Consider the following 56,878-nt stretch of genomic DNA (forward strand, 5'->3'; position numbering starts at 1 on the left):
CCGCTTTGAGAGATTTTGGCCGACCCAGAACAGGGTGGCGGGGATGACCAGGGCGCTAATCAAACTGGCCAGTGTTCGGATCGTATCGTTGCTCACCCCGATCATCCGAAGACCGACATAAAGAACGATAACGCCGAGGATGATCGCTACAATGGTGAAGAGGAAAGGAAGGCTACGGCTCGCCATGAACTGTCGGCTCCGTCATCGTATCAGCTCCCCGGTGAAAGGTTCTACCCACGAAAAAAGGCGCCAGAGGCGCCTTTCTTATCGTCTCAATCCGTTCAGGATTTTGTTTTGAGCACTTTGACCGATATTGTCGATCAGACTGCGCCCGTACCGCCTGGTTGTCTCATTCTGCACCTCACCAAGTAAAGATAGGAGCTTTGCAGGAAAAAGTCAATATACAGCAGTTTCAGTCCCTAAGACGGGCCACTGTCAGGCCCGCCGACGGATCATCCGGCCAATCCAGATGAGGAGACAGGCGCCGAGAAACGCGATCACCAATTGCCCCAAAACGCCCCCGAGGGTGCCAATGCCGACGGCCAGTAAGAGCCAGTTCAGCACCACCGCGCCGAGCATGCCGAGGGCGATATTCATCCAAATGCTATGCTCGCTCTTCATCGCCTTTTCGGCCAGCCAGCCAGCGATACCGCCGACGATAATCCACAAGATAATACCCATTCCAGACCTGCCTTTCTCGGGCTGTATTTCTTACGTGGCAGAATAGCGCAGCTCGGCCACAAATGTTCCCTAAGAGACGAATGCTTTCGGCAGAGGCTCTCAGCGGCTATACCGGGCTCACATTATTTGAGGTAGGGATAACATGGCCAAGCAGCCGATCGTGCTCATTCACGGAACCTGGGCCACGGGTAACTTATGGCGAGAGGTCCCCGAGACGCTGGAGGCGCTGGGGTTTGAGGTCCACACGCCCACCCTCCGGCATCACGACCATGATTTCGATACGGTGCGTCGGACGGTCAGTACCGCCTCACTGACGGATTATGTCGACGATCTGGTGGCCTATTGCCGGACCCTCCCGGTGCCGCCGCTCCTGCTCGGGCATTCTCTCGGCGGCCTCCTGGCACAGCTTGTCGCCAGTCGGCCGGAAACCGAGATCGCAGGCTTGATTTTGGCCTCCCCGGCGCCCTCTGCGGGCATGTTCAATATGTATCCCAGTATGACCCGGATGTTCTTCGTTCACCATCTGCACCCCTTGTTTTGGCGGCGTCCGGTGATGCCGGATCGGAAGATGTTCGGCTGGGGGGTCATGAACGAACAGGACCCGGGGGTGCGGGACGAGATCTTCGAGCAGTTGGTTCCAGAATCGGGCAGAGCCTATTTCCAATTGGTGTTCTGGTATCTCGATCCGAGCCAGGCCGCGCGGGTCGATGATCGTCAGATCACCATGCCGACCCTCGTCATCAACGGGACAAAGGACAGGATCGTCGTTCCGCGGGTCAGTCGCTTAACGGCGGCGCGGTTCGAAAGGGCCACGCATAGGGAAGTGGAGGGGGCCGACCATAGTCTCCTATGGGGGCGGTTTCACCGACCGACTTTTGGGGTCATCGAAGAATGGCTGGGCGAAAATAGCCTGTTACCAGTCGCCGCATAGTGGGCGCTCTATCGCCCGTCATAAACCTCGCCGCTGCGGGGATCGACATAATAACGATTACCCGCCCGCGCGGCGTCATCTTCGTCATCTGCGCCGAAATAGACGCCGTCGGGACAGTCGGCGACTTCATACAGTTCACATGGGATGAAAGCGCCGTCTCCATCGATATCGCGCGGACTGTATCCATCCGGTCGCCGCAGCGAGCTGCCCGCCGGGCGGCGGCGGGCGAGCTTGTACTTTTCAAATTCGACGGGACTGATGAGGCCGTCTTGATTTTGATCCGCCACGGAAAATGCGGTGATATCGGTGGAAAGCTCACGCACCAGGTCCCCTTCGGTGGGAACCGAATGGGCAATGAGCGCCATGGCAAGAAGATGCAGCCCCATACTCAACCCCCTCTTTTTGGATTATGTACCACAAGATGAATATATTCGCTATTCATGGCTAATTAAGACATCACCGTCAGAATTGTCATTAGCGGCTAAGCTGTGAATGCGAGTTCCTTCTTCGATCCCAATAATTTTAGAAGAATCCCTAGGCGATAATTAAGGCGCCTCGGGAATACTCGTCTCCGCAACAGATGCGTTGTGCATAAGGCCAGTACGATGTCCATTTCGACAGTGATGACAGTTCTCAGAACCGTGGGACGTCCTCTTCAGCGGCTGCGGGGCGACCAACGGGGCAGTATTGCGGTTTTGATGGCGGTAATGCTCGTGCCGAGCGTCGGGCTCGGCGCGCTTATCGTGGACGGGAGCCGCATGCGAACCGCCCATCTCGAAATCCAGATCGTCGCGGAGGCTGCCGCCCTGGCGGCCGCACAGAATTTGCCGAGCGTCGACGATGCGCGCGAAGCGGCCACGGATTACGCCGAGGCCAATCTCGATCCGACTAAATACGGGAATGTCGTGCGGAGCACCGATGTCGAATTTGGCACCTACGACGATTCCAACGGCACCTTTTCTGTGGGCGGAACAACGGCGGTGCGCGTCACGGCGGGGCGTACCGAAGACCGTAGCAATGCCTTCTCAACGCTCTTTGGTGGGGTGATCGGCCGTCCTTCTGTTGATTTGACGGCCAGTGCGATTGCGGTTGCCGAAACCTCTGGCGGCAATCCCATCTGCATTCTCGTCCTGGGCTTTGGCTATTACGGCCTCGATATGGACGGCGATATCAATGTCGATATTCCCGATTGCGGTATCCAGGTGAATTCCGATGACGACGATGCCATGAATTCCAAGGATGATTCCTACGTCAATGCCGCCTATATCCACGTTGTGGGAGAGGTCGATGGGGACACCGATATGCTGAACCCTCAACCGGTGGAGGGGGTGGATCCGGTTGCCGATCCCTATGCCAGCCTTGCGGCGCCGACGTTGAAGCCTTGCGGCGGGACCGATGAGATTGACGGGGGAACCCACACTTTGGTCGACACCTATCGGTTCTGCGATGGGCTCGAAATCGACGATGCGACCGTCACTTTTTCGCCGGGAGAATACCAGATTTCCGGGGATTTCGACCTAAAAGGGACAGCAAATATTTCCGGCACCGATGTGACGATTTATGTCGAAGGAGATCATAGTCGCATTTATTTCCGCCGTGATACGAGCTTTGCTCTCTCTGCGCCGACGACGGGCCCTTATGCCGGTATCGTTATGTGGAGTTCGCGGGATAATGACGAGAGCCACGAATTTTATAGCAACTTTGGCAGTTCGTCATCCGGATCGTTCTATTTTCCCGCGGCTAAGATGGACATCGAGGATGATGCCGTGTGGCACACGGACTGCCTCCGTATCGTCGCCTGGATTTTGGATTTCTCTCCTGATTCAACCTTCTCCGCTTCCTCTCCCGCCACGAATTGTGAAAACAATATCTACGCGAAACCAAGTGGCGTCCGGCTGGTGCGCTAGAGAACGGTTCAGTACCCATTAGGGTACTGAACGCCAAGAGTATTCGACAATCATTGCTAACGGCGCGATGCTCAAGGGGTATCGTGCTTTTTTTTGTCGATGGGACACGTCATATAGTCATCTATAATTAACCCCATGAATTGACCGCCATCACCAAAAAATTAGTCTCTATTTGTAATAAGTGACTAGCTGACATTATAGTTGTCAATGAGTCCGCTTATTTATGACCACCGCCCATCGATTTTGGACTGTTGCCCGCCAAACCCTTGCCCGTTTCTGTACTGAAGAACGGGGCAGTATCGCTGTCATGATGATGCTCATGCTCGTCCCGGCGTTAGGGATAGGGGGGCTCGTTTTCGACGGAAAGCGCATACACACGGCGCATTTAGAACTCGAAATCGTCGCGGAATCGGCCGCGATCGCGGCGGCCTTGCAATTACCGAGCGAGAGTAGCGCCAAAAGCGCCGCGGTTGACTATGCCGAGCAAAATCTCCCTCCGAGCAGCTATGGAGAGGTGGTGCGCGCATCCGATGTAGAAATCGGTTCCTACGATGAGGGGACTGGGACATTTACGGCAGGGGCGGGGACAAGCGCTGTACGGGTGACAGCCTGGCGGCACGAGGACAGAAGCAATAGTCTGCCGACGATCTTCGCTGGCGCGATCGGGCGGGACAGCGTCAATCTCTCCGCCAGTGCTATCGCTGTCAGCCAGAGCTCCAGTGAAGACCCGATTTGCATCCTCGTGCTTGGGAACAAGTTCTATGGCCTCGATCTCGACCTTCGCAGCGAGGTCGATATTCCTGACTGCGGGATCCAGGTAAACTCCGATGAGTATGATGCGGTGCAGGCGAGTTCTTTGGCGACGGTGAATGCCTCCTTCTTCAATGTGGTTGGGAGTGTTTTGGGGTCCACCAGTGGTCTCACCCCAACGCCGACGGAGGGGGCGGACGCAGTAGACGATCCTTATGCGTCTTTAGCTGAACCCACCGCGAAACCTTGCGGCGGTGTCGATGAAATCGATGGGGGAACGCATACCCTGGTTGACACTTATCGCTTTTGCGATGGTCTTGAGATAGACGATGCGACCGTCACCTTCTCTCCAGGAGAATATCAAATCGATGGAGATTTCGATCTCAAAGGGACGGCCAGCATTTCGGGGACGGATGTCACTATTTTTATCGATGGATCGAGAAGTGACATTAATTTTGGTCGGTATTCGTCCTTTCATCTTGAGGCACCGACAACGGGAACCTATGCCGGAGTCCTCCTGTGGACCGCTCGTGATAATGATGAGAGCTTCGAATTTAGGAGCCGCTTCGGTGCCTCGTCTTCGGGATCATTTTATTTCCCCGCCGCGAAGATGGATATCGAGGACAATGTGACGTGGGAGGCCGATTGTTTGCGGATCGTCGCCTGGGTCGTCGATTTTTCTCCGAGGTCGTCCTTTTCTTCAACATCCCCCGGAACGGCCTGCGAGAATAATATTGGGGTGTCCAGTGGCGGCGTGCGATTGGTTCGCTGATGTCTATCAGGGGACATGCGCGGCACTGATGATCAAGCGCCAGCTTGCCAGTGCGATCATTCTACCAATACTCCTCAAAGAGATATAACCTAAGGTTGCATTGTCGACTAATCAATAATTAGTCTCCTCCTGTTTAAAACATGACAAAAATGTCAATGAGGGCGGCATGGGTCATGATAAGAATAATCTCAAAAGCCTTGAATGCTGATCGTCACGCTCGTCGGCTGGCCCACCAGCGGGGAAGTATTGCGACGCTTCTGATGATACTTCTTGTGCCGAGCCTGGGGCTGTCGGCGTTGATCGTCGATGGCAGTCGGATGCGTAACGCTTACCTAGAACTGGAAATCGTCGCAGAGAGTGCTGCCTTGGCCGCAGCGCAACAATTGCCCGACACGGACGCGGCGACATCAGCGGCGGTTGATTATGCCGAAACGAATCTCGACCCGACTGTCTACGGTGAGGTGGTCAAGGCGTCGGACATCGAATTTGGCCAATATGATGAGGCGAGCTCCACCTTTACCAGTGGTGGGGACGCGACGGCTGTAAAGGTAACGGCTCGGCGAGAGGCAGAGCGAGGCAATTCACTGGTAACGCTTTTCGGGGCTGTGATTGGCCGTAAAGAAATCAATCTGTCTGCCACGGCGATCGCGCTGCTCGATTATACGGAGATGGACCCAGTGTGCATCCTGGCTCTTGGGCACCATCTCTATGGTGTGGATATGGACATTTTGATCGATGTCGATATTCCAGATTGCGGGATCCAAGTGAACTCTGATTCGCACACGGCACTGAAATCGCGTTATAATGCCGAAGTGAATGCCGCCTATATTCACGTCGTGGGGCAAGTCCATGGCAACACCAACCTGCTGAACCCCACGCCCGTAGAAGGCGTTGACCCGGTTGACGATCCCTATGCGGACCTTGCCGAGCCCGTGCTAAAGCCCTGCGGCGGTGTCAACTTCATCAATGGAGGGACGCACACGCTCACCGATACCTACAGATTTTGCAGTGGCCTCTACATACATGACGCCGACGTCACCTTATCCCCCGGCGAATACCAGATTTCAGGCCACTTCGATTTGCACGGAACGTCGAGTATTAGCGGCACTGACGTCACCCTATTCATTGAGGGGCACCATAGTCGAATTTACTTTCATCGCTTCTCGACGTTTGATCTGCAAGCCCCCACAACCGGGCCCTATGCCGGTATTGTGATGTGGAGTGCACGGGACAATACACAAAGTCACGAATTCTACAGCCGGTTCGATAGCTCTTCCTCCGGATCCTTCTACTTCCCAGCGGCGAAGATGGATATTGAGGACAAAGCCATATGGGCCTCGGACTGCCTCCGTATTGTTTCATGGACGCTGGACTTCTCTCCGCGCTCGACATTCTCGGCCACATCTCCTGGAAGCACGTGTAGCAATAATATCTACCCCGAGCCTGGTGAGGTGCGGCTGGTGCACTGACCTCTGCTCAGAAAAGGTTTACCCCGGTACGGTGGGAGAACCATTCAAGGGCAAGGGTGCCGGCGTAACTATTTCCGGCATCGTTGAGGGGCGGAGACCACACGGCAACACAGCCGACCCCGGGAATGATGGCGATAATGCCGCCGCCAACGCCTGATTTGCCGGCAAGACCGACGCGATAGGCGAAATCGCCGGAGCGATCATAATGCCCACAGAGCATCATGATCGCATTCACCCGGTTTGTGTGGGCGTCATTCGCAACGGCCCTGTTGGAAATCGGGCAAAGCCCCTCTGCGGCAAGATAGAGCCCCGCTTTGGAGAGATTGGCCACTGACATTTCGATGGCGCATTGTCGAAAATACGTCTCAAGGGTGATCGGAACGTCTTCGCGCAGAATGCCAAAGCTCTTCATAAAGTATGCAAGGGCGCGATTCCGGTCTCCATAGGCGGCTTCGGATCGGGCGATCTTCTCGTCCACCACGATGGCCTGGTCGCCGCTGCTTTCGCGCAGAAATGCCAACAGACGGTCGATGCCCGCTTCATCCCCACAATGACTGATGACGGTATCCGTGACCACCAAGGCCCCGGCGTTGATGAACGGGTTTCTTGGGCGTCCGTGCTCCCGCTCCAATTGGACGATGGAGTTGAACGATGACCCCGATGGCTCTCTGCCGACTCGGCGCCATAGTTTCTCACCTTCTTCAGCCAAGGCGACGCTCAGCATAAAAACTTTAGAGATGGATTGGATCGAAAAGGCGGTGTTCCAATCCCCTGCCGTATAGGTTGTGCCCTCGATCGTACTGAACGCAATGCCGAACGCCTTTGGGTTGGCCGAGGCGAGGGCGGGGATATAGTCTGCCACCTGCCCCTTGCCGAGATGCGGCAAAATATCCGTACAGATATCATCCAGGGTTTGCTGCCAGTCGATATGACCAAAACTGCTCAGACGGTTTGTCTGGGCTGCCGGGGTTGGGTGTCCGCGTGGTTCGGCGGGTCCAGTCATCGCCGGTCTCCTATTGGCCTGTTGCGTAGATGAGACATTCGGGCAACGCGACGATCATCATTGCCGCGAAAGCGGAAGAAGCGCCCCTTTGTGTCATACGCGTGTAATAATTGCGCGGCATGGCGCCCCAAACATTAACACTTGGCAGGGCAACCATGAAACATTCGATTTCTCTTCTCTGCGCGACCTCCGCGTTGTGCTGGACCGCCGCCGTCGCCGCCGAAATCGACGGTCGGGTCACGAATAGCGACGGTGATGTCGCGTTGCGCGGCGCGCAAGTGACGCTGGTCGATACCGGACGGACCGTGACCACTGATCGCGATGGCGGCTTCCGCTTCGCCGGGCTTGCTGCGGGCGAGTACACGCTGGAAATCAGCTATGTGGGGACACCGACCCAGACCGTGACCGTCACGCTGGACGATGCCGCCGATACCGCCATGCCGCGGATCGCGCTCGCCGATGGGGAGGATATCTTCATTGTCGAAGGGCAAATCGGTCAGTTGAACGCCGCCCTCAGCCAACAAAAGGCGGCGGACGGGATCAAAACCGTTCTGTCCGCGGACGCGATTGCCTCCTTGCCCGATGAGAATGTTGCCGAAGCGGCCCGCCGGGCCCTCGGCGTCTCGGTGGCGAACGACCAGGGCGAGGGACGCTTCATCACTGTGCGCGGCATCAGCTCGCAGCTCAATTCGACCAGCGTCAACGGTGTCCGCCTGACCTCACCTGAGGCAGGCGACCGTCGTATCGGCCTCGATGTCGTCGACGCGGATATCCTGAAGAATATCGTGATCAACAAATCGCTGCTGCCCGACATGGACGGCGATGCGATCGGGGGCTCGATCGAACTGGAAACGATTTCCGGCCTCGACCGGGACAGCCGCTTCACCAAACTGAAGCTCGGCTATATCTATTCTGAGTTTAGCGAAGAGTTCGGGCCGAAGGTCTCTGGGACCTATACGGATCGGTTTGCCGATGGACGGCTTGGCGTTGCCCTGTCCGGTTCGTTCCAAAATCGCGAATTCGCGACCGAGAACAAAGAGGTCGATGGCGAATGGGTTACCGACGAAGCGCTGCCCTATCCCGAAGAGCAGCTTGAGTTGCGGAATTACGATGTCGAGCGGGAGCGTCTGTCGCTCGCGGCGAACTTCGACTTCATGGCCACAGAGGACCTGAAGCTCTACGTCCACTCGCTCTTCAACGATTTCTCCGACCAGGAATATCGGAGCCGGGTCGAAGTCGATGTCGAAGACGCAGACTTCGCCTTTGATACCGACGCCGGGATCGTCACGGCTTCAGACGCCAGCGATACGCTGCGCATCGACCGCGACATCAAAGACCGCCTTGAGGAGCAGCAGATCTGGTCGGTGGTGACCGGGTTCGAAAAGACCAAGGATGTCTGGACCATCGACGGGTCGGTGGCCTTCACCCATGCGGAAGAAGCCGAGCCCAATCGGCTCGACACCAATTTCCGTCGCGATTTCGAGGGAGAGGGCGTCTCGATCGGGATCGACGTCAACGATCCGGTGAAGCCGCGCCTGGTGAACATCCCCGGCGGCTATCTCGATGCCTCGCAGTTCGAGTTCGATGCGATCGAGCTGACCAATGGCGAGACCGAGGACGAGGAGCTTGCCCTGACGTTCAACGTCCAGCGCGATGTCGAATTCGGCCGGTTCCCAGGCTTTGTGAAGGTCGGGGCCAAGTCGCGGATGCGGGATAAGTCCTACGATCTTGATTTCGACGTGTACGAAGCGGGGGACGATCTGGCGCTTACCCTCGCCGATGTCGCCACGACCGTGGACTATCCCTTGGATGTGTTCGGTCCGGCGCCGAGTGTCGGGGCGGTGCGTGATTTCTTCTTCACCAATGTTGGGAATGAAGATCTGCTCGAATTCGCCGAAGATGACAGCATCATCGAATCGGCCGTGTCGAGCTACGACTCAGAAGAAGACATTCTCGCCGGCTATCTGATGGGACAGATCGACATCGACAATGTCCGGATCACCGGTGGGGTGCGGGTCGAACAGACCGACTTCAGCGTCACCGGCAATGTCGTGGACGAAGAGGACACCGGGACCATCGTCCAAACCAAAACGGACAATGATTACACCGATGTCCTGCCGTCCGTCGCCCTGCGCTGGGCGGTGAGCGACGATTTCATCGTCCGCGCGTCCTACTTCGAATCGATCATTCGGCCGAATTTCGGACAGGCTACGCCGGCCGGTGTCATCAACGAAGACCTCGAACTCGAAGTCGGTAATCCCGACCTCGAACGGACCGAAGCGGCGAACTTCGATCTCTTGTTCGAATACTACCCTTCCGCGTCGTCGGTTCTGCAAGCAGGGCTCTTCTACAAAGACCTTGAGAACCTGATCACCGGCACGACTTCCAATGTCGACGGGGTCTTCAACGGTCTTGCCTATGACGAGATCTCGACATTCCAGAATATCGACGATGCTGAGGTCATCGGTATCGAGGTGGGCTATCAGCAGGCGCTGACCTTCTTGCCAGCCCCTTGGGACGGCTTCCTTGTGGCGGCGAACTGGACCTACACGGACTCAGAAGCAACGATCCGGGTCGACGAAGACGGTGACGATGTTTTTGAAGAGATCATCAAGATCGCTGTGCCCGGCCAGTCGGACCATATCGTCAATGCGATCGTTGGTTACGATAAAGGGCGCTGGGATCTGCGCGCGGCGCTTTCCTACAAAGGCGAGAATATCGACGATGTTGATATTGACGGCAGCGCCGGCGATGGTCGGATCATCCCTGAGCAGACCTTCCTGGATCTGTCCGCGAAGTACGAGGTCACCGATCGCTTGAAAGTCTACGGCGAGCTCGACAATGTTCTCGATACGGAGTTCCAGGTGACCCAGAATGGTGGGTTGTTGAGCCAGTTCGAGGAATATGGCTTGCGGGCCCAAGGCGGGATCATCTTCAAGTTCTAAGGTGACAGAATACCGGCGCCCTTCGGGGCCTCGGAGGGGGGGGAGAGCCCGGGGCGTCATCCCGGGCTCTTTTCATTTTTGCCCATCAGGGTCGTAAGGGGCGGTTCCAGACGGTCGACAATTGGCTCTAGAGCCGTTTCAGTTCACGAGGAGTCGTGAAACGTCTCTAGGCTTTGGTTGTCCGTTTTCTTTATGCGAACCGGTGCCTACCTCGTGTGTAACGCTCCAGGAGATGTCTGAAATGCGCTTTGTTTTTTCCATGGCGGCGGGATGCGCGCTGTCTTTGCTCGCCGGATGTGCCACCGAAACGATGATGGAGGACGGTCAGCGGCGGGAGACCGATCGATCCGTCCCCGCGATTATGGCGAAGGCGGAAACGTCGCCCGTCGTCTCTTCCGACGACGCTGCCGACGACCCGGCCATTTGGATCAATCCTGCAAACCCCGCCGCCAGTCTCGTTCTTGGAACCGATAAGCAATCGGGCCTCTACGCCTATCGTCTAGACGGAGGCGTTGCCGCTTATCTGCCCGTCGGTCGTCTCAACAATGTCGATGTGCGTCCCCTGGCGGATGGGGCCATCGTGGTGGCGACGAACCGCTCCGACGAAACCGTCACCGTCTTCACCGTCCAGGATGAGGGCATCAACGAGATCGCCAGGATCCCCACCATCCGCCCAGAACCTTACGGTGTCTGTCTCGGTATTGCGGGGGGGGCTTTCACAGCCTTCGTGACGCACAAAACCGGCGAGGTCGACCTCTACCCTCTCCTCACTGTGGAGGGTCAGGCGACGCCGAGTCCGATTATGCCGTGGACGATCGAGCTGGGCGAACAACTCGAAGGCTGCGTTGTCGATGAGCAGAACAGCCAGGTCTTTGTCGGCCGAGAAGAAGGCGGAATCGAGCGTTTCCGTTTGACCACGGATGGAACATTGAGCGACGGGGAGATGATCGACCGTGTCGGCTCCGATAACGGGATCGTTGCGGATATTGAAGGTCTGTCCTTATACGCGAAAGACGATGGTACCGGTTATCTGGTCGCTTCCAGTCAGGGGAATGATACCTACGCGGTCTATGATCGCCTGACGGGCGCCTATCTCGGTCGGTTCCGTATTGCCCCGGGGGATGAGGTTGACGGGGCGGAGGAGACCGACGGTCTCGATGTGACCTCCCGCGCGCTGCCGGGCTATCCGGAAGGCATGTTGGTGGTTCAGGACGGCTTTAACGATGACGGGAACCAGAACTTCAAATATGTGGATTGGCGCGATGTCCGCACGGTGCTGTCCCTTGATTGAGGCCCGTGCCCGTTAAGCGCCTTTGCCCCGTAAGGGGACGGAGGAAAGGGAGTGCTCATCCCCCAAGGCGCTTGACGGCTTCCTGCCCGATCGCGAGGGAGGCCGTCAGACCGGGGCTCTCGATCCCGAACATGGTGACAAGGCCGGGCAGGCCATGCCTGTCCGGTCCATCGATACGGTAATCGGGCTGCGTCGCCCCTTCGGCGTGGATTTTGGGGCGGATCCCGGCGTAATCACTGACCAGGGAGCCTTCAGAAATATCCGGCCAGAACCGTCTGATCGTCTCATAGAAACTCTCAATACGGTCTTCTTCAACGTCGTAGTTCTCTTCGTCGACAAAGCGGAGGTCGGGGCCAAATATCGCCCGACCAGAGAGGTCCCGTCGGTAATGAGTCCCCAGCGCCCCCGGGATGGGGAGGGGATAAATCAGCCGCTCGAACGGTGCCTTGCCTTGCAGGGAAAAGTAGAGACCCTTGCCAAAAAACAGGGGCGGGATATCCGCGCGGGGATATCCCTCAATCGCCTCGGCGGCCTTTTGGGCGCCGAGACTGGCCGCGATGATGAGGCGACGGGCGGTCAGACTCTCCCCCTCATCGCCGAACCGCACGGTAAAGCCACCTTCGGGCAGGGGCGTCGCACCGATAAAGGGGGTTCCAAGAACAACCTGGCCGCCCGCATCTTCGATCCGTCCCCTGAGGGCGAGCATGTAGGAATGGCTGTCAAAAAGACCGCTCTCGGGGGAGAGGAGGGCGGCGGTGGTCGTCGATAAATTGGGTTCGAGCGCGCGCGCCTGATCGCCGGTGAGCGGCGCCATCGCTTCGACGTCATTCGTGCGGGCCTGGTGGAGAATTTTGTCAAGCCGAGGTTCTTCGTCCGTATGCGTGGCGACAACCAATTTGCCGCATTTAGCGTAAGGAACATGGTGGGTGTCGAGAAAATCGTAGAGCTGACGGCGTCCCTCAACGCATAGGCGCGCCTTCAACGACCCCGTGGGATAATAAAGACCGGCGTGAATGACCTCTGAATTGCGGGAACTCACCCCGCTGCCAATGCCCATGGCGCGATCGATGACGATAACCTCATGGCCTTGGGTCGCCAGGGCAAAGCCCGTGGCAAGCCCAACGGCGCCCGCCCCGACGACGATCGCATCGATATCCATAAGACCTCCGTCCGTCAGCGTGATCAGGAAAGGGTAGGGAGCCCCCCGGGGGGACGCAATGCTCCCCGGGGCCCGCGATCGAAAGTCGCGGTCGGCGATCACAGGCCCCCCCATTGCGGCAAGCCAGGCGATATGCCTATGGTCCGACAATAGCCGAGGGGCACCCCGTCGCGAATCGCGGGGTTGAGACGCACCCTTTGAACCTGATCCGGCTGACACCGGCGGAGGGACGGCGAGATCGACCGAGCGCAATCGACCAAGCTCAACGGTTATTCTCGTCTCAATGTGCCTGCCGTTGCCGAGCCACGAAGAGCGAGAGTGTGACGACGATCCTTATCGACCCCCAATTTTGCGGACCACGCCTGAGCGGCAATGGTGGTTATGTCAGCGGTCTCCTCGCCTCGATCATCGGGGGGCCGGCTGAAACCCGCCTGTCTGCGCCGCCGCCGCTTGCCACACCGCTCGATGTCGCGTCGGAGGGGGAGCGGGTCGTGCTGCGCCAAGGGGAGGCCATGATCGGCTGGGCCAGGCCGGCGCAGCCCGAGGTGACCTCGCCTCCTCGTCCCTCGTCCGAGGCCTTAAGCGCCGCCCGCCAGCATTATCTCGATTGGGCCGAGGAGGGGCATTATCTTCCCTATTGCTTCGTCTGCGGACATAAGAGGCGACCGGGGGAGGCGCTGCGGATCTTTGCCGGGCCAATCGACGGGACGCCGGTGAATGCGGATCTTTGGCAACCGGACACATCCCTGGCGGCAGCAGATGGTCTTGTGGATACGCCCTTCCTATGGGCGGCCCTTGATTGCCCCTCAGCCCATTCGCTTCGCCTCGCGCCCGGCACCCTCGTCCTTCTTGCGGGCATGACGGCCCAAATCTATCGCCGACCGGCACCGGGGGAGGCCTTGGTCGCCGCTGGCTGGCCGGTGGAAAGCCGTGGGCGGCGCCACCGGGCCGACAGTGCGCTTCTCGACGAAGCGGGGGAGCCCATCGCCGTTGCCAATGCGCTGTGGGTGACCGTCCCGCCTCAATTATTTGCGTCATTGACCGCCGAGAATGCGGACAATGCGCCCTTCAATTCCCCCTATGTGGAAGGAGACGATCGATGAATAAGCCGACAAGTCAGGCGGAATTCGCCACGCCGCGGGTCACGACCGGGCCCCTCCCGGCCAGCCAAAAGGTCTATGTGCAGAGCGATCGGTTCGATGACGTGGCCGCGCCCGTGCGCTACATCTCCGTCCATCCGTCGGCCAATGAGCCGCCCCTCCCCGTTTACGACTCCACCGGCCCTTATACGGAGGACGGGTTTGAGGCGGCGGTTGAGCAGGGGCTGCCCCGGAAACGGACGGCCTGGATTCTCGAACGTGGGGGGGTGGAAACCTATGAAGGTCGGCAGATCACGCCGGAGGACAATGGCGGCGCCACCGGCGACTATCTGGCGAGGGCCTTTCCCAGGGCCCATTCTCCCATGCGTGAGGTCGAAGGGGGGGATGGCAAGGCGCGCCTCCTCACCCAACTCGACTATGCGCGGGCGGGGATTGTCACCAAGGAGATGGAATATATCGCCATCCGCGAAAATCTAGGGCGGCGGCAGGCAGCGGCACATGCCGCCGAGACGCTTGCCGATGGCGAGAGCTTTGGCGCGGAGATCCCCGAATTTGTCACCGCCGAATTCGTTCGGGATGAGGTGGCGCGCGGCCGGGCCGTCATACCGGCCAATATCAACCACCCCGAAGCGGAGCCGATGATCATCGGCCGGAATTTCCTTGTCAAAATCAACGCGAATATTGGCAATTCGGCGGTCACCTCGTCGGTTGAGGAAGAAGTGGACAAGATGGTCTGGGCGACCCGCTGGGGCGCCGACACGGTGATGGATTTGTCCACCGGCCGCAACATTCACAATACACGGGAATGGATCATCCGAAATTCGGCCGTCCCCATCGGAACGGTCCCGATCTATCAGGCTCTCGAAAAAGTTGGCGGGGTCGCCGAGGATCTAACCTGGGAGGTTTATCGCGATACGCTGATCGAACAATGTGAGCAGGGGGTCGACTATTTCACCGTCCATGCCGGGGTCCGCCTGCCCTTTATTCATCTGACAGCGGATCGTGTGACCGGGATCGTCTCCCGCGGGGGCTCGATCATGGCGAAATGGTGTCTCGCTCACCATAAGGAGTCTTTTCTCTACACCCATTTCGAAGAGATCTGCGAGATCATGCGGCGCTATGACGTCACCTTCAGCCTGGGGGACGGATTGCGACCGGGTTCGACCGCCGACGCCAATGACCGGGCACAATTTGCGGAACTCGAAACTCTGGGCGAATTGACCAAGATCGCCTGGCGGTACGGTGTCCAGGTGATGATCGAGGGGCCGGGCCATGTCGCCATGCACAAGATCAAGGCGAATATGGACAAGCAGCTCAAGGTCTGCGGCGAGGCGCCTTTCTATACCCTGGGTCCTCTGACGACGGATATTGCGCCGGGCTATGATCACATCACCAGCGGGATCGGCGCGGCCATGATCGGCTGGTTCGGGACGGCCATGCTTTGCTATGTGACGCCTAAGGAGCATCTGGGTCTCCCCGATCGTGACGACGTCAAGACGGGCGTCATTACCTATAAGCTCGCGGCCCATGCGGCGGATCTCGCCAAGGGGCACCCGGCTGCAAGGTTAAGGGATGATGCCCTGTCGCGGGCGCGCTTTGAGTTCCGGTGGGAAGATCAATTCAATCTGGGGCTCGATCCAGAGACCGCGCGGGACTTCCATGATCAGACCCTCCCTAAGGAAGCCCACAAGACCGCCCATTTTTGTTCGATGTGTGGACCGAAATTCTGTTCGATGAAAATCACCCAGGATGTCCGTGACTATGCCGGGGGTCTTTCGGACAATGAGCGCAAGGCCCTTGAGGAGATGAGCGAGGAGGAACGCCGTAAGGGCATGGCCGAGATGTCGGAGAAATTCGAGGAGGGGGGCGGCCGCCTCTATGTCTCAGCGCCGGGGGCCGGCAGCTGACAACCGAAGGGCTCTTGCCCTGCTGCCAAAGAAAAGCCCCCGCCGAAAAGGCGGGGGCTAATGTCACCGTCCATCTGGTGATGGGCGATCAATCAGACGATTGTTACGCCATTTGGATGGTGGAAACCGCCATCTTGCCGGAGCGTTTGTCGCGCGCCGTTTCGAAGGTGACCTTGTCGCCTTCGTTCAGCGGCGCGAGGCCCGAACGCTCAAGCGCGGTGGCGTGAACGAAGACATCGCTCGACCCATCTTCCGGTTGAATGAATCCAAACCCTTTTTGGGTGTTGAAGAATTTGACGGTACCTGTGGCCATGGGAAACCCTTTCATTGACCTCGTAGAGAAACGGCGAACACCGTCCGCCGCTATGGGTAGTTCGATATTTTAGGAGAGGTCTATCTGTCGGCGTCTGGGTAGTCGCAAAATAGAGATCGTCCGGCAAACACCGAATTTTCCCAATAGACCTTACCGATGCTGCCGTCAATTGAAGTGAGCCCCTTTTTCATCACAGCCGTGTCTGCCAAGGTCCCGCCGGTTAAAAAGAGGCGGGGCGGAGACGGGGGTCACCCGTCATTGAGAGGAAGAACGGCATGAAGGTGGTAAGAGCATTAATGGTGTCTCTGGCGGGGGCCGCGATCGGGATGATGGGCGCGATCGCGGTGGCGCAATCGCTGACGGCGGACGATGTTGACAGGGCTCTTGCCGCCTTAGAGGCGCTAAAGCCCCTTGTCGCGGATGCAGAGGTAGACTTCGCGCCCCCAGCACTCAGCGCGCAATCCCAAGGTATGACGGGGCCGATGGGGGACCTGGGTCCGGTCTTCTCAACGCGGGAGGATGGGTCCTTGTCGATGTTCTCAGAGGCGATGCGCGCGCTGCCTTCCCAAGTTCCGGCATCGGAAATCAGCACCATCGTTCGTCGCCATGGCTTCGCGTCGATCGACCATTTCGCCCGGACGATGGACCACATCTTCACGGCCTATATCGCGTCGGAGGTCAGTACCGCCGATATCCCGAGCGCCGAGGAGCGCCAGGCCGCTCTGGCATTCGCCCCTCCGCAGATGCGTGCCGAAATGGAGGCGCAGCTGGCGCAACTCGATCGCCTCAAGGCGTTGATCGACGCGGCGCCGGCGGAGAATATCGCGGTTGTCGAGGCCAAGAAGGCGGCGATCGATGCGGCCTTTTAAGGGGGGAGTGGTGATAGGGGGCCTCCCTATGGTAGCGGGGCGCTATGGCTGAAAAATCTTTCGACATTATCGTCTGGGGGGCCACCGGGTTCACCGGTCGCCTCGTCGCGCAGCATCTGCTGAGAACCTATGGCGCCGAGGGCAACCTGAAATGGGCCATGGCGGCGCGTAACCCCGACAAATTGGCCATGGTGGCCAAGGAAATCGGGGCAGAGGATGTCCCCCATCTTTTGGCGAATGCCGATGACCGAGAGAGCCTCGATCGGCTGGCCGCCGCGGCGAAGGTGATCATCACCACGGTCGGCCCCTATCAGCTTTATGGAGAAAAACTGGTGGCCGCCTGCGCCGAAGCGGGGACGGATTATGTCGACCTCTGTGGAGAACCAGGGTGGATGGCGGGCACCATCGCGCGTTATCACGACATTGCCCAACGGACGGGTGCCCGTATCGTCCATTCCTGCGGCTTTGACTCGATCCCCTTCGATCTCGGTGTGCACTACGTCCAAAAGCTGTACCGCGAGGCCTATGGCCGACCGGCGCCCCTGGTGAAGGGGGTTCTGAAAGGGGCCAAAGGGGGGCTCTCTGGCGGGACCTACGCAAGCTTAATGGAAACGGTGAAGGCGGCGGAGACCGATCAGGAGGTTCGCCGCGCCCTTGGCAATGTCTATGGTCTTGCCCAGGACTCCGAGGCGAAGCGACCGCGCCAGCCCGATGTGCGCAAGCCGCGCAAGGATGAAGATGTGGGCGCATGGCTCGCCCCCTTCATCATGGCCGATATCAATATGCCCAATGTGCACCGGTCGAACATGCTGACGGACTATGCCTACGGCCAGGATTTCCGATATCTTGAAATGATGCGGGTGCCAAACCGGGTGGTCGCCTGGGGGCTGGCCGTGGGGCTTGGGTCCTTCATGTCGCTGGTCAAGAACAAGTCCACCCGTGGGCTGGTCCAACGGCTTCTCCCCGATCCGGGTGAGGGACCGTCGGAGAAGGAACGGGAGAGCGGCTTTTTCAAGGTCCTGATGATCGCCAAGGACGAAAAGGGCCTCTCGCTCCGCGCGGAGATCACCGGGGACAAGGACCCAGGCTATGGGGGCACCTCGCGCATGCTGTCCGAGGCGGCGATGACGCTCCTCCATCATCCCGAGGGACAGACAGGCTGCCTGACCACCGCGCCGGCCATGGGCGATGCGCTCATCGACCGGCTAGAGGCACATGCGGGGCTGACCTTCCGCAAACTCTGACCGCCGAGGGGGGGGCTGCGCCTGAATGGGCGCGACCCTGATTGGTTTCAGGCCTGCGCGATATGGCGTAACGCACTGATATTTGAGAACAATTTCATCTTGATGGGAAAAATGCGGTTCGGCCCGTTCGCAAAGGGGAATTTTCGCCTAAGTCGCCCCCGTCAAGACAAGGATGGAGATGCGCCATGACGACCGAAGCTGAAGTGAAGTACGGGCTTGCCGGAGTGCTTGCGGATGATACCGCCATCTCCAAGGTGATGCCCGAGACCAATTCGCTGACCTATCGCGGCTATGCGGTCCAGGATCTCTCCGCCAATTGCCGGTTTGAAGATGTCGCGTATCTGCTCTGGAACGGTGACCTCCCCTCCAAGACCGACCGCGAGCGCCTCGACCAGCAGGAGCGGAGCCAAAGGGCCGTTTCGGACGATGTCCTTGAGGTGATGAGCCGCTTCAGCAAGCACGCCCATCCGATGGACACCCTACGGACCGCCGTCAGTTTCTTGGGTCAGGAAGACCCGACCACCGAAGATAGCTCCGCAAGCGGATTGATGGAAAAGTCGATCCGCATGTATGCCAGGATCCCGACGATTGTGGCCGCAGATTTCCGGCGTCGCAATGGGAAGGATCCGATCGCGCCCTCAGACGTTCTAGGCTTCTCCGAAAACTTCTTCCATATGTGTTTTGGTGAGGTGCCGGCGGACGAAATCGTCAAATGCTTCGACATTTCCATGACGCTCTATGCGGAGCATTCCTTCAACGCCTCGACCTTCACGGCAAGAACGATCGCCTCAAGCCTGTCGGACGTCTATTCCGCCGTCACCGGTGCCATCGGATCTCTTAAAGGCCCGCTGCATGGCGGGGCGAACGAGGCCGTCATGCACATGCTGAAGGAGATCGGCGAGCCGGCGGAGGCGAAGCAATGGATGCTCGATGCGATCGCTGAGAAGAAAAAGATCATGGGCTTCGGGCACCGGGTCTACCGCTCGGGCGACAGCCGGGTGCCGACTATGACCAAGGCCTATGAGAAGATGGTCGAGGTGATCGACACCCCAGAAGCCAAGAAATACTGGGAGATGTCGCGGATCCTCGACGATACCATGGTCGATGCAAAAGGCATCTATCCCAATCTCGATTTTCCGGCTGGCCCCGCCTACTACCTCATGGGCTTCGAAATTCCGATGTTCACGCCGATCTTTGTGATGTCCCGGATTACGGGGTGGACGGCCCATGTGATGGAGCAATTGGCGAACAACAAATTGATCCGCCCGCTGTCGAACTACAGCGGCGTTGCTCAACGGGACGTGCCCGCTGGACATTGAGGGTCTGAAGGAAAGGGGGGGCGGGCCGAGCCCCCCTGCCTCTCCTATTTCGGCATTTCCCGCATACTGACAAAGGCATCACGGATCGCATTTGACCAGGCCTCTGACAGGGCGTGAAAGTTTTGGTCTTCCGCCTCGATGCGACGGAATTCGCTGAAGGAGAGCGTATCGGCCTCCAACACACAGAGATCGAGGGGCATCCCGACGGAGAGATTCGACCGTAAGGTTGAATCCATCGACAAGAAGGCGGCTGTTTTCGCGTCTTCGAGGGTCGTCTCTGTGGAAATCACGCGGTCAAGAATGGGCTTGCCGTATTTGAACCCACCGATCTGGAAGAACGTCGTATCGTCGGTCGCTTCGATGAAATTCCCCGCCGAATAGATCATGAAGAGCCGCGGGCTGTCGCCTTTGGTCTGGCCTGACAGGATGATGCTGGAGGCGGCGCTTTCCCCCGCATTGCTGATGCCGAGGCTGTAGCGGTTCATAACCTCGGTCATGGTCGAGGCAATGACCTCGGCACAGCGATAGAGATTGGCGGCCGTGAGGATCGTTTCGCCGGTAAAGGTGTCGTCGTCGATCCGCTCTTGCAGCAGGGTCATGACGGATTGCGTGATCGACAAATTCCCGGCGGTCATCATGCACAAGGAGCGTTCCCCCGGCACATCCCACACAAACATTTTCTTGAATTTCGAAATACTGTCGATCCCGGCGTTCGTTCGGGTGTCGGACAGCATCACAAGGCCCTCGCCCACGCGGATAGCGACGCAATAGGTCATGATGATCTCTTCATAATTGGCCTGGGAGTTTACTGGCTTTCCTCGCGGGGCACAGCTTTTTTCGATTCAAGAAGCGAAAATACGGCAAACGCGTAGGACGACAGGGAGTCCCGTTGCATTGCACCCAATTAAGCAACACTCTGCTGGTATCGCGCTGCGCGCATAAAGGAAGTCCCTGTCTATGTCGATCGATGTCGCCCTGCACCATGTTACTCGGTACGATTATGAGCGGCCCATCCAACTTTATCCGCAGATCGTGCGGTTGCGGCCGGCGCCGCATGCGCGGACTTCGATCCTCAGCTATTCGCTGAAGGTGACGCCGAGCGATCATTTCATCAATTGGCAGCAGGACCCTTTCGGCAATTATCAGGCGCGGCTTGTCTTTCCCGAGCGGACAAAGACCTTTGAGGTTGCCGTCGATCTTGTCGCCAGCATGGAGGCGATCAACCCGTTCGATTTCTTCCTTGAGGAAGACGCGTTCCACGTCCCCTTTTCCTACGACAAGGATCTAAAGGTCGAACTCGAACCCTATCTCAAACCTGTTGGGGAGGGGCCGGCCTTCGACGCGTTGAAGGCGTGGACGAAAAAAATCTTTTTGGAGACCGCAGGGGCGTCGGAGGATGATCGGCTGCGCACTATCGACTTTCTGGTGCAGGTGAATCAGCGTCTCAACCAGGATATTTCCTACACCGTTAGGATGGAGCCGGGGGTTCAGACCCCCGAGGACACGCTCACCTTGAAGTCTGGCTCGTGCCGGGATTCGGGATGGTTGCTCGTCGCCCTCCTGCGCGAAGTGGGCCTCGCGGCGCGGTTCGTCTCTGGCTATCTGATCCAGCTGAAGGCGGACCGGCAGAACGCGTCGGGCCTCAACGGACCGGCGGAGGATTTCACCGACCTCCACGCCTGGACCGAGGTCTATGTTCCCGGTGCGGGCTGGATCGGTCTTGACCCGACCTCTGGGCTGTTTGCGGGGGAGGGGCACATCCCCCTGGCGGCAACACCGGCCCCCTCCAGCGCGGCGCCAATCAGCGGCGCGGTTGAGCCCTGCGAGGCGGAGCTGTTCTTCGACATGACCGTCAAGCGGGTGAGAGAGACCCCGCGGGTCACAAAGCCCCTCAGCGATGAGCAATGGGCCGCCATCGATAAAGCGGGTCAGGCGGTGGACGAACAGCTTGTCGCCCATGATGTTCGGCTGACCATGGGCGGAGAGCCGACCTTCGTGTCATCCGATGACCGCGATGCCGATGAGTGGAACATTGCGGCGGTGGGGCCGACGAAAGCGGCCTTTGCCGATAAGTTGATCCGGCGCCTCAGGGATCGTTTTGCCCCCGAGGGCTTTCTTCACCACGGGCAAGGCAAGTGGTATCCCGGTGAGCAATTACCGCGCTGGGCCTATGGGCTCTATTGGCGCAAGGACGGCTATCCGACATGGGAAAGTCCCGCGCTGATCGCGCCGGTCGCCCCGGAAACCCCCGCCACCGCGGAACAGGCCCAGCGGTTTTCCCACGCCTTGGCCGCCAATCTTGAAATCGACGCTGACTTCGTTGGCGAGGCCTTCGAAGATCCCGCCGAGTTTATGCTGCGTGAACAGAAATTGGCGCCGAATGTCGACCCCATCGACAACAAGCTCGACGAGCCGGAGGAGCGGCAACGTCTGGCCAAGGTGTTCAGCCGCGGGCTCAGTTCTCCCTCGGCCTATGTTCTGCCGATCCAACTTGCTCAAGCCCCCGCGAAGGCCTCCAAGGACATGGCCCAACTCGCCAAACGCCGCCGCCGGTTCAAATGGCGGAGCGAGCGATGGCAGACCCGGCGCGGGCGACTTTATCTGATCCCCGGGGACAGCCCCGCGGGGTTCAGGTTGCCGCTGCAGTCGCTTGCCTATCTCACCGAAGCGGAGCGATATGTTCAGTATCCCCTCGATCCGGCAACGCCGCGCGGCCCGCTTCCCACCCGTCGGGGGGAACCGCTGCCCCAGATGCAACGCCATGCCGGGCCGGCATCCACGGCCCCGTTAGGGCCTGTGGGCCAGACCGGGGGCCAGACCGGCGGGGCGCCGATGCCTGTTGATATTCCCGCCTGGCCCTATACCCCCACCGAGGAGACCGATGACGAGGTCGATTGGCGCCCGACGGTCGAAGGACATTGGGCCTATGCGGATGCGGTGCCCGGCGGCGTTTTCGCCCCGACGCCGAATGTCCGTACCGCGATTACCATCGAGCCGCGGAATGGTGTGCTGTGCGTTTTCATGCCGCCAGCCTCCACTGCCGATGAATATATCGATCTCGTTCATGCCGTCGAAGACACGGCCACCGAATTGGGTATCCCAATCCATATCGAGGGATATCCGCCCCCCGACGATCCGCGGTTGAATGTGGTCAAGGTCACCCCCGACCCTGGCGTGATCGAAGTCAATATCCAGCCTGCCGCGAGTTGGGCCGAGCAGTGTGAGATTACGCGGACCATCTATGAGGAAGCCGAGGCGTGCGGGCTGGAAGCGTCAAAATTCCTGCTTGACGGTCGGCCCACCGGATCGGGCGGCGGGGCCCATGTGGTCGTCGGCGGCGCCACCCCCCTCGACAGCCCGTTTCTGCGGCGCCCGGACGTTCTTGAGTCCCTCATTCGGTTCTGGCAAAATCATCCGAGCCTTTCCTATTTTTTCTCAGGGACGTTTATCGGTCCGACCAGCCAAGCACCGCGGGTGGATGAGGCACGGCAGAACAGCCTTTATGAGCTCGATATCGCGCTCAATCAGATCCCCCATCCCTCATCGTCCACAGGCTATGACGCGCCGCCATGGCTGATCGACCGTTTGTTGCGGAACCTTTTGGTCGACGTCGCCGGCAATACCCACCGCGCGGAAATCTGTATCGATAAGCTCTACAGCCCCGACGGTCCTACCGGCCGTCTCGGTCTGGTCGAATTTCGCGCGTTCGAGATGCCCCCCCATGCGGAAATGAATCTCGCCCAGCAATTGTTGCTCAGAGCCCTCATCGCCTGGTTCTGGCAGCACCCTTATACCCGTCCGCTGATCCGCTTCGGCAATGCGCTCCACGATCGGTTCATGCTGCCTTTCTATCTGCGCAAGGATTTCAACGAGGTCTTGAGCGAATTGTCCGAGGGGTTGGGGATCAAGATGGATCCCTCCTGGTACGATGCCCAGCACGAGTTCCGCTTCCCCTATTACGGTCAGATCACCCACCGCGACATCACGCTCTCCTTGCGCGGCGCGCTTGAGCCGTGGCCGGTCTTGGGAGAGGAGGGGGGGGCCTCCGGGACAGCGCGCTTCGTCGACAGCTCGGTCGAGCGCCTGGAGGTCATGGTCGAAGGCGATCCGGGCTCGCGCTATCAGATTGCGTGTCAGGGCTATCGCGTGCCGCTGCAGCGAACCGATGAGTTCGCCAAGCAGGTTTCCGGCGTGCGATTCCGGACGTGGTTGCCCTCGTCTTGTCTGCATCCGACGATCAAACCGCACTCGCCCCTGATCTTCGATATTGTCGATACCTGGACGGGCCGCTCTCTTGGGGGATGCACCTATTATTCCACCCATCCAGGGGGGCGGAATTTCGAATTCCAGCCCGTCAACGCCCTGGAGGCGGAGGGCCGACGGCGAGCGCGTTTTGCCACGATGGGACATACCCCCGGCCCGTTCACGTTGAACGAGCCACGGGCGAGTGAGGAATTTCCCGTGACCCTGGATCTCATGCGGCAGTAAGAGCCGCCTGGGTCACGGATGGGAGAAAGGGCACCGCGATGTTTTTCGAGAAAGATATCTTCAAGCGCACCAAGCGTGGGGCCTATTTCCGTGAGGAAATTTCGACCCACCACCACACCCAACTGGTACTGATGTCGGTCAATCCCGGCGATGATATCGGCGAGGAGAGCCACGATGTCGATCAGGTCCTGATCTTTGTGGAGGGGCGCGGCAAAGCGATCGTGGGGGACGAGACCTTTAAAGTGAAAAAGGGCAGCCTCGTTGTGGTGCCGGCGGGCGCTGTCCACAATTTCATCGCCCAGGGGCGCAAACCTCTCAAACTCTTCACCCTCTATTCGCCGCCTGAGGAGCCTGTGGGAACGATCCACAAGACGAAGCAAGAGGCTGTGGCCGCCGAGGCGGCTCATCACAGCGACTGAGAGGCGATACCGCCCCGCCGCATTGTGATCCTCTCGCCGACATCATCGGTTTTCAGCCGGCGGCCAGGTCAGGCGTGGTCTGAGGGTGGTAGGCCCGGAGGGACTCGAACCCCCAACCTAGCGGTTATGAGCCGCCAGCTCTAACCATTGAGCTACAGGCCCCGACCGTGCGCAGCTCTATCAGCTTTCCCAGTGCGAGGGTAGCTCGCCGGACGAGAGCGATGAATGGCTGTGGATGGGCACAGCTGACAACAAAAACGCAGCGGCCCGATTGTCCCGCCCGATCCGGCCGGGGGCGGCAGACGGTGAGCGTTTTCCTGATCTGGCCCGACCCACAAACCGCGATCCTGTGTTTCCTTTGGCGCGGCATCGGCCCACATGTCAGCTGGCATTGCGTGGGGTCTATACATTGTATAGATCGCTGGCACAGCCAATGTTGAGAGCGGAGCTGTCCGACAGGGACGGCGCGGCCACAGGAAGGAGACACCCATGGCAGACGCTTATATTTACGATGCGGTGCGGACGCCTCGCGGCAAGGGGAAGCCTGACGGCTCCTTGCACGAGATTACGCCCGTTCAACTGGCCGCCCAGGTCTTGAATGCGCTGAATGAGCGTAACGACCTGTCCCGCCAAGCGGTCGACGATGTGATCCTCGGCTGCGTGATGCCAGTGGGGGAGCAAGGATCGAACATTGCCCGGACGGCGGTGCTGGTTTCTGATCTGCCCCAAGAAACCTCCGGGGTTCAGGTCAATCGGTTCTGTGCCTCCGCGCTTGAGGCGACCAATATGGCCGCAGCCAAGGTCATGAGCGGCGAGGCCGACCTGGCCATCGGCGGCGGTGTCGAAGCGATGTCGCGGGTGCCGATGAGCGCTGATGGTGGGGCGCTGTTGTCTGATCCTGCCGTGAGCTTTGAGCAATATGTCGTCCCACAAGGGATTTCGGCGGATATCATCGCGACCAAATACGGGATCTCGCGGGACGATGCCGATGCCTATGCCGTTGAGAGCCACAAGCGGGCTGCGGCGAGTTGGGCGCGCGGCGATTTCGACAAGCAAGTCGTCCCCGTCAAAGACGTGATCGGTCTTGAAATTCTGTCCAAGGATGAAACGATCCGGCCGGACTCGGACATGCAGGCCATGGGACGCCTCAACCCCGCCTTTGCCGCCCTCGGCGAGCAGATGCCCGGTTTCGATAAGGTCGCCCTTCAGAAATATCCCGAGCTTGAGCGCATCAACCACATCCACACCGCCGGCAATTCTTCCGGTATCGTCGATGGGGCCGCCGGGGTGCTCGTCGGGACGAAAGAGATGGGGGAGAAGCTTGGCCTGAAGCCGATTGCCAAGATCCGCGCGATGGCGTCGATTGGGTCAGAGCCCACGATCATGCTCACCGGGCCGGAGTTCGTGACGAAAAAGGTCCTGGCCCGCTCCGGTATGTCCAAGAACGACATCGATGTTTGGGAGCTGAACGAAGCCTTCGCCTCCGTGGTTCTTCGCTACATGCAGGCGATGGATATCGACCATGATCAAATGAACGTGAATGGTGGGGCGATCGCCATGGGGCACCCGATGGGCGCAACCGGGGCCATGATCCTCGGTACCGCAATCGGTGAAATGCACCGTACTGACAAAGAGACCGCACTCGTGACGCTGTGTATCGGCGGCGGCATGGGAACGGCCACCATTCTCGAACGCGTCAGCTAATTTCTGGGAGGACAATATGAGCTATAATACTTTCAGCTTCGACGTTGATTCCGACGGCATCGCTCTTCTGACGATCGACCTTCCGGGACAGTCGATGAATGTCTGGAACCAGGATTTGGTCGAAGACTTCGAAAAGATGGCCGACGATTTCATCTCCAACGATGAGATCAAGGGCCTGGTTATCCAATCGGGCAAAGACACAGGCTTTTTGGCCGGTGCCGATTTGAACATGATCTCGATGATCCCGCCCGATGCGGATCCTCAATTCATCTTCGATCAGAATTACCGCCTGCAAACTATTCTTCGTAAGCTCGAAACCGGCGGGAAGCCGGCGAAAGAGCTGGAGAAGAACCTCGCCAAGGCAAAACCCGTGGCTGTCGCCGTGGACGGATTGGCGCTGGGCGGCGGTATGGAGCTGGTTCTGGCAGGCCACTATAAGGTCGCGTCCGACAGCGGGAAGACGCAGTTCGGCCAGCCTGAGGTTTTGGTCGGTCTTATTCCCGGTGCCGGGGGGACCCAACGCATCATGCGCCTTGCCGGTGTGCAGAATGCCATCGAAATCTGCACCCAGGGCAAGAACATGGATGCGGAAAAGGCCAAACGTCTTGGGCTGATCGATGAGATCGCGCCGAAAGACGAGATTGTTGCCAAAGCCAAGGAATGGGTGAAGGCCAATCCGAAAGTGGTGCAACCCTGGGATCAAAAGAGCTTCAAGATCCCCAATGGGGGCGGCGGCGCCATGAACCCGAAGATCGTGCCGATCTTCGCCGGTGCCAGCGCCATGACCGCCGGGGTCACCAATCACAATTACCCCGCGGCCCGGCGTATCCTCTCGGCCGTCTACGAAGGGTCCATCGTTCCGATGGATGTCGCCCTCCGTATTGAGAGCAAATACTTCACCCAATGCCTGATGGAGCCGCAATCCCGGAACATGATCCGGACGCTGTTCAAGAACAAGACGGCGGCGGAAAAGGGCATGGCCCGTCCAGAAGGGGTCGAGAAAACCGACCTCAAAAAGATCGGCGTCCTGGGTGCCGGGATGATGGGCGCGGGGATTGCCTATGTATCCGCCAAGGCGGGTCTTGAGGTCGTCCTGATCGACCGGGAACAGGAATATGCCGAAAAGGGCAAAGCTTATTCCGAAAAGCTGAACGAGAAGGGAGTGAAGCGCGGCAAACTTTCCAAGGAGAAGTCCGAGGAAATGCTGGCGCGCATTACGCCGACCACCGACTATGATCATCTTAAGGATGTCGATCTGATCATTGAGGCTGTGTTCGAGGATCCGGACGTTAAAGCCGAAACCATCAAGAAGACCGAGGCGATCATTCCCGACTCAACGGTCTTTGCGACCAATACCTCGACGATTCCCATCGGCGATCTGGCGGAATATTCTTCCCGTGCCGATAAATTTATTGGGATCCACTTCTTCTCGCCGGTGGATAAAATGCCCCTGGTGGAAATCATCCCGCACGCCAATGGGGGCGATAAGGCGTTGGCCGTCGCTCTCGATTATGTGGGGAAAATCAAGAAGACCCCCATCGTTGTGGCCGATGCGCGCGGCTTCTACTGCAACTCTTGCGTGGTGCCCTATCTCAACGAAGCGGCACGCATGGTGATGGAGGGGATCAACCCCGCCTTGATCGACAATGGGGCCCTTCATATGGGCATGCCTGTTGGTCCTTTGGCGCTCATGGATGAGACCAGCCAAGAGCTGGGCCTCAATATCGCGCGCTCCCGTCAGAAAGCTGAAGGTGAGAATTATAAGCGCGAGCCTACCGAAGACCTGCTCGAACTCTTCGTTGAAGAGCTGGGGCGTAAAGGGAAGAAAGTCGGCAAGGGCTTCTACGAATATCCCGAGGATGGATCGAAGAAGTACTTCTGGCCGGGCCTCAAGGAGCATTATCCGCTTGCTGAGGAACAACCGACCGTTGAAGAGGTGCAAGAGCGACTGCTCTACGTCAATCTCGTGGCGGCGGCCCGGATGTATGCCCAGGGTGTGGTGCATGATCCACAATCGGCGGATCTCGGCGCGATCTTTGGCTGGGGCTTCTGTCCCTGGACCGGCGGCCCGATGAGCTACATCGATATGATCGGTCTCGATAAGTTCGTCGAAACCGCCGACAAACTGGCCACGAAGCACGGCTGGCTCTATGAGCCGCCGGAAATGTTCCGTGAGCTGGCGAAAAAAGGAACGACCCTTTACGGTGAGTACGATAAAAAAGCGGCCTAAAATGCGGCTGATTTTCTAATCCATAAAGGCGTGTCCTCCGGGCACGCCTTTTTTTTAGGCTACAGGGGAGGGGTGGCAGGCAGTCACGGTGCGTCGGCGACCCCTCGGCGATCACTGCGCGTGGTTCCTCGCACCAGATGCGCTGTATGCGCTGTGCAGGGATGTTACAGGCCTTGATTGAGGAGAGGTGACCACCCGCAACACGCCAAAGTGTGCATGAAGAGTGTTCTCTCTTTAAAGGCGAATTTGCCCTCCAAAATTTCATTTACGGCTCAGCACTTTAGCGCTGGACAAATATCCGCGCGAAAGTTACCGACAAAAATGTCTGTAACTAGTGTCGGCAATATGCCCACTCATCAGGAGTCATTCGATGAAGTATATGCTCACCTCGGGACTGGCGGCGGTTGCCGCATTTTCAACCCCTGCCCAAGCTTCGGGCCTTATCGATATTGACCAAGCGATAATGATATATCGGGTCTACCTTCCCGAAGGAGCGGTCGATGACGTTCAGCTCCCAACCCTTACGGTTCATTACGAAAATGGCCGCAAGGCGAATACGATCAAGCCGTGCAAGGATGTAGATAAAGTCCTGAAGAACGTCGGTTGTGCCTGGCAGATCGTTGTCAATCCGGAACTGACCGACAGTCGGGCGAACATTGCCCTGCCGGACCTCTCCTCGATCTATTGGGCGACGCGGATACCCACGGGGTCCATCGATCGGATTACCGTGTCGGGGGAGTATCCTGCCGCTCGGTATATGTCGTTTGGGATCTACGACCAGACCTTTACTCCTTTTACGGTGCACGGAGAAACTTCATTTCTCGCGGATTTCCAGATTGCGCCCGATGAAGGCAGTGAAAATCCGTGGCAAACCGGCGGCGAGGCCGGGGGAAGTTTCACCATCACAATCAATCATGCCGAAAAAGGCCTTGGACAAAATACGCTTCCTATGCCCCCCGACAATCTTGAGGGGGGGCTGGAATTTCCCCTCATGCCCCGTCCTTGTGAAGACGATTGTCCTCCCCTCAAAGCCTTCAGCCGGCCAAGCAATACGGCTGGGTTCTTTCCCAATCTCGACAACGCGTATCTTCTTGCGCTCTATGACCCCCAACCTGACGAAGTTCTCGTGATGACGGGGCAGGCACCTGCGAGGGGGAACGAGGAGACAAAGCGTGAGCCTCAAATCTGGCCGCCGGAGACTCCTGCCGTTCGCTATTGGTCGCTATGCAATACGATTTATCGTTTGCCCTATCCTGCGGTATTGAAGCCGAAAAATATGAAGACCAAGGCAGAGGCCTGCATTGCGGATTATAAGATCCCGCAAGATGAAGATGGTCAGTATCGGATCGTGATTGGGGCATTAGATCAAATGCCTGAGGATTTCGACTTCTCCGAAGCTGCCTGGGTCATGAGCTCTCCGACGGAGCCGAAAACGCGGCACGCCTTATTGTTCAGGAACATGCTCCCATCGGATTGGGATTATTCCATCCAGGATGTTCCAAGTGATGATAATCCGCAATCGGCAAAAGACATCATGGGCCCTTACTACCCAACCTTGACGCCATGCGCCGTCAGCACCCTTGCTGCCGAAGGGGTCGAAGGCTGCCTCAAATAACAGCCCTCCATGAATATCGGCGTCATCGACGCTAAAAGGGGAGGGGGGCTGTATATGTCACCCTCCCCTTATTCGTGGGGTGGGTCAGGCTGAGGTGCAGGGCGTGAAGGTGTAGCCGATTGGCGGCCGCGCGTGCTTCTCCCTCCGCATACCACTCATCGCCGAGTATGGGGTGACCTAGTTCTCGGCAGTGAATGCGCAATTGGTGAGAGCGCCCCGTTACGGGGCGAAGCTCGAGTCGCGTCTGCTTCGGTGAGCGTGTGATAACCCGCCAATGGGTCAAGGCCGGTCGCCCTCGCTCGTGACAGACCATTTGCAGTGGGCGATTTGGCCAATCTGTACGCAGAGGAAGGTCGATCGTCCCTTCGTCTTCGGAGACGCATCCCCAGACATCGGCGATATAGCGTTTTTCAGTCAGCCGATGTTCAAATTGCTGCCCCAGATCGGCGAGAGCCTGCTTGCCACGGGCGAAAACGATTACACCGCTTGTCGCCATATCAAGTCGATGCGCGACATAGGCGTCTGGAAATCTATCGACGACCCGCGTTTCAAGACTATCACGACTGATGTTTCCGGGAACGGAGAGAAGACCTGCGGGCTTGTCCAGAACGATGAGAGCATGATCTTCGTACAAGACGGTCAGCCACGGGGTCGTCGGCGGGTGATAGGGGGGCGGGGGTCTCACCGTACAATGGTCAGGCGTTCAGCCGCCCTCGTCACACCGGTGTAAAGCCATTTGAGACGATCCTCCCGGAAGGCATAGCTCTCATCGAACAGCACGACATCGTCCCATTGCGACCCTTGGGCCTTGTGAACAGTGAGTGCGTAGCCGAAATCGAATTCGTCTGAATTACGTCGCTTGGGCCACGGAATATCTGCGGGATTGCCTGAAAAGAAGTCGGGTAGGATCTGTACCCGCGCTGACCGCCCGCCGTCTTCTGGGGTGAGGTCGAGCCGAAGCTTCCCTCTTTTCCGGCCATGACGGGCCTTCACGGTCCACATCCCGCCATTCAGCAGGCCCTTTTGCTTATTGTTGCGGAGGCAGACCAGGCGTTCACCAACCCAGGGCTCATCGCCGTCAAACCCATGAATTTCACGAAGGCGCTGATTATAGCGGGCGCGGGTTCGGTTCAGCCCAACGAGTATTTGATCCGCCGTCGTCACAGCCTCCGGGTCGAGATCCCGCTTACTGAGGATTCGGGCGGCGCCGTAATCGCCCTCGCCGGGTAGATCGCCGTCGCGAATTTGCATTGAGAGCTGGATGATGGGGTTATCCGCCGCCTGTCGATGGACTTCGGTCAACATGATATCCGGGGAGGCTTCGGTGAAATATCCGCCACCCTTTACGGGGGGGAGTTGGGCCGGATCCCCGAGGACCAGGACGGGTACGCCGAAGGAGAGGAGGTCACGCCCCAGATCCTCATCCACCATGGAACATTCATCGATAATAATTAGCGCCGCCTCCGATGCGGGCGCGTCGCGACGAATCGTGAATTGCGGTCCCTCATCCCCAGGATCGTCCTCATCGCCCTTTGCGGGACGATAGATGAGCGAATGGATCGTTTGTGCCCCCTCACAGCCTTTTTGACGCAGCACATGGGCGGCTTTTCCCGTGAATGCCCCGAAGAGCACTTCGCCGTCGATATCCTCCGCAAGATGACGAGCCAAGGTCGTTTTTCCCGTCCCGGCATAGCCAAAGAGGCGGAACACCTGGGATTCGCGCCGTCCCCGAAGCCATCGGCGGGCAGCTTTCAGCGCGTCATCCTGTTCGCGTGACCATTTCATGGCCGTGTTTGAGCGGACATTGAGGGCAAGGGCAATTCACCCTTTCGGGGTCTCTTCCTCGATGTCCTCCTCAAGGAAGGGATAATCGATATATCTTTCTTCGCCGCCGCCATAGAACGTGTCCTGATTCCAGTCGTTCAGGGCCGCGCCGAGCGCAAGTCGTTTCGGGAGATCGGGATTGGCGATAAAGAGCTTGCCGAAGGTGACCGCATCACACCGCTCTTTGGCGATCCATCTCGCCGCTTCTTCGGCGTCGAAATTGCCATTGGCGATATAAGGACCGTCGAACCCTGACGATATCCGGCCAAGGGTTTCGAGATCCGTGTCGGGAACATCTCCGCCGAACCTTTCGAGGAAATGGCAATAGGCGAGACCGTAGGGATTGAGCAGCGCCACCGCCTCGCTGAAGGTCGTCTCCGGATCGCTGTCCGAGATATCGTTGAACGTCCCGAGCGGTGAAAGCCTGATCCCCGTCCTGTCTGCGCCGATGGCGGCAGTGACGCCGTCCAGGACCTCTCGCAGGAAGCGCAATCGGTTCTCCACCGAGCCGCCATAGGCGTCCTCCCGCTTATTGGATTTGTCGCGGATGAACTGATCGAGCAGATAGCCGTTGGCGGCATGCACCTCGACCCCGTCAAAACCGGCGGCGAGGGCTTGCTTGGCAGCATGGGCGTAATCGTCGACGGTGCGCTTTATATCGTCCGTCGTCATCGCTTTTGGTTCGGAGGTGGGCTCGAACCCATTTGGGGTAAAGGTCTGTGCGTCCGCCGCAATGGCGGAGGGGGCATGGGGCTGCGCCCCGTCTGGCAATAGACTGGTATGGCTGATCCGTCCGACATGCCAGAGCTGGCAGATGATGCGGCCGCCTTTTTCATGAACGGCGTCGGTGACAGCCTTCCATCCCTCGACATGACGGTCTTCGTAGATGCCCGGCGTATCGATATACCCCTTGCCCATGGGGGAGATTTGGGTCGCTTCGCTGATGATCAGCCCAGCACTCGCCCGCTGGCTGTAATAGGTGGCGGCCATTTCCTTTGGCGTCCCGTCGGCATGGGCACGATTGCGCGTCAACGGCGCCATCAAAATACGGTTTGGCAGCTCAAGCTGCCCCAGTTTCAGCGGCTCGAACAGCGGCTTGAGTTCCTGCTGCTTAGGGGTAGCAGCGCCCACACTTCCGGACATGCTCATCGGTTGACCTTCCCATCTATAGTGCTGGTTGGAGAAGTGGGGTGTTCCTGCCGCGCTTCTAGGGGGCGTCTGACATTTCCCTGACTTTATGCCGTGCCGGGGAACGCGCCGCATCACTGGCCGTTGACTCTTTATCGGATACCAAAAGGAGATCCATCCATGACATCGATCGAGGGAAAAACCGTCGCGATCCTCGCCACAAACGGTTTTGAACAATCCGAGCTGTTTGTGCCGAAGCAGCGGCTCGAAGAAGCCGGCGCCACCGTCCACATCATCTCCCCCGAAACGGGTGAGATCAAAGCGTGGGATGAAGACGATTGGGGGGACACCATCGCGGTCGACCGGCCCCTGGGCGACGCGAAGGTGGCTCACTACGATGCGCTGGTCCTGCCGGGTGGGCAGATCAATCCCGACCTTCTTCGGGTCAATGACGACGCCGTGACCTTCGTGCGGGATTTCTTCAATTCCAAGAAGCCGCTCGCCGCGATTTGCCACGCCCCCTGGCTGCTGATCGAGGCAGAGGTCGTCAAAGGGCGTTCATTGACGTCGTATCATTCAATCGCCACCGATGTGAAAAATGCGGGAGGTCTGTGGACGGATGAAGCTGTTGTTGTCCACGAAGCGCTGATTACCAGCCGCAATCCGGGCGACCTCGACGCCTTTTGCGACAAAATCATCGAAGAGATTAAAGAAGGTCGTCATCCGGATCGCAAAAAGGCGGCCTAAAGGCGGTGGCGTGAGATCACGATACCGACATATTGGGGGCGCTGCGGTGCCCCCTTTTTTATGTTTCCCCGCCTTCGGTCTCTTTGGGGCCGATCGATATCCAGACCGGTACGTGATCTGACGGTTTAGCGTCTTGGTTGCCAAGGGCAGGGTCGCGGACCTGGCGATCGACATCCCCGCCGGTCAGGCGGTCGGCCGCTTGGGGGGAGAGGAGGCAATGATCGATGCGCAAGCCATGATCCTTGTCCCACGCCCCGCGTTGATAGTCCCAGAATGTGTAGAAGGGGGCGTCTTTGACCTGCGCTAGGGCATCGACATACCCCAAATTGAGGAGGCGGCGGAACGCTTTGCGGGTCTCAAGGCGAAAGAGGGCGTCCTCGGTCCAGCGGTCGGGGGCATAAACCCCCGAGGGGTCGGGGATGACATTATAATCCCCAAGGAGGCACACCGCTTCCTCTTGCGCCAGGAGGTCCCGTGCATGATCCTCAAAGGCGGCCATCCAGGCGAGTTTATAGTCGTATTTCGGACCGGGGGCGGGGTTGCCATTTGGCAAATAGAGCCCCCCCACACGGACCGGCGCCCCCTGATCGTGAGGAATGAGCGCCTCGATATATCGCGCATTGTCGTCGTCGAAACCGGGCACCCCCCGCAGGACATCTTCGGGCGGTGTCTTTGAGAGCAACGCGACGCCATTATAGGTTTTCTGCCCGAAGACTTCGACGTGATAGCCGCGATCTTCGAAGGGGGCCGCAGGAAAGGCGTCGGTGACGCATTTGATTTCCTGCAGGACCGTCACGTCGGGCTGGCGGTCGTCAAACCATTCAAGAATGCGCGGCAGGCGCGCTTTGATCGAATTCACATTGAAGCTGGAAATGATCACGAGGCCGCTCCGTCAGGGGGCAAGAAAGCCGGAGTGGGCATTGGCGATACCCGTTAGCCCGAAATCAGCGGACTTTCGCCGATTGCCCCCGCAAGGCGGACGAACAAGGCAATCACGGTGAGCACGCTCACCGCAAACGCGGAAAATCGGATGAGAACGACATTGATCGTCGTATGAATAAGGGTGTGCGCAATCCGGGCGATGACGAAAATCCAAGGCAGGATCCCTGCCGCCTCGGACACGCCGAATAACAGATACAATCCGCAAGCCAGGTAAAAAAGGACCGGCAGCTCGAATTGATTGGAGAAATTCGCCGCCACTTTTTTCGTCCGCTCAGGATAAACGGAGGTGTCGGTCTTGCTTCGGACCAGAAGAGATCGATCGTTCACAACATCATAAAGACGATGAACGCCCAACAATAGGAGAACGCTGATTGAGAGGCCAACCTGCCAAAAAACGGGGACGAGCACATTTTCCATGCGCCCTCTTACCGAAGGTCGACATCAGAACAACACTTATCTCAACGGGGGGACGCGGCTGATCGTCTACTAGATCGAAAAGCTCGTGCCGCAGCCGCAATTTGCCGTGGCGAGGGGATTATCGATTTTGAAAGCGGCGCCGATCAATTCCTCAGCATAGTCAATCACGGCACCGGGCATATATTCCTGGCTGATCTTATCGATCAACACGGTGGCGCCCGCCTTTTCGAGGACGAGGTCGTCCCCCTCCGCTTTGTCTGTGATTTGGAAGTCGTATTGGAAGCCTGAGCAGCCGCCCCCAAGAACGGCGATGCGCAGCATGGCGCCCTCAGCTTCCTTGGCGAGGATCGTAGCGATCCTGCTCGCAGCGCGATCAGTGAGAACGATTTGCGGCATGTCGGTTCCATCGGCCATCATTCTTATTTGGGCCTTCGCTCCGGGTCTGAAAAGCCCCACTCGACAGGCAATGGCGTTCCGCGCCAATGAAATGAGGAGTCAAAGGCCCCATCGTTCATGCCCTTAGCCTATCCAGCGCCCCTCGCCCCCTATGCCACGCGCGCCGATCGGACCCGCGGCCGATTGCATGAGGAGACCGAAAGCCCCACACGCACGCCGTTCCAGCGCGATCGTGACCGGGTCATCCATGCTGTGGCGTTTCGTCGGCTCAAGCATAAAACCCAGGTTTTTGTGGCCCATGAGGGCGACCATTACAGGACTCGCCTGACCCACTCCCTTGAGGTGAGCCAGATCGCCCGCTCCCTCTGCCGACGATTGCGTCTCGATGAGGATCTGGGGGAGGTCGTCGCCCTCGCCCATGATCTCGGCCACCCGCCTTTCGGTCATACGGGAGAAGACGCCCTCGACGAAGCAATGGCCCCCTATGACGGCTTCGATCACAATGCCCAAACCCTGAGGGTCCTCACGAAATTGGAGCGTCCGAAGGGAGACTATGAGGGCCTTAATTTAACCTGGGAAACCCTCGAGGGGACGGTGAAGCACAATGGCCCCCTGATTGGCCCCCTGGCTGCCCGGGCGGATGAGGAGACACCCCTACCTGCCCTTCCGGCGGTGCTTGAGGAATACGCCAAGGGCCATGACCTTGAACTGCACACCTATGCGGGCCTCGAAGCGCAGATCGCGGCGCTGGCCGACGATATCGCCTACAACAATCATGACAGCCAAGATGGTCTGCGGGCCGGGCTGTTCACCTTCGCCGAGGCCCTGGATGTGCCGCTTTTGGGGGAAAGGCTCTATTGGGCCCGCCAACGATGGCCCGATGCGCCCGAGGGCACACAGGTCGCAGAGGCGGTGTCCTCACTGATCGGGATCATGGTTAACGATGTCTTCTCTGAGACCTCGCGCCGGTTGACCGAGCTTGCGCCCCAATCGGCCGAGGCGATCCGCGAAGCCGACGCCCCCTTTGTCCGCTTTTCCGAGGAGCTGAGCCCGTCGATCCGAAAGCTGAGAAGTTTTCTCTTTGACCGGCTGTATCGGCACTATCTCGTCAACAGGGCGCGCAGCCACGCAAAACGGGTGGTCAGAGACCTCTTTCACCTCTTCTTCGAAGAGCCTAATGTCTTGCCGCCGGCGTGGTTTGCCCTGCAGGAGGGTAAACCCGCCGCGAAGCGTGCCCGTGTCGTCTGCGACTATATTGCGGGCATGACGGACAGTTTCGCCCTCGAAGAGCATCGGCGGCTGTTCACGACGACGCGCTGGCTTTAAACGAAGTCTTAATGCGACGTTAGCGTCGCGTCCGTCTAGAATCAGCGCATACAAGGCGGAATCGCTGGCGGCACTGCGATTGGAGGAAGACGATGTCCACTACGGCCCTTTCTGATGAAGGATATGACGATTTCGACGAAGGCGGTCTGTCCGGGTTCTGGGTCCTGGTGATCGCCCTCGTGATGCTTACCGCCTTTGCCGGCATCGTTTATCTCGCTTATCAAAAAGGCCGTGCCGAGGTTCGCGGCGACGGCGCCCTCCCGACGGTGACGGCGGATCCCCGCCCCCTGCGTGAGGCTGTGTCCCTTGAGCCTGCCGAGGGCGGGGCGCCGCGCGAAGTCTTTGACGAATTGAATGATGAGCGGTCCGCGATTGTGATTGCGGATGAGAACCCCTCCGAGGATGCGCTCAACGGCTATTCTTCGTCGGGGCCCACAGGGGCGTCAACCACGGCCGCTGGGGCCGCCCCCCAGGCTCAGCCCCAGGCTCAGCCGACGACACCGACCCAAAATGTGGCGAGTGCCGACCCATCACCCCGGGCGCCGAGCCCGGCGCCGGCACGGTCCGCTGCCCCCACGCGTGAGGCGACCCCGACCCCCGCGCCCGCCACCCGTCCAAGCACGTCGTCGACCTCCTCCTCGTCTCCGGCGGCGGCCACGGGCCCCTGGGCCGTTCAGGTCGGCGCCTTTGGCTCCCGCGATGAAGCGATGGAGGTCTATGGCCGGTTGTCACGCCAGATCGGGAGTTTGGTGGCCAATCAAAGCCCTGATATCAATGTCGCCGTGGTCAATGGCACGACCTATTACCGCCTCCTTCTTGGGGGGTTTGCCTCCAAAGGGGCGGCCGATGTCTATTGCCGCGACTTGTCCGCCAAAGGGCAGGACTGCTTCACGCGGAAGCGCTAAGAGGCGCCCGTGGTCAGTGCGGCGATCTATGGCTGTCAAGGATCCGTCCTGAACGCTGAAGAGCACGCGTTCTTCCGGGACGCAGACCCATGGGGGTTCATCCTTTTTCGCCGTAATATTGAGACCGCCGACCAGGTCATCGCCCTCTGCGCCGCGTTGCGGGAGAGCATTGGCCGCAATGCCCCGATCCTCATCGATCACGAGGGCGGGCGTGTGACGCGTCTCAGCCCTGAATTGGCGCCGCCCCGTCCCCCCGCCGCTCTCCTTGGGGAAATTGTGAGCCGCCAGGGGCTCCCTGCCGCTGAGGGCGCAGCGCGCCTTTTCGGCCGGTTACTCGCCCATGATTGCCGTCGCCTCGGGATCGATGTCGATTGCGTGCCGATGGTCGATGTGCGCCAGTCCGGCGCCCACGACATTGTCGGAGACCGCGCCTTTGCGGAGGACCCGATCGTCGTGGCGAAATTAGGCGCCGCTTTGGCGGCCGGGCTTGAGGCGGGCGGGGTTCTGCCGGTGGTGAAGCACATCCCGGGGCATGGGCGGGCGATGGCGGACAGCCATCATGAACTCCCCCGGGTCGGATGCGCTCACGATATCCTGTCCGACGTCGACTTTGTGCCCTTTAAATTGCTCAACCAGCTGCCCCTCGGCATGACGGCCCATATTGTTTATGAAGCGCTCGATCCTGAGCGTCCCGCCACCTGCTCTCCGAAGGTGATCGAGGAGAGCGTCAGGGGAGAGATTGGCTTTCAGGGTCTTCTGATGACGGATGATTTGTCGATGAAGGCCCTCAGCGGTGATTATCGGGAGCGCGCCGAACGGGCCTTGGCGGCAGGCTGCGATCTCATTCTCCACTGCAACGGCAAGATGGACGAGATGCAAGGGGTTGCGGCGGGGACAGGACCATTGGCGCCGGCACGACAAGCCCTCAGCGATGAGATCCTGCGCGGCAGAAAGGCGCCGGAAATGAGCCGTATCGACGATCTCGAAGCCGAATTCGGCGACATCGTCTCAGCCTATGGGCGGTGGGATGCCTGAGACCGCCGATCCCTTCGACGCGCCCCTCCGCGACGCCCCCGCGGCAACGGACTTTCTCGTTCGGTTGGAGACCTATGAAGGCCCGCTCGATGTCCTTTTGGACCTCGCCCGTCGGCAAAAGGTGGATCTACGGCAGATCTCAATTCTGTCCCTCGTGACCCAGTATCTTGACTTTGTTCAGGAGGCGAAGCGTCGGGATCTCGAACTCGCCGCCGACTATTTGGTGATGGCCTCCTGGCTCACCTTCCTGAAGTCGAAGCTCCTTATTCCTGCACCGAAGACCGATCAGGATGAGCCGAGTGCGGAGGATCTGTCCGCTCGTCTGGCGTTCCAACTCCAGCGTCTTGATGCCATGCGACAGTCGGCTGACGCGCTGATGGCCCGGCCACAAATCGGCCAGGATGTCTTTCCGCGGGGGGTCACCGCGCTTTCCGTCGATACCGAGACGACCTATCGCGCCGATCTCTACGATCTATTGAAAGCCTATGCCCGCCAGCGGGTGGCGGCAATCGAGCCGGTCCTGAGGCGTCCGCCGCCGGCGGTGATGAGCCTCGAAGCCGCGCGGGAGCGGTTGGCCCGCCTCCTTGGGGATATCCCGGACTGGTGTCTGCTGACTGACCTGTCCCCGGCGGCGGACGGCGCGACGCCCAAGCGCTCCGTCGTCGCCAGCCATTTCTCGGCGGCCCTTGAATACGCAAAAGCGGGAAAGGTGTCGCTCCGTCAGAACGCTCCCTTTGCGCCTCTTTATCTTCGCGACAGGGGGGAGGACATGACTGATGACCATGACAGGTGACAAGGCAATGGACCCACGCAGTGCGCAGGAAACCCTGGAAGCCGCCTTCAAGGATCGGCCGCAAGGGGCATCGGATCAGCCCGAGGATCCCGCGGAGGACAGCCATGGCCAAGTCACCTCGATGACCAATGAAGAGGTCGATATCGCTGATAATCCCTTCGCCCAGGCCACGGCGGATCATCATATTCTGCGGCAGTTGGAGGCGGTATTGTTCGCCGCTTCCCATTCCGTGTCCGAGGAGGCGCTGGGCGCGCGGATACAGGGCCTCGACCCCGATCGACATTTGGCCATGCTCCAGAAACACTACGCCCAGCGCGGGGTGAACCTGCGCAAAATCGGCGAGGGGTGGCAATTCGTCTCGGCACCGGATCTCTCAGGGGTTCTTGTCGAGCACCGCGTCCAGGTCCGCAAGCTGTCCCGGGCGGCCCTCGAAACCCTCGCCATTATTGCCTATCACCAGCCTTGCTCGCGGGCCGATATTGAGGACGTTCGCGGCGTCAGTGTTGCAAAAGGCTCCCTAGATCAGCTCCTCGAGCTTGGATGGATCAAATTGCGGGGGCGCCGCCAGACCGCGCCGGGGCGCCCGGTACTCTATGGGACCACTCTTTCGTTTCTTGAGCATTTCGGGCTCGAAGCGCTCACCGATCTGCCAGGTCTTGGGGATCTCAAAGCCGCAGGTCTCCTCGACGCCAATCTCCCCCCTGGGTTTTCGGTCCCCACCCCAAAAGAAGGCGAAGAGGACGACCTCCACGATGAGACTATTGAGGAGGAACCAGCCTTTCAGGTCGACTTCACCGACGAGGATGAAAGTTAGGCGAAAACCTGTTTCCCTTGGTGCATTTTTATCGCGCCTATCATAAACCACGGTGACGTTAGAGAAGGGAGCCTCCCATGGCGCCAAGTCTACAACAGCTTCTGATCGTCCTCGTGATTGTCTTGGTCCTCTTTGGCGGTCGGGGTCGGATCTCATCGATTATGGGCGATATGGCGAAGGGCATCCGGTCCTTTAAAAAGGGATTGGCCGAAGATGATGAGGGGGAGGACGCGAAAAAGCCCTCCACAGCGCGTCTGGACCAGTCGTCCCCCGGGGCCACGATGCAAGGGGACGCGCGTCCCGTCGACGACCACGCCAAGAGTTCGTAAGGCTCAAACATGAGCCTTGTCCCGCAACTCGGTATGGTCGAGCTTTTCGTGCTCGCTATTCTGGCCCTGATCGTCGTTGGGCCAAAAGACCTGCCGCGCTTGATGCGCACCGTGGGGCAAACGGTTAACCGTGTGCGGAAAATGGCCGAGGATTTCAAATCCGGGTTCGATGAAATGGCTCGCGAGGCCGAGGTCGAGGAAATGCGGCGAGAGATCGAAGCCCTGAAAAAAGAAACGGTGGACGACACCACATTGATCAAAGAATTGAGGGAAACCTCTCAGGCGATGGAAAATCCCGTGCCGTCTACGGGAGATCGTTTGCCACGGTCGGAGGGGGCGTAAGCCGCCGATGGCCTCTTCTCAATCGGCGAATTGGAACGAGCATTCTGTGGCTGAGAAAGATATCGAGGCCAGTCGCGCCCCGCTCCTAAGTCACCTAATCGAGTTGCGGAGTCGACTGATCGTCTGCGTTGCCGCTGTGGTGATCGCATTCGTCATATGCTTTGCTTTTAGCTATCAGCTCTACAATCTCCTCACCTTACCCTTTGTCGATGCCGTCGATCGGTTGGGACAGGGGGACATCGCGCAGCTCAATTATCCACCTCTCGGCCTCTTCTTTGCCCGGATCAAATTGTCGATATTCGCCGGCCTCATGGCGGCGTTTCCGATCATTGCTTGGCAGCTCTATGCCTTTGTCGCGCCGGGGCTTTATCGGCACGAGAGACGCTCCGTCTACCCCTTCTTGATCGCGATCCCGTTCCTGTTCAGTGGCGGCATTTTGCTGGTGCATCAACTCATCCTTCCCTTCGTGATGGAATTCGCATTGGGGATGGAAAGCCCGGCGGAGGCGGCGGGGCGGGCGAATTTTTCCCTGCTGGTGTTCGTTGGGGACTATCTCAATCTCGCGCTGACGCTGATTGTCGGCTTTGGTTTTGCGTTCCAGTTGCCGGTGGTTTTGACGCTTCTTGGCCGCGCCGGGGTGGTGACGCCGTCTTGGCTTCGCAAAAACCGTCGATTTGCGATTGTCGGGATCTTCCTTGTCGCGGCTTTTTTGACCCCCCCTGATCCTGTCAGCCAGATCGCCCTCGGTGTGACGATTTGGGTGCTCTACGAGATCTCAATCCTGATGGTCGTATTCTTCGGCAACGCGCCTGTTGTGGCCCAGGAGTGAGCAAGCAGCCCTCGCCACAAGGCTTCATTCATCGACAAGATCGACGATGCCCCTCGATGTATGGATAAAAGAGAAAGGCACCTCATTGATGAGGTGCCTTGAATGCAGGCCTGAATGCGGGACAGACCCGATGTGGTTCACACTTACGCGGCGCGCTTACGTGATCTCTTTGTGGTTGTCGTGGTTTTCCGACCGCCGCTGGCCCCAAGGCCGATCTTTTTCGCAAACTCAGACCGGCGCTTCGCATAACTCGGCGCAACCATGGGGTAATCTGCGGGAAGATTCCATTTCCGGCGATAATCCTCTGGGGACATATCATACTGTGTGCGCAGATAGCGCTTCAGCATCTTCAGCTTTTTGCCGTCTTCAAGACAAATAATGTAGTCATCTGTAATAGACTTTTTGACAGGAACAGCCGGCTTCTGGCTGGATTGCGGAAGTTCGATTTGCCCGCCGAGGTTGTTCAGGGTGTTGAACGTCGACTGGAGAAGTTCCTGCAATTGATCCGCGGGAACCGAATTGTTGCTCACGAAAGCAGAGACAATTTCCGTCGTTAAATTAAGTGTTTCACTTTTGCTTAGTGATTCGTCGGGTGCCTGGATTTCATCCACCTTCTGTCGCCTTTCGTGTCTTTGATGCCGTAATTTGAGATGCTTAAGAACAGCAAACTCATCTATATGAATGGGGAGTATTGCTTATATTTTTTACATTTAGTTCAATTGATATGACATGACAATACGAAACTTTGGTCACGAACCAGGACAAGATAAAGATTGTTGTGAGCGCAGCCAGTCAAAGCTCAATACGGCGAACAAAATCGTGCGCGGCGCGCCGTTCTGTATCATTGCCATGGGACGGCCATCCGCTTAAGCGTCCGCTTGCTTGAGAAAGGATATATGGGATGAGCTTGACTGCCTCCACCGCGTCGCAAACATCTTCCTTTTTCGCCGATTCTCTTGCCGATCACGATCCGGACGTGGCGGCGATTGTCGATCGCGAAAAGGATCGCCAGCAACAGCAAATCGAACTGATTGCGTCTGAGAATATCGTCAGTCGCGCCGTGCTCGACGCACAAGGGTCGGTGCTGACGAACAAATATGCCGAAGGCTATCCCGGCCGCCGCTATTATGGCGGCTGCGTCTATGTCGATGAGGTCGAGGAATTGGCCATCGAGCGGGCGAAGAAGCTGTTCGGCGCTGCTGAGGCCATGGTGCAACCCCATTCGGGCAGCCAGGCAAACCAAGCCGTGTTCATGGCGTTGCTGCAGCCGGGCGATAAATTTCTCGGTCTCGATTTGTCCGCCGGCGGCCACCTGACCCATGGGGCAAAAGTCAATCAATCGGGGAAATGGTTCGAGGCCCATCACTACGGTGTTGATCCGACCACGCACCTTATCGACATGGATGCGGTTGATGCGCTGGCGCAAAAGGTTCGGCCAAAGCTGATCGTCGCCGGCGGCTCCGCCTATTCGCGTATCATCGATTTTGCGGCCTTCCGCGCGATTGCCGATAAGGTGGGCGCTTATCTTCTGGTCGATATGGCCCATTTCTCCGGGCTTGTGGCCGCAGGGCTTTATCCAAGCCCCTTGCCCCATGCGCATGCCGTGACCACGACAACACATAAGACGCTGCGGGGGCCACGGGGCGGGATGATTTTGACCAATGAGCGGGATCTGGCGAAGAAATTCCGCTCGGCCATCTTCCCCGGATTGCAGGGGGGACCGCTGATGCATGTCATCGCGGCGAAGGCGGTGGCGTTCGGGGAGGCGCTACAGCCATCCTTCAAGGGCTACATCCAGTCGGTGATCGACAATGCCAAGGCGATTACCGCCACCTTGGTCGAGGGCGGCTATGATGTGGTGTCCGGCGGGACCGACACGCATCTGTCCTTGATCGACCTCCGGCCCAAGGGGGTGAAGGGGAATGCCGCTGAGGACGCGCTGGAGCGGGCGGGGATGACCGTGAACAAGAACGGGGTCCCGAACGACCCTGAAAAGCCGCAAATCACTTCAGGCATTCGGATTGGATCGCCGGCGGCGACAACCCGTGGTTTCGGGGTCGTCGAATTTCAGGAAACCGGCCGCCTGATGATCCGGGTGCTCGATGCCCTTGCTGAGGGGACGGACCTTGCCCAGACCGAAGCGGCCGTTCGTGAGGAGGTCGTCGCCCTCACTCGCCGGTTCCCCATATATGGCTGACCCATATACGGCTGACATTGAGCTGTAGCGTCATGGCTGGAGCTGGCTTAGACCAGACCGGTTATGCGCTGTCCGTTCTGTCAAAGCGAAGAAACCCAGGTGAAGGATTCCCGCCCTGCAGAGGAGGGTGTGGCCATCCGTCGTCGTCGCCAGTGCGCGGCGTGCGGCGCGCGCTTTACGACGTTCGAACGGGTTCAGCTTCGCGAATTGACCGTCTTGAAAGCGTCTGGGCGGCGTGCCCCGTTCGATCGGGAGAAGCTGTTTCGGTCGATACAGATTGCAACCCGCAAGCGGGGCGTTGATCCCGAAGCGATCGAGCGGATCGTCGCGACGATCATTCGGCGGCTTGAGGCGCTCGGCGAGACCGAGGTGCCTTCCCGGACCATCGGAGAGTTTGCCATGACGGCCCTCAAAGAAGTCGATGACGTGGCCTATGTACGGTATGCCAGCGTCTATAGAAATTTCAGTGAGGCCAAAGATTTTCAGGCCTTCTTAGGATCCATGGAGTCCGAATGACACAAATCCGGCAGATGCAGCGTCCTCGGTCCGTCGAGGCGAAGACCATGGCGCGCCTTGGGGCTGTCCAGGCCCTCTACCAGATGGAGCATGCCGGCACCGGGGTCGAGGCGGTCATTCGGGAGTTTGTCGACCATCGGCTCGGCGGTGAAATGGATGGGAGTGCCCTTCACGAAGCCGACGATGAGTTCTTCGCCGCGATCGTCCGCGGTGTCGTTGAAGGCCAGCGTCGGATCGATCCGTTCATTCAGCGCCATTTGGCCGAAGGGTGGACATTAAAGCGCCTCGACGCCACCGCGCGGGCGATTTTGCGCGCAGGGCTGTTCGAACTGGTCAGTCGCCCCGACATCCCCTGGCGAACGGTGGTCGACGAATATGTCGAGCTCGCCAACAGTTTCTTCGAGAAGGGGGAGGCCGAGCCCCGCTTTATCAATGCCGTCCTCGATGCGACGGCCAAAGAGGTGCGGGCGGACGATTTCGGGCAGGACGGTGGATGAGTTCTCGCTCATCGACCGGTATTTAGCGCCCCTCGCCATTGAGGGGGCCGTCGGCCTGCAGGACGATGCCGCCCTCTTTGAAGGGATGATCATCACCAAGGATCTGCTGGTCGACGGGGTGCATTTCCGATCCTGCGATGGGTGGGGGGCCGCCGCGCAAAAGGCGCTTCGGGTCAATATCTCAGATCTTGTCGCTTGCGGGGCGAGGCCGGCGGCGTTCGCCCTCGGGGTCGTCTGGCCCAAAGCGGTGACGGAGGAGGAGATCGCGGCTTTTATGGAAGGGCTCTCTGCCGATTGTGCTCGCTATGGCCTTGGATTGATCGGCGGGGACACAACGCGCCATCGCGCGGATAGTGGTCCCCTGACGATCAGTGTGACGATGGTCGGACCCCCGGCGCCAGAAGGTCCCCTTCGGCGCAGCGGCGCTCAGGTCGGCGATGTGGTGATGGTGACGGGAACCATTGGGGAGGCGGTTCTGGGGCTCAAATCCCTTCTCGGTGAAATCGCCCCCACATCGGAGGGGGTAGAGGCCTATCTTCGGCCCCGCCCGCCGATCGACCTGGTCGACGCCCTTGCCCGTTACGCCCATGCGGCCATCGACATTTCCGACGGCCTCCTCGCCGATGCGACCCATATTGCCGAGGCGAGCGGCGTCGTTCTGGGGCTCGATGCCGCCGCCATCCCGCTTTCCCCCTCCGCCCGCGCCTATGCCGAGGACAGCGGCGACGCCCTGCTTTCTCTCTTGGGGGGAGGGGACGATTATCAGGTGATCGCGACTGTCCCACAGGACAATGTCGATCCCCTCAGGGCCGCCGCTGCCACCGCGCAGGTGCCGCTCACCTCCATCGGTGAGGTGCGGGAAGGGGCTGCTGGTACTGTCTTACGCGGGGGAGATGGAAAGGAGATCGCTTTCGGCGCCGACCACTCGCCTGCTGGCTTCAGGCATTTTCCGTAGCGGCGGCCCGCCGTTCGGCCAAGGCAAGCACCGCATCGACGGCCAGGCAGTAGCCCACCGGGCCGGCGCCGGCGATCACCACATCCACAACCGGGCTGACATAGGAATGGTGACGAAAGGCCTCCCGCGCCGCGGGGTTCGACAGATGGACTTCGACTTTCGGCAGAGAGGCGGCCTTTAAGCTATCGTGGATCGCGATCGAGGTATGGGTATAGGCCGCGGCATTGAGAATCAGCGCATCGGCCTCCCGGGCCGCGCCCTGAATTGCGTCCACTAACTCCCCCTCCCGATTTGTTTGAAAGAATTCAATCTCATGGCCCGGCGCATGGGCCGCCACCATCGCCTCAATATCCGACAGGGTCTGGTGTCCGTAGATCGACGGCTCCCGCGTTCCCAAGAGGTTGAGGTTAGGACCGTTCAGGATCGAGATCTTCATAGGGGTTCCTATTGCATAGACATGGTGAAAGGATTGGTTTTCCAATCCCGTTTACCGTGACCTTCGCCGATAGCCCGATTAGGGTAGGTTAAGGTAATTAGAAATCACCATTCGAGCAATTTCCGTGGGTTCCACTTTCTTTCCAGTCATCCTTTCCGGCGGTAGCGGGACCCGCTTATGGCCGATCTCCCGGAGCTACTCGCCGAAGCAGCTTGAAACGCTGTTCGGGGATGCCTCTCTGCTTGTCCACACGGCTCGCCGTCTGCGCGCCCATCCCGGCGCCGGGCCGGTCAATATTCTGTGCTCGTCGCGATATGGTCAACGGATCGTCGATCAGCTGGAGGCGGACGGCCTGAATTGGTCGACCTTGATCGAGGAGCCCATGGGCCGAGATACGGCGGCCGCCGCGGGGATCGCGGCCTCCTGGGCTCGGGCGACCCATGGCGATGAAGCAGTGGTGGTCCTTCTCCCGGCTGACCATTATGTCGACGATCTTAACGCCTTTCACGACGCGTTGACGAAGGCTGTCGAAGCCGCCGCTCACGGACGGATTGCGCTGATCGGTATTACGCCGGATGGTCCGAATACGGGCTATGGCTATATCCGGCGGGAGCAGGACAAGCTTGATGGCCTCACTTGCTATCCCATCCGCGCTTTCGTCGAAAAACCGGATCTGACAAAGGCCCGGGCCTATGTCGAGAGTGGCGACTATCTATGGAACTCTGGCATTTACGCCATGCGCGCGGATGTCTTTTTAGAGGAATTAGTGCGCTACGAGCCGAAAATTGCGCAAGGGGTCGCCGCCGCGTTTGACGGCCGCACGGTGACGGATCGTTCGGGACGCCAGATCTTGCGGTTTTCCGCTGACCAATTTTCCGCAATCCCAAAGACCAGCATCGACTATGCCGTTGCCGAGCGGACGCACAAAGGGGCGGTCGCGCGGGGCCATTTTCCCTGGAGCGATATCGGCAATTGGCAGAGCCTGAGGGAGCTGACCGCCGATCCTGAGACCGGAAACAGCCTGAAGGGGCAGGTGGTACTCCATAATTCGAGGGAATGCTTGGTCTACGGACATAACAAGCCCATCGCTGTCGTCGGACTTGAAAAGGTGACCGTGGTTGATACCGAAGATGCGTTGCTCGTCTGTGCCGATGACAGCGTGCAATCGGTCAAAGATGTGCACACGATCCTCGCTGAGGAGGCCAATGCCTGTGCCCTCCACCGGTCCGGCGATCTTGATGGGGCTCTTATTCGTCATCGGGCATGGGCATCTGATTGGCTGATGCGACAGGCTTTCCCGCGCTGGGCGAGCGATGGCATCGATCCCCGGCACGGGGGCAGTGTTGAAACCCTTGATGAGGCGGGACGGCCAGCCACAGACGCGCCCACCCGTTGCCGGGTCCAGGCGCGACAGATCTATGCCTATGCCAAAGCGTTGGAGCTTGGGTGGTCGGGGGCAGCGCCTATCTTAGAAGGTTTGGTCTCATTCTACACGACGAACTGTCGGGGCGAGCAAGGCGGGTATATCTATGCAACCCACCCGGATGGGACGCCAGCGGATGAAACGATCGACACTTACGATCAGGCGTTTTCGCTGTTTGCCTTCGCGTGGGCCTACAAGGCGACAGGCGACCTCCGTTTCCGCAAACTCGGCGAGGAGGCATTTTCATTTTTAGAAGAGCATCTCGACCATCCCCAAGGTGGATACCGAGAAGGGGTGGATGTGGGCGGACCGCGCCGGGCCAACCCCCATATGCACCTCCTCGAAGCGGGTTTGGCCTGGGCTGACCTCCACGGGGAGGAGCGGGGCCTTCGCCTGGCCAACGAGATGGTTGGGCTGTATAAAGAGCGTTTTCGGGTCGATGGCGTCCTCAGGGAATATTTCGAGGACGACCTGTCCCCGATTCTTTCCCACGATAACGACGCTTTGACAGAGATCATGCCTGGCCATCTCTATGAATGGTCGTGGCTATTGAAAGAGTATGAGCGAGTAACGGGCACCCCCGCCCCAAGTCCGGCTGTGCCGATCGCCTTTGCCGAACAATTCGGTCATGTGAAAACGCTCGGCCTCGTTGCCGATGCGATCGGGGCGGATGGTCGACAGGCCGAGGGGGCCACCAGCCGACTTTGGCCGCAGACGGAGTTCATCCGCTGGCACCTCTCATTCGGCTCAGCCCCGCAAAAGCTGGCAGCCCTCGCCATGCTTGATCGGATGAAAGAGGCTTTTCTTTTTGAGGGCGAAGCCAAAGCAGGCCTGTGGCGGGATCAGCTTCGTGCCGATGGGACGATCATCAAAAACGTCTCACCGGCGAGTACGTTCTATCACCTGGTGGGCTGTCTCACGGTTCCCGATCTCATACTGTCGCGCCCCAGAAGCTGAGCGGCGCGTTACACGGATTGATCTTTTTCCTGTTGCAGACGGGCTTCGCGCAATATGGCGGAGCGATCTGACCGGACCTGTGCGGCGTCGCGTACCTCCCGCAGGACCGCCGCATCGGCAGCTTCCCGCGCAGCATCCCGCTGCGCGTTGGTTCTCCGCGGTTTCGGTTTCGTCAACTCGGTCATGGGAGCCACCTTTCCGGTCTTCAGGCAAAAAATTGCCACAAGACAATTAGATAGGGTGCAAATGCTCAATGACCAGAGGGGCGGCTCGTGATGACTGCCGAAAGACCGCTTAAGGGGCGAGGGACCACCGTGTCTTATGGAAATTCCAGGCGTCCCGGATCACCGTGCCGACATCGGAATATTGCGGGAAAAAGCCAAGATGTTCTTGGGCAAAGCTGGGGTCCGCCACCAGTCGGGGCACATCCCCCGGGCGGCGCGGTGATTCCTCTACCGGCACGGGCCGCCCTGTGACGGCCTCGACAGTGGAGAGGATTTCACGAACGGTCAGGCCCGTCCCTGTCCCAAGATTGCAGATAAAGGAGTCCGCCCCGTCGAGCAGGAGGCGGAGCGCCGCCAAATGCGCCGCGGCCAGATCCATCACATGGATGTAATCGCGGACGCAGGTGCCATCGGGTGTATCGTAATCCGTCCCGAAAAGTTTCATGGCCGAGCCGATTCCCGCCGCCGCCTTGAGGGCATTGGGGATGAGGTGCGTTTCGGGGTTGTGCTCCTCGCCAATCTCTCCGTCCGGGCTCGCCCCCGCCGCGTTGAAATAGCGGAGTGAGGCGTATCTAAGGGGGGAAATCTTGGCCGTTGCGGCCAGGGCTTTCTCGACGGCGAGTTTGGTTTCTCCGTACACGCTGAAAGGCCTTTGCGGCTCGCTCTCACCGATCGGCATCCGATCGGGGATCCCATAGGTCGCGCAGGTGGACGAAAAGACGAGGGCGGTGACCCCGGCCCCGGCCATCGCCTCAAGCAAGGTCACTGTGCCGCCGACATTGTTGTTCCAGAATTTAAGGGGATTGGCCTCACCTTCGCCGACCTCGATCGACGCGGCGAATTGAATGACGGCGGCGGGACGATGCGCGGCGAAACAGTCATCAAGGGCGCGCCGGTCGCGGATATCCCCCACCACCAGGGGGCCCCATTTCACCGCGTGACGATGCCCGCTGCTGAGATTGTCGAAGACGACAGGCTCATAGCCCTCAGCGGCCAAAGCCTTGCACATATGGGCGCCGATATAGCCAGCGCCTCCGCATACGAGAATTTTCATACTACCCTCTTCGCCCCATGGTTACGGCGTCGAGGCCGCTGGTCAATCGGCATGCCCGAGCGCCCCAACCCTCTTTGGTCCCGGTCACCTCGCTGGTCACCAAGAGAGGATACTGATAAGCGGTGAGGATTGGATGAAAACGCCTTTCGTCCCGTCCCTGTAGCTCAGCAGGATAGAGCAACGGATTCCTAATCCGTAGGTCGGAGGTTCGAATCCTCTCGGGGACACCATTCCTCGCTACAGGTTCGCGCCCTGGTGTTAAGCGGGCTCGAGCTTTCCCCCTTCGCGCCTTCCTCCATCTTGGAAAAGGTCAGGCGATGGCGCCAATGCCGAGATAGAGCATGATCGTCAGGGCGCCGGCGATGAGGGCATAGGGCAATTGCGTTCTGACATGGTCGTAAAGGGAGGTTCCGGCCGCAACGCTCGCGATGACCGATGTGTCGGAGATCGGCGAGCAATGGTCGCCAAAGACCCCCCCGCCCAAGACCGCCGCCAGCGCCAGGGACGGCGGGATGCCGAGGGCCGCTGCCAAAGGCATCGCGATGGGCACCAAAATCCCGTAGGTCCCCCAGCTGGTCCCCGTCGTGAAGCTGGTCAGCCCCGCCGCCACGAACAGGAGAGCGGGGACGGCAAAGCCGGGCAAGGTCTGGGCCGCCAGCGCCGCGATGACATCGCCGGTGCCGAGGGCGCGCAAAGACTCTCCTAGCGCGATCGAGAGCAACAGGACGGACACCAGCGGCACCATTTCGGAAAGGCCCTTAAACGCCGTGGCCTCGATCCGGCCCTTCAGGCTGCCCGCGCCGATCAGCAGGGTACCGGCGGTCAGGATGGCAAGGAGGATGGCCCACAGGATCGAGGTCGCCCCCGCCCCCTGACGGATGTCGCCATTTCCGGTCCAGGCCATAAAGGCCAGGGCCCCACCGACCATGACAAGCAGGGGGAGCCACATAAAGATCGCCTTGCCGCCCTCGGTCACATCGGCATTGTCATCGGCGCCGGGCGGGATGGCGGCGGTCCGCCGCATCGGGCCGATGGCCTTGCCGGTGGCCACGGTCAACCACACGCCGATCAGGGTCAGGATCGGGTAGAGATTGAGCGGGATCGTGCCCAAAACGACCTCAACCGGATCGTCAAACCCATAGCCGCCCACCAGTCCCAAAGCGTAGGCCCCCCAGCCATTGAGAAGTATCAGCACACTGATCGGGGCCGAGGTCGAATCGATCATATAAGCAAGCCGTTCTCGGGACAGGCCATGGGCATTGTAGAGCGGGCGGCCCAATACGCCGGAGCTGAGAAGGCTGACATTGGTCTCGATGAACACCGCCGATCCGGTGCCGGCCACGATCGCTTCGGCCCGTCGGCGGGTGCCCGCCACACCGTTCGCCATCAGCCGATGGGCAAGGGCGTTCACGCCGCCCGATTCTCGCATGAACGCGATGAGAATACCGATCAGTAAGCAGAATAAGAGAACTTGGGTATTGTAGCCGCTGTCAAAGACGGCGGCGGTTCGGCTGGCGCCGCCAAGGGCGCCCAGAAATGGCGCGGTGACCGACAGGAGGCTGCCGTCGCCGATCTCTGCGATGGCCGGAGCGATCGCGTCGAGGGCTGACAGGGCCGAGCGCTCAGGCGCGAGAAACAGCATCAGGGTTTCGGACAGACCAAGGGCGATGAGGAGGGCGATATACACATTGCGGGTCACGACGGCGAGAAAGATCGCCAGCAGCGGCGGGACGACACTGAGATATTCCATAACGCTCCCCTCAAAAGCGTCGGACCTTTGCCGAAACCATGCTCCCTGTCACCTCGATCTTTACCATTCGGCGAGACGGGCGAGCTAGGCAGGCGTGAGGGCAGACAATGAGTGAGGGGCGATGACGCGCGATCAGGGGGCAGGGCATGTCGCCGGCTCATGCGCATTGATGCCCCAGCCATCGGCGCTCAGCGGGGGTCGGCTAGGCCTCATCCTCCTCCTGGCGGCGATCAGTTTCGGCGTCTTCCGATGGGTCCTCTATGGCCAGTTCGCCTGGGCGGTGGTGCAGGGGGCCTACACCCCGCAAGGACCCCTGGGCGGTGATTTCATCGTCTTTTGGACCATGGCCAAGGCCGCCTTCACCGATCGCCTAGGGGATCTTTACACCCTTGAGGTGATGTCACTCGAACTCGATGGCCGGTTTCTGGCCTGCGATGGTGATTGTCGCCTCCCGCTTCTTTATCCGCCGACCTTTGCCCTCCTGATGAGCCCGCTGAAGCTTCTGCCCTATGGGGTGGCCTTTCCCGTCTGGTCGATCGGCACGGGCCTCTTTTATTTTTGGTCGTTGATCCGAGCGAAGGGGCGGACGCGCGCCCTTCTTTTTGCGGTGTCGAGCGGAGCGGTCCTCTCTGCGGCCATCACCGGGCAGAATGGATTTCTCACCGGCGCCCTTTTGGTCCTGGCCCTGACGAGCCCCGCCCGAACCCCCCTTATTGCGGGGATCGCCGCGGGGGTATTGACGGTGAAGCCGCAACTGGGACTGCTTCTCCCGATTGCGTATATCGCCGCTGGGCATTGGCGGGCGGTGGGGATAGCGGCTGTGACGACGGGGGCTCTCATTGCCCTGTCGCTACTAGCCTTCGGCCTGTCTCCTTGGGCGGCTTTCTTTGGGGCGGTGACCGACCATTGGGGGGCGTTGTCCGGCGGCGACCTCGATCCGCGATATGTGATCTCGCCCTATGGGGGCGCGCTTCACCTTGGGCTGCCGTCCCCCCTCGCGCTGGGGCTTCAACTAGGGGCGACGGTCATGGCAATGGCGGCAACGGCCGTTATTTGGCGGCGGGAAGCCGTGCCCCCGGCCCTCAAGGCGGCGATCGTCCTTGCCGCGGTACCAATCGCCAGTCCCCATGCGCTCTATTATGAGCTCACCCTCAGTCTCGCGGGGCTCGTCTTGGCCTTCGGCACCGGTGGCGCGGCGCGCCTTCATTGGGGGGAGGGGCTTGCCCTCACAGCGCTGTGGATCGCCAGTATCTTCCTGCCGGTGCCGGAGGGCGCGCTGATCCCCTTGGCCGCGATCATCGCCCTTGGGGCCTTTGCCCTCGTTCTGCGTCGCGTGCTCTTAGTGCCGCTGTGTTCCGCGCCTGTGGTGGCCGTGGACTGACCAATCATCCCGCCGGGGGGCGACGAATTTCCGACGAGATGAAACCTCTATCGGTCTCTTGCGTAAATAAGGTGAGGCTCAAGTTCTGGATACCACCAGAACGGCCATAACCATATGACCTGAGATCAAAAGGAGATTGTTATGAAAACCGCTCTTTATTCTGTTCTTGCATCGTCTACTCTGCTTTTGTCTGGCGCTTTTGCCGCCGATGACCATGCCAACAGCAAAAATGAGATGAAAAAGGACGAAATGAATGCTGAGGTGATGAATTCGAGCGAGTTCAGCATGCTGGACGTCAATGACAATGGGGTCGTGACCAGCGAAGAATATGTTCAAGTCACAACGCAGTTCGACAACATCACTGAAGACGAAGCCATGTCGCTGTTCGATTTGACCGCCGGCGATGATGACGAGCTGTCCCGCGCCGAATTTCTCGATCCGGAGAATGATTATGACGAACGGTTTGCGGCAGCCCTGCTCGACTAAGTGAAGGTGAGACGTGCTCATACAAAAGCAAAAATGACGAGCCGTTTACGACCCTGAAGTGAGCTGAGACGGTCCCCCCGCCTTCTCAAACAGCCCTGTCTCAAACAGCACAGTGAAAAAGGCCGGCAGATGCCGGCCTTTTTTGTCCATTGGCAATGCGGAGGGGACGCTATCCCGCTTTATTGACGCGCATATACCACTCAACCAGTCGCCGAACCTGCCGCGGCGTATATCCGCGATCGGTCATGCGTTCGACAAAGTCGCTATGCTTTTTCTCGGTCTCGGAGTCTTTCTTTGAGTCAAAGGAGATCACGGGAAGAAGATCTTCGACCTGGGTGAACATCCGCTTTTCGATGACCGAGCGGAGCTTCTCGTAGGACGTCCAAGCCGGATTGCGTCCCTCATTGGCCGCCCGAGCGCGCAGGGCGAATTTCACCACCTCGTTTCGGAAGTCTTTGGGGTTCGCTATCCCCGCCGGCTTCTCGATCTTTGACAGTTCCTGATCGAGGGTTGCCCGGTCAAGCAATTGGCCCGTATCGGGGTCCTTGAAATCCTGATCTTCAATCCACGCATCGGCATAGGCGATATAACGGTCGAACAAATTCTGTCCGTATTCGCCATAGCTTTCGAGATAGGCTTTCTGGATTTCCTTGCCGATAAAGTCCGCATAGCGCGGCGAGAGCTCACCCTTGATGAACTCGAGATAGCTTTTCTCCACCTCATCGGGGAATTGCTCGCGCTTGATCGCGGTTTCGAGGACATACATGAGGTGAACCGGATCCGCGGACACTTCCTCCGTATCAAAATTGAAGGTCTCGGAGAGGACTTTGAACGCAAAGCGGGTTGAGATCCCGTCCATGCCCTCATCAACTCCGGCAACATCCTTATATTCCTGATGGCTTTTGGCTTTGGGATCGGTGTCCTTCAGCTTTTCGCCGTCATAGACCCGCATTTTGGAATAGAGGTTACTGTTCTCATGCTCCCTCAGGCGCGTCAGGACCGAGAACCGCGCCAGCATCGGCAAGGTTTCCGGGGCGCAAGGGGCCTCGGACAACTCAGAGCTCGCGAGCAATTTTGCGTAGATCTTGGTCTCTTCGGTGGGCCGCAAGCAATAGGGGACCTTGATGACGGAAATCCGGTCAAGGAAGGCCTCGTTATTCCGGTTGTTGCGGAATTGCTGCCACTCGCTTTCGTTAGAGTGGGCAAGGATCACCCCTTGAAAGGGGATCGGCCCCAACGCTTCGGTTCCGACATAATTGCCCTCCTGGGTCGCGGTCAGCAGCGGGTGGAGCACCTTGATCGGGGCTTTGAACATCTCGACGAATTCAAGCAGCCCTTGGTTCGACATGCACAGGCCACCGGAATAGGAATAGGCGTCGGTATCGTCCTGGCTGTAATGTTCGAGCTTTCGGATATCGACCTTGCCCACAAGGGCGGAGATGTCCTGGTTGTTCTCGTCACCGGGCTCCGTCTTGCTAATCCCCAATTGCCGTAGTTTCGATGGCCATAATTTGACCACTGAGAATTTCGAGATGTCACCGCCGAACTCGTCGAGACGCTTCACGGCCCATGGGCTCATCAGTCCCGTCAGACGCCGCTTTTCGATGCCGTATTTTTCCTCCAGCAGATCCTTGAGGTCGCTGGTCTGAAAAAGGCCGAGGGGGCTCTCGAAAACCGGACTGATCTGATCGCCCGCTTTGAGCACATAGATCGGAAATTCTTCCATCAGATCTTTCAGACGCTCAGCGAGGGAGGACTTGCCGCCGCCGACCGGCCCGAGAAGATAAAGCACCTGGCGTTTTTCCTCGAGGCCCTGCGCGGCGTGGCGGAAATACCCGACGATCCGTTCGATCGTGTCTTCCATGCCGTAAAAGCCCTCGAAGGCTTTATATTTCTTGATCGTCCGATTGAAGAAAATCCGCGAGAGCCTTGGATCCTTCGATGTGTCGATCATCTCCGGCTCGCCGATGGCTTTCACCATCCGCTCGGCGGGGGAGGCGTACAACATCGGATCGTCTCGCGCCGCGAGGAGATAGTCGCGGAGGGACATTTCTTCGTGTTTTGTCCGCTCATAGCCAGCAGAAAATGCGTCGAAGATGTCGAGCGTATCGCTCATTCGTGCCACCTGCTCGGTCGCTCTCGCGACCGCCTTTCTTCGCCATCCAATTGCGCCAACCGGCGCCCACGCGCGAAGAGAGGTCTCAGGAGCAAGCCTGCAAGGCCGATAGGCCGAGGCCTGACTGTGCGTAAGGCCCCGCTCGGCCATGCTCTTCACGCACTTCTGGAAGGTAAGACTGAAACGGGCGTCTTGGCGAGTACCCTAAAGCCACAAAGCGATGGCTTTCCGTTTAATCGCCGCTCTAAACCCCTTGAATCCAAAGCCGTTTCGATAGCGCGGGGGAAAAAAATATCTTGAGGAGGCCTGCCGCCCTCCTGCCAAAGCCCCCGAATGGCAGACCGGGCCGTGCGACGAAGAATCGCAACAGCCTTTTTGGCCGCGCCCCGATCGGGTCTTACCAATGGCGCCAGGTCGAGACCGCTTTGCCCGAGCGCCAGGAGTTGAACCAATCGGCGAAGATCGGCAGTCCCGTCTCGATCGAGGTGGTGGCCGCAAAGCCATAATCTTCGGCCAGGTGTCCGGTATCGGCCGCCGTCTGGTGCACATCGCCGGGCTGCATGGGTAACATCACCTTTGTGGCCGTCATGCCCATGGCGCGCTCGAGCACCTCGATGAAGTGCATGAGCGGTTCTGGCCGACTGTTCCCGATATTATATACCCTGTGCCGGCCGCGGGCCTCGCCGGGGGTAGGACCGCCCTCGGCAATTCGGACGATCCCGTCGATCACATCGTCGATCCAGGTAAAATCACGGCCAAGCTTGCCATTGTTGAAAACGTCGATGGGCTCCCCCTTGGCCATGCGCTCGGCAAAGGACCAATAGGCCATGTCGGGCCGCCCCCAGGGGCCATAGACGGTAAAGAACCGTAATCCGACCTGAGCGAGGTCGAACACCGCCGTATAACTCTCGCTGAGCAGCTCACAGGATCGCTTGGTCGCGGC

The 56,878-nt window shown here is 59.2% G+C and carries 52 protein-coding genes, 2 tRNA genes and 1 riboswitch (2 of these 55 cut by a window edge); of the genes, 33 read left to right on the forward strand and 21 right to left on the reverse strand.

Features of this window, described 5'->3' with window-relative positions:
- Both PB2503_RS06455 and PB2503_RS06460 read right to left on the reverse strand, forming a co-directional pair.
- Positions 1-186: the beginning of a DUF4760 domain-containing protein gene (locus PB2503_RS06455; protein ID WP_013300431.1), read on the reverse strand. 441 nt of this gene lie to the left of the window's left edge; only the first 186 of its 627 coding nucleotides appear in the window; it begins with the start codon at positions 184-186; the stop codon falls past the left edge of the window.
- Positions 187-435: 249 nt separating this feature from the next.
- Positions 436-681: a GlsB/YeaQ/YmgE family stress response membrane protein gene (locus PB2503_RS06460; RefSeq protein WP_013300432.1), complete on the reverse strand. Its 246-nt coding sequence runs from the start codon at positions 679-681 to the stop codon at positions 436-438.
- 142 nt (positions 682-823) lie between these two features.
- Here PB2503_RS06460 and PB2503_RS06465 point away from each other — a divergent pair, with 142 nt between their 5' ends.
- Positions 824-1,612, forward strand: coding sequence for an alpha/beta hydrolase (locus tag PB2503_RS06465; protein WP_013300433.1), 789 nt, complete (start codon positions 824-826; stop codon positions 1,610-1,612).
- Positions 1,613-1,620: 8 nt separating this feature from the next.
- On the opposite strand, the gene PB2503_RS06470 is transcribed toward PB2503_RS06465, so the two are convergent.
- Complete coding sequence (locus PB2503_RS06470) at positions 1,621-1,998, reverse strand: hypothetical protein (protein ID WP_013300434.1); 378 nt, start codon at positions 1,996-1,998, stop codon at positions 1,621-1,623.
- Between the two features lie 219 nt (positions 1,999-2,217).
- Between PB2503_RS06470 and PB2503_RS06475 the strand changes: the two genes are divergently transcribed.
- The 3 genes from PB2503_RS06475 to PB2503_RS06485 all read left to right on the forward strand — a co-directional run bounded on the left by PB2503_RS06475 (position 2,218) and on the right by PB2503_RS06485 (position 6,510).
- Entirely contained in the window at positions 2,218-3,519 is a 1,302-nt protein-coding gene (locus tag PB2503_RS06475; protein ID WP_013300435.1) for a pilus assembly protein TadG-related protein, read from the forward strand.
- Between the two features lie 223 nt (positions 3,520-3,742).
- Entirely contained in the window at positions 3,743-5,041 is a 1,299-nt protein-coding gene (locus PB2503_RS06480; protein WP_013300436.1) for a TadG family pilus assembly protein, read from the forward strand.
- 173 nt (positions 5,042-5,214) lie between these two features.
- On the forward strand, positions 5,215-6,510 hold the full coding sequence (locus tag PB2503_RS06485; protein ID WP_041534921.1) for a TadG family pilus assembly protein: 1,296 nt from the start codon (positions 5,215-5,217) through the stop codon (positions 6,508-6,510).
- Between the two features lie 7 nt (positions 6,511-6,517).
- Here PB2503_RS06485 and PB2503_RS06490 read toward each other — a convergent pair whose 3' ends face one another.
- Positions 6,518-7,513 carry a glutaminase gene (locus tag PB2503_RS06490; RefSeq protein ID WP_013300438.1) on the reverse strand — a complete coding sequence of 332 codons (996 nt, stop codon included), beginning with the start codon at positions 7,511-7,513 and terminating at the stop codon, positions 6,518-6,520.
- A 155-nt stretch (positions 7,514-7,668) separates the two neighbouring features.
- Here PB2503_RS06490 and PB2503_RS06495 point away from each other — a divergent pair, with 155 nt between their 5' ends.
- Both PB2503_RS06495 and PB2503_RS06500 read left to right on the forward strand, forming a co-directional pair.
- A complete protein-coding gene (locus PB2503_RS06495) occupies positions 7,669-10,458 on the forward strand; it encodes a TonB-dependent receptor (protein WP_013300440.1) in 2,790 nt (929 codons plus the stop codon).
- A 241-nt stretch (positions 10,459-10,699) separates the two neighbouring features.
- A complete protein-coding gene (locus tag PB2503_RS06500) occupies positions 10,700-11,749 on the forward strand; it encodes a phytase (RefSeq protein WP_013300441.1) in 1,050 nt (349 codons plus the stop codon).
- A 55-nt stretch (positions 11,750-11,804) separates the two neighbouring features.
- On the opposite strand, the gene PB2503_RS06505 is transcribed toward PB2503_RS06500, so the two are convergent.
- Positions 11,805-12,908 carry an NAD(P)/FAD-dependent oxidoreductase gene (locus PB2503_RS06505; RefSeq protein ID WP_041535392.1) on the reverse strand — a complete coding sequence of 368 codons (1,104 nt, stop codon included), beginning with the start codon at positions 12,906-12,908 and terminating at the stop codon, positions 11,805-11,807.
- 146 nt (positions 12,909-13,054) lie between these two features.
- Positions 13,055-13,155: riboswitch (TPP riboswitch) on the forward strand.
- Between the two features lie 73 nt (positions 13,156-13,228).
- Here PB2503_RS06505 and PB2503_RS06510 point away from each other — a divergent pair.
- Both PB2503_RS06510 and thiC read left to right on the forward strand, forming a co-directional pair.
- A complete protein-coding gene (locus PB2503_RS06510; protein WP_013300443.1) occupies positions 13,229-14,011 on the forward strand; it encodes a PaaI family thioesterase in 783 nt (260 codons plus the stop codon).
- The gene (gene thiC, locus PB2503_RS06515; protein ID WP_013300444.1) at positions 14,008-15,915 is read left to right on the forward strand and encodes a phosphomethylpyrimidine synthase ThiC; all 1,908 of its coding nucleotides are present in this window, start codon (positions 14,008-14,010) and stop codon (positions 15,913-15,915) included. The genes PB2503_RS06510 and thiC overlap by 4 nt, the downstream gene beginning before the upstream one ends.
- Positions 15,916-16,018: 103 nt before the next feature.
- Here the strand turns inward: thiC and PB2503_RS06520 are convergent, their stop codons facing one another.
- Positions 16,019-16,228 carry a cold-shock protein gene (locus PB2503_RS06520; protein WP_013300445.1) on the reverse strand — a complete coding sequence of 70 codons (210 nt, stop codon included), beginning with the start codon at positions 16,226-16,228 and terminating at the stop codon, positions 16,019-16,021.
- Between the two features lie 275 nt (positions 16,229-16,503).
- On the opposite strand from PB2503_RS06520, the gene PB2503_RS06525 reads away from it, so the two are divergent.
- The 3 genes from PB2503_RS06525 to PB2503_RS06535 all read left to right on the forward strand — a co-directional run bounded on the left by PB2503_RS06525 (position 16,504) and on the right by PB2503_RS06535 (position 19,660).
- Positions 16,504-17,097: a hypothetical protein gene (locus tag PB2503_RS06525; RefSeq protein ID WP_148235217.1), complete on the forward strand. Its 594-nt coding sequence runs from the start codon at positions 16,504-16,506 to the stop codon at positions 17,095-17,097.
- Positions 17,098-17,141: 44 nt separating this feature from the next.
- Entirely contained in the window at positions 17,142-18,341 is a 1,200-nt protein-coding gene (locus PB2503_RS06530; protein WP_013300447.1) for a saccharopine dehydrogenase family protein, read from the forward strand.
- Between the two features lie 185 nt (positions 18,342-18,526).
- Complete coding sequence (locus PB2503_RS06535) at positions 18,527-19,660, forward strand: bifunctional 2-methylcitrate synthase/citrate synthase (RefSeq protein WP_013300448.1); 1,134 nt, start codon at positions 18,527-18,529, stop codon at positions 19,658-19,660.
- A gap of 44 nt (positions 19,661-19,704) precedes the next feature.
- Here PB2503_RS06535 and PB2503_RS06540 read toward each other — a convergent pair whose 3' ends face one another.
- Entirely contained in the window at positions 19,705-20,436 is a 732-nt protein-coding gene (locus PB2503_RS06540) for a proteasome-type protease (RefSeq protein ID WP_013300449.1), read from the reverse strand.
- Between the two features lie 181 nt (positions 20,437-20,617).
- On the opposite strand from PB2503_RS06540, the gene PB2503_RS06545 reads away from it, so the two are divergent.
- Together PB2503_RS06545 and PB2503_RS06550 are read left to right on the forward strand one after the other, a co-directional pair.
- On the forward strand, positions 20,618-24,148 hold the full coding sequence (locus tag PB2503_RS06545; RefSeq protein ID WP_013300450.1) for a transglutaminase family protein: 3,531 nt from the start codon (positions 20,618-20,620) through the stop codon (positions 24,146-24,148).
- A gap of 38 nt (positions 24,149-24,186) precedes the next feature.
- The gene (locus tag PB2503_RS06550) at positions 24,187-24,567 is read left to right on the forward strand and encodes a cupin domain-containing protein (RefSeq protein ID WP_013300451.1); all 381 of its coding nucleotides are present in this window, start codon (positions 24,187-24,189) and stop codon (positions 24,565-24,567) included.
- 86 nt (positions 24,568-24,653) lie between these two features.
- Here the strand turns inward: PB2503_RS06550 and PB2503_RS06555 are convergent.
- Positions 24,654-24,729: transfer RNA gene (locus PB2503_RS06555), tRNA-Ile, on the reverse strand.
- A gap of 327 nt (positions 24,730-25,056) precedes the next feature.
- Between PB2503_RS06555 and PB2503_RS06560 the strand changes: the two genes are divergently transcribed.
- From PB2503_RS06560 to PB2503_RS06570, 3 genes are all read left to right on the forward strand, one after another.
- Positions 25,057-26,271: an acetyl-CoA C-acetyltransferase gene (locus PB2503_RS06560; RefSeq protein ID WP_013300452.1), complete on the forward strand. Its 1,215-nt coding sequence runs from the start codon at positions 25,057-25,059 to the stop codon at positions 26,269-26,271.
- 16 nt (positions 26,272-26,287) lie between these two features.
- A complete protein-coding gene (locus PB2503_RS06565) occupies positions 26,288-28,501 on the forward strand; it encodes a 3-hydroxyacyl-CoA dehydrogenase NAD-binding domain-containing protein (RefSeq protein ID WP_013300453.1) in 2,214 nt (737 codons plus the stop codon).
- A 370-nt stretch (positions 28,502-28,871) separates the two neighbouring features.
- On the forward strand, positions 28,872-30,116 hold the full coding sequence (locus PB2503_RS06570) for a hypothetical protein (RefSeq protein WP_013300454.1): 1,245 nt from the start codon (positions 28,872-28,874) through the stop codon (positions 30,114-30,116).
- A 31-nt stretch (positions 30,117-30,147) separates the two neighbouring features.
- Here the strand turns inward: PB2503_RS06570 and PB2503_RS06575 are convergent, their stop codons facing one another.
- Genes PB2503_RS06575 through PB2503_RS06585 form a run of 3 tightly spaced genes read right to left on the reverse strand, consistent with a single transcriptional unit; the run spans position 30,148 to position 33,089 of the window.
- Positions 30,148-30,801, reverse strand: coding sequence for a pseudouridine synthase (locus tag PB2503_RS06575; protein ID WP_013300455.1), 654 nt, complete (start codon positions 30,799-30,801; stop codon positions 30,148-30,150).
- Positions 30,798-31,901, reverse strand: a complete 1,104-nt coding sequence (locus tag PB2503_RS06580; RefSeq protein WP_013300456.1) for an ATP-dependent DNA helicase — start codon at positions 31,899-31,901, stop codon at positions 30,798-30,800. Before PB2503_RS06580 ends, PB2503_RS06575 begins: the two co-directional genes overlap by 4 nt.
- 36 nt (positions 31,902-31,937) lie before the next feature.
- Positions 31,938-33,089: an alkene reductase gene (locus PB2503_RS06585; protein ID WP_013300457.1), complete on the reverse strand. Its 1,152-nt coding sequence runs from the start codon at positions 33,087-33,089 to the stop codon at positions 31,938-31,940.
- 159 nt (positions 33,090-33,248) lie between these two features.
- Between PB2503_RS06585 and PB2503_RS06590 the strand changes: the two genes are divergently transcribed.
- On the forward strand, positions 33,249-33,815 hold the full coding sequence (locus tag PB2503_RS06590) for a type 1 glutamine amidotransferase domain-containing protein (protein ID WP_013300458.1): 567 nt from the start codon (positions 33,249-33,251) through the stop codon (positions 33,813-33,815).
- 58 nt (positions 33,816-33,873) lie between these two features.
- Here PB2503_RS06590 and PB2503_RS06595 read toward each other — a convergent pair whose 3' ends face one another.
- The 3 genes from PB2503_RS06595 to erpA all read right to left on the reverse strand — a co-directional run bounded on the left by PB2503_RS06595 (position 33,874) and on the right by erpA (position 35,570).
- Entirely contained in the window at positions 33,874-34,695 is an 822-nt protein-coding gene (locus PB2503_RS06595; protein WP_013300459.1) for an exodeoxyribonuclease III, read from the reverse strand.
- A gap of 53 nt (positions 34,696-34,748) precedes the next feature.
- A complete protein-coding gene (locus PB2503_RS06600) occupies positions 34,749-35,174 on the reverse strand; it encodes an MAPEG family protein (protein WP_013300460.1) in 426 nt (141 codons plus the stop codon).
- Between the two features lie 69 nt (positions 35,175-35,243).
- Positions 35,244-35,570 carry an iron-sulfur cluster insertion protein ErpA gene (gene erpA / locus PB2503_RS06605; protein WP_041535396.1) on the reverse strand — a complete coding sequence of 109 codons (327 nt, stop codon included), beginning with the start codon at positions 35,568-35,570 and terminating at the stop codon, positions 35,244-35,246.
- Between the two features lie 117 nt (positions 35,571-35,687).
- Between erpA and PB2503_RS06610 the strand changes: the two genes are divergently transcribed.
- The 8 genes from PB2503_RS06610 to tatC all read left to right on the forward strand — a co-directional run bounded on the left by PB2503_RS06610 (position 35,688) and on the right by tatC (position 41,943).
- Complete coding sequence (locus PB2503_RS06610) at positions 35,688-36,896, forward strand: deoxyguanosinetriphosphate triphosphohydrolase (RefSeq protein ID WP_013300462.1); 1,209 nt, start codon at positions 35,688-35,690, stop codon at positions 36,894-36,896.
- A 92-nt stretch (positions 36,897-36,988) separates the two neighbouring features.
- On the forward strand, positions 36,989-37,801 hold the full coding sequence (locus PB2503_RS06615) for an SPOR domain-containing protein (protein ID WP_013300463.1): 813 nt from the start codon (positions 36,989-36,991) through the stop codon (positions 37,799-37,801).
- Positions 37,802-37,810: 9 nt separating this feature from the next.
- Entirely contained in the window at positions 37,811-38,836 is a 1,026-nt protein-coding gene (gene nagZ / locus PB2503_RS06620; protein WP_013300464.1) for a beta-N-acetylhexosaminidase, read from the forward strand.
- The gene (locus PB2503_RS06625; RefSeq protein WP_013300465.1) at positions 38,829-39,629 is read left to right on the forward strand and encodes a segregation and condensation protein A; all 801 of its coding nucleotides are present in this window, start codon (positions 38,829-38,831) and stop codon (positions 39,627-39,629) included. The genes nagZ and PB2503_RS06625 overlap by 8 nt, the downstream gene beginning before the upstream one ends.
- Positions 39,613-40,443, forward strand: a complete 831-nt coding sequence (gene scpB, locus PB2503_RS06630; protein ID WP_013300466.1) for an SMC-Scp complex subunit ScpB — start codon at positions 39,613-39,615, stop codon at positions 40,441-40,443. The genes PB2503_RS06625 and scpB overlap by 17 nt, the downstream gene beginning before the upstream one ends.
- A gap of 77 nt (positions 40,444-40,520) precedes the next feature.
- The gene (gene tatA, locus PB2503_RS06635) at positions 40,521-40,772 is read left to right on the forward strand and encodes a twin-arginine translocase TatA/TatE family subunit (protein ID WP_013300467.1); all 252 of its coding nucleotides are present in this window, start codon (positions 40,521-40,523) and stop codon (positions 40,770-40,772) included.
- A gap of 9 nt (positions 40,773-40,781) precedes the next feature.
- Positions 40,782-41,114 carry a Sec-independent protein translocase protein TatB gene (tatB, locus tag PB2503_RS06640; protein WP_013300468.1) on the forward strand — a complete coding sequence of 111 codons (333 nt, stop codon included), beginning with the start codon at positions 40,782-40,784 and terminating at the stop codon, positions 41,112-41,114.
- A 46-nt stretch (positions 41,115-41,160) separates the two neighbouring features.
- Positions 41,161-41,943: a twin-arginine translocase subunit TatC gene (gene tatC / locus PB2503_RS06645; RefSeq protein ID WP_041535399.1), complete on the forward strand. Its 783-nt coding sequence runs from the start codon at positions 41,161-41,163 to the stop codon at positions 41,941-41,943.
- Between the two features lie 143 nt (positions 41,944-42,086).
- Here the strand turns inward: tatC and PB2503_RS06650 are convergent, their stop codons facing one another.
- Complete coding sequence (locus tag PB2503_RS06650) at positions 42,087-42,554, reverse strand: Ros/MucR family transcriptional regulator (RefSeq protein WP_013300470.1); 468 nt, start codon at positions 42,552-42,554, stop codon at positions 42,087-42,089.
- Between the two features lie 296 nt (positions 42,555-42,850).
- Between PB2503_RS06650 and glyA the strand changes: the two genes are divergently transcribed.
- The 4 genes from glyA to thiL all read left to right on the forward strand — a co-directional run bounded on the left by glyA (position 42,851) and on the right by thiL (position 46,108).
- Positions 42,851-44,140, forward strand: coding sequence for a serine hydroxymethyltransferase (glyA, locus tag PB2503_RS06655; RefSeq protein WP_420798262.1), 1,290 nt, complete (start codon positions 42,851-42,853; stop codon positions 44,138-44,140).
- A gap of 63 nt (positions 44,141-44,203) precedes the next feature.
- Positions 44,204-44,656, forward strand: a complete 453-nt coding sequence (nrdR, locus tag PB2503_RS06660; RefSeq protein ID WP_041534923.1) for a transcriptional regulator NrdR — start codon at positions 44,204-44,206, stop codon at positions 44,654-44,656.
- Positions 44,653-45,153, forward strand: coding sequence for a transcription antitermination factor NusB (gene nusB, locus PB2503_RS06665; protein ID WP_013300473.1), 501 nt, complete (start codon positions 44,653-44,655; stop codon positions 45,151-45,153). The genes nrdR and nusB overlap by 4 nt, the downstream gene beginning before the upstream one ends.
- Positions 45,146-46,108, forward strand: a complete 963-nt coding sequence (gene thiL / locus PB2503_RS06670) for a thiamine-phosphate kinase (RefSeq protein WP_013300474.1) — start codon at positions 45,146-45,148, stop codon at positions 46,106-46,108. The genes nusB and thiL overlap by 8 nt, the downstream gene beginning before the upstream one ends.
- Here the strand turns inward: thiL and aroQ are convergent.
- On the reverse strand, positions 46,092-46,544 hold the full coding sequence (aroQ, locus tag PB2503_RS06675) for a type II 3-dehydroquinate dehydratase (protein WP_013300475.1): 453 nt from the start codon (positions 46,542-46,544) through the stop codon (positions 46,092-46,094). The genes thiL and aroQ overlap by 17 nt on opposite strands.
- A gap of 124 nt (positions 46,545-46,668) precedes the next feature.
- Here aroQ and PB2503_RS06680 point away from each other — a divergent pair, with 124 nt between their 5' ends.
- Positions 46,669-48,924, forward strand: coding sequence for an AGE family epimerase/isomerase (locus tag PB2503_RS06680; RefSeq protein WP_013300476.1), 2,256 nt, complete (start codon positions 46,669-46,671; stop codon positions 48,922-48,924).
- 8 nt (positions 48,925-48,932) lie between these two features.
- On the opposite strand, the gene PB2503_RS14685 is transcribed toward PB2503_RS06680, so the two are convergent.
- Both PB2503_RS14685 and galE read right to left on the reverse strand, forming a co-directional pair.
- The gene (locus PB2503_RS14685) at positions 48,933-49,109 is read right to left on the reverse strand and encodes a hypothetical protein (RefSeq protein ID WP_013300477.1); all 177 of its coding nucleotides are present in this window, start codon (positions 49,107-49,109) and stop codon (positions 48,933-48,935) included.
- Positions 49,110-49,218: 109 nt separating this feature from the next.
- Positions 49,219-50,202: a UDP-glucose 4-epimerase GalE gene (gene galE, locus PB2503_RS06690; protein WP_013300478.1), complete on the reverse strand. Its 984-nt coding sequence runs from the start codon at positions 50,200-50,202 to the stop codon at positions 49,219-49,221.
- Between the two features lie 153 nt (positions 50,203-50,355).
- Between galE and PB2503_RS06695 the strand changes: the two genes are divergently transcribed.
- Positions 50,356-50,432, forward strand: a tRNA-Arg gene (locus PB2503_RS06695).
- An 80-nt stretch (positions 50,433-50,512) separates the two neighbouring features.
- Here PB2503_RS06695 and PB2503_RS06700 read toward each other — a convergent pair.
- The gene (locus PB2503_RS06700) at positions 50,513-51,952 is read right to left on the reverse strand and encodes a Na+/H+ antiporter NhaC family protein (RefSeq protein WP_013300479.1); all 1,440 of its coding nucleotides are present in this window, start codon (positions 51,950-51,952) and stop codon (positions 50,513-50,515) included.
- 121 nt (positions 51,953-52,073) lie between these two features.
- On the opposite strand from PB2503_RS06700, the gene PB2503_RS13920 reads away from it, so the two are divergent.
- Positions 52,074-53,333, forward strand: a complete 1,260-nt coding sequence (locus PB2503_RS13920; protein ID WP_013300480.1) for a glycosyltransferase family 87 protein — start codon at positions 52,074-52,076, stop codon at positions 53,331-53,333.
- Positions 53,334-53,474: 141 nt separating this feature from the next.
- Positions 53,475-53,819 carry a hypothetical protein gene (locus PB2503_RS06710; RefSeq protein WP_013300481.1) on the forward strand — a complete coding sequence of 115 codons (345 nt, stop codon included), beginning with the start codon at positions 53,475-53,477 and terminating at the stop codon, positions 53,817-53,819.
- 169 nt (positions 53,820-53,988) lie between these two features.
- Here PB2503_RS06710 and PB2503_RS06715 read toward each other — a convergent pair whose 3' ends face one another.
- Positions 53,989-55,935, reverse strand: coding sequence for a PrkA family serine protein kinase (locus PB2503_RS06715; protein WP_013300483.1), 1,947 nt, complete (start codon positions 55,933-55,935; stop codon positions 53,989-53,991).
- A gap of 397 nt (positions 55,936-56,332) precedes the next feature.
- Positions 56,333-56,878, reverse strand: the 3' portion of a protein-coding gene (locus PB2503_RS06720) for an NAD-dependent epimerase/dehydratase family protein (protein ID WP_013300484.1). Its footprint extends 453 nt past the window's final position; 546 of the gene's 999 nt are visible here — the last part of the coding sequence; its start codon lies off the right edge, out of view — the gene reads right to left on this strand; it ends in the stop codon at positions 56,333-56,335.

The organism is Parvularcula bermudensis HTCC2503, assembly GCF_000152825.2.
GTDB classification, from domain to species: Bacteria; Pseudomonadota; Alphaproteobacteria; order Caulobacterales; family Parvularculaceae; genus Parvularcula; species Parvularcula bermudensis.

Bases quoted from the DNA above. Each gene is read 5' to 3' on its own strand.
- PB2503_RS06460 (WP_013300432.1), bottom strand. From the start codon at position 681: ATGGGTATTATCTTGTGGATTATCGTCGGCGGTATCGCTGGCTGGCTG.
- PB2503_RS06465 (WP_013300433.1), top strand. From the start codon at position 824: ATGGCCAAGCAGCCGATCGTGCTCATTCACGGAACCTGGGCCACGGGT.
- PB2503_RS06470 (WP_013300434.1), bottom strand. From the start codon at position 1,998: ATGGGGCTGCATCTTCTTGCCATGGCGCTCATTGCCCATTCGGTTCCC.
- PB2503_RS06475 (WP_013300435.1), top strand. From the start codon at position 2,218: ATGTCCATTTCGACAGTGATGACAGTTCTCAGAACCGTGGGACGTCCT.
- PB2503_RS06480 (WP_013300436.1), top strand. From the start codon at position 3,743: ATGACCACCGCCCATCGATTTTGGACTGTTGCCCGCCAAACCCTTGCC.
- PB2503_RS06485 (WP_041534921.1), top strand. From the start codon at position 5,215: ATGATAAGAATAATCTCAAAAGCCTTGAATGCTGATCGTCACGCTCGT.
- PB2503_RS06490 (WP_013300438.1), bottom strand. From the start codon at position 7,513: ATGACTGGACCCGCCGAACCACGCGGACACCCAACCCCGGCAGCCCAG.
- PB2503_RS06495 (WP_013300440.1), top strand. From the start codon at position 7,669: ATGAAACATTCGATTTCTCTTCTCTGCGCGACCTCCGCGTTGTGCTGG.
- PB2503_RS06500 (WP_013300441.1), top strand. From the start codon at position 10,700: ATGCGCTTTGTTTTTTCCATGGCGGCGGGATGCGCGCTGTCTTTGCTC.
- PB2503_RS06505 (WP_041535392.1), bottom strand. From the start codon at position 12,908: ATGGATATCGATGCGATCGTCGTCGGGGCGGGCGCCGTTGGGCTTGCC.
- thiC (WP_013300444.1), top strand. From the start codon at position 14,008: ATGAATAAGCCGACAAGTCAGGCGGAATTCGCCACGCCGCGGGTCACG.
- PB2503_RS06520 (WP_013300445.1), bottom strand. From the start codon at position 16,228: ATGGCCACAGGTACCGTCAAATTCTTCAACACCCAAAAAGGGTTTGGA.
- PB2503_RS06525 (WP_148235217.1), top strand. From the start codon at position 16,504: ATGAAGGTGGTAAGAGCATTAATGGTGTCTCTGGCGGGGGCCGCGATC.
- PB2503_RS06530 (WP_013300447.1), top strand. From the start codon at position 17,142: ATGGCTGAAAAATCTTTCGACATTATCGTCTGGGGGGCCACCGGGTTC.
- PB2503_RS06535 (WP_013300448.1), top strand. From the start codon at position 18,527: ATGACGACCGAAGCTGAAGTGAAGTACGGGCTTGCCGGAGTGCTTGCG.
- PB2503_RS06540 (WP_013300449.1), bottom strand. From the start codon at position 20,436: ATGACCTATTGCGTCGCTATCCGCGTGGGCGAGGGCCTTGTGATGCTG.
- PB2503_RS06545 (WP_013300450.1), top strand. From the start codon at position 20,618: ATGTCGATCGATGTCGCCCTGCACCATGTTACTCGGTACGATTATGAG.
- PB2503_RS06550 (WP_013300451.1), top strand. From the start codon at position 24,187: ATGTTTTTCGAGAAAGATATCTTCAAGCGCACCAAGCGTGGGGCCTAT.
- PB2503_RS06560 (WP_013300452.1), top strand. From the start codon at position 25,057: ATGGCAGACGCTTATATTTACGATGCGGTGCGGACGCCTCGCGGCAAG.
- PB2503_RS06565 (WP_013300453.1), top strand. From the start codon at position 26,288: ATGAGCTATAATACTTTCAGCTTCGACGTTGATTCCGACGGCATCGCT.
- PB2503_RS06570 (WP_013300454.1), top strand. From the start codon at position 28,872: ATGAAGTATATGCTCACCTCGGGACTGGCGGCGGTTGCCGCATTTTCA.
- PB2503_RS06580 (WP_013300456.1), bottom strand. From the start codon at position 31,901: ATGAAATGGTCACGCGAACAGGATGACGCGCTGAAAGCTGCCCGCCGA.
- PB2503_RS06585 (WP_013300457.1), bottom strand. From the start codon at position 33,089: ATGAGCATGTCCGGAAGTGTGGGCGCTGCTACCCCTAAGCAGCAGGAA.
- PB2503_RS06590 (WP_013300458.1), top strand. From the start codon at position 33,249: ATGACATCGATCGAGGGAAAAACCGTCGCGATCCTCGCCACAAACGGT.
- PB2503_RS06600 (WP_013300460.1), bottom strand. From the start codon at position 35,174: ATGGAAAATGTGCTCGTCCCCGTTTTTTGGCAGGTTGGCCTCTCAATC.
- erpA (WP_041535396.1), bottom strand. From the start codon at position 35,570: ATGCCGCAAATCGTTCTCACTGATCGCGCTGCGAGCAGGATCGCTACG.
- PB2503_RS06610 (WP_013300462.1), top strand. From the start codon at position 35,688: ATGCCCTTAGCCTATCCAGCGCCCCTCGCCCCCTATGCCACGCGCGCC.
- PB2503_RS06615 (WP_013300463.1), top strand. From the start codon at position 36,989: ATGTCCACTACGGCCCTTTCTGATGAAGGATATGACGATTTCGACGAA.
- PB2503_RS06625 (WP_013300465.1), top strand. From the start codon at position 38,829: ATGCCTGAGACCGCCGATCCCTTCGACGCGCCCCTCCGCGACGCCCCC.
- scpB (WP_013300466.1), top strand. From the start codon at position 39,613: ATGACCATGACAGGTGACAAGGCAATGGACCCACGCAGTGCGCAGGAA.
- tatA (WP_013300467.1), top strand. From the start codon at position 40,521: ATGGCGCCAAGTCTACAACAGCTTCTGATCGTCCTCGTGATTGTCTTG.
- tatB (WP_013300468.1), top strand. From the start codon at position 40,782: ATGAGCCTTGTCCCGCAACTCGGTATGGTCGAGCTTTTCGTGCTCGCT.
- nrdR (WP_041534923.1), top strand. From the start codon at position 44,204: ATGCGCTGTCCGTTCTGTCAAAGCGAAGAAACCCAGGTGAAGGATTCC.
- nusB (WP_013300473.1), top strand. From the start codon at position 44,653: ATGACACAAATCCGGCAGATGCAGCGTCCTCGGTCCGTCGAGGCGAAG.
- aroQ (WP_013300475.1), bottom strand. From the start codon at position 46,544: ATGAAGATCTCGATCCTGAACGGTCCTAACCTCAACCTCTTGGGAACG.
- PB2503_RS14685 (WP_013300477.1), bottom strand. From the start codon at position 49,109: ATGACCGAGTTGACGAAACCGAAACCGCGGAGAACCAACGCGCAGCGG.
- galE (WP_013300478.1), bottom strand. From the start codon at position 50,202: ATGAAAATTCTCGTATGCGGAGGCGCTGGCTATATCGGCGCCCATATG.
- PB2503_RS06700 (WP_013300479.1), bottom strand. From the start codon at position 51,952: ATGGAATATCTCAGTGTCGTCCCGCCGCTGCTGGCGATCTTTCTCGCC.
- PB2503_RS13920 (WP_013300480.1), top strand. From the start codon at position 52,074: ATGACGCGCGATCAGGGGGCAGGGCATGTCGCCGGCTCATGCGCATTG.
- PB2503_RS06710 (WP_013300481.1), top strand. From the start codon at position 53,475: ATGAAAACCGCTCTTTATTCTGTTCTTGCATCGTCTACTCTGCTTTTG.
- PB2503_RS06715 (WP_013300483.1), bottom strand. From the start codon at position 55,935: ATGAGCGATACGCTCGACATCTTCGACGCATTTTCTGCTGGCTATGAG.